46 protein-coding genes are annotated in these 49,806 nt (G+C 47.9%); 6 read left to right on the top strand and 40 right to left on the bottom strand.

Going from position 1 to position 49,806, the window contains the following annotated elements:
- Positions 1-263: 263 nt before the first annotated feature.
- The 18 genes from eutJ to EKM89_RS09715 all read right to left on the bottom strand — a co-directional run bounded on the left by eutJ (position 264) and on the right by EKM89_RS09715 (position 12,653).
- A complete protein-coding gene (eutJ, locus tag EKM89_RS09630; protein WP_125688040.1) occupies positions 264-1,115 on the bottom strand; it encodes an ethanolamine utilization protein EutJ in 852 nt (283 codons plus the stop codon).
- 60 nt (positions 1,116-1,175) lie between these two features.
- The gene (locus EKM89_RS09635; RefSeq protein WP_125688042.1) at positions 1,176-1,718 is read right to left on the bottom strand and encodes an NADPH-dependent FMN reductase; all 543 of its coding nucleotides are present in this window, start codon (positions 1,716-1,718) and stop codon (positions 1,176-1,178) included.
- Between the two features lie 143 nt (positions 1,719-1,861).
- Positions 1,862-2,644: a tyrosine-protein phosphatase gene (locus tag EKM89_RS09640; RefSeq protein ID WP_125688044.1), complete on the bottom strand. Its 783-nt coding sequence runs from the start codon at positions 2,642-2,644 to the stop codon at positions 1,862-1,864.
- Between the two features lie 306 nt (positions 2,645-2,950).
- The gene (locus EKM89_RS09645; protein ID WP_048735691.1) at positions 2,951-3,295 is read right to left on the bottom strand and encodes a BMC domain-containing protein; all 345 of its coding nucleotides are present in this window, start codon (positions 3,293-3,295) and stop codon (positions 2,951-2,953) included.
- A gap of 13 nt (positions 3,296-3,308) precedes the next feature.
- Positions 3,309-3,545 carry a hypothetical protein gene (locus EKM89_RS09650; RefSeq protein WP_125688046.1) on the bottom strand — a complete coding sequence of 79 codons (237 nt, stop codon included), beginning with the start codon at positions 3,543-3,545 and terminating at the stop codon, positions 3,309-3,311.
- Positions 3,546-3,549: 4 nt separating this feature from the next.
- Entirely contained in the window at positions 3,550-4,020 is a 471-nt protein-coding gene (locus tag EKM89_RS09655) for a GlcG/HbpS family heme-binding protein (RefSeq protein WP_125688048.1), read from the bottom strand.
- Positions 4,013-4,600 (bottom strand): cob(I)yrinic acid a,c-diamide adenosyltransferase, encoded by a 588-nt coding sequence (locus EKM89_RS09660; RefSeq protein ID WP_125688050.1) that lies wholly within the window; start codon positions 4,598-4,600, stop codon positions 4,013-4,015. Before EKM89_RS09660 ends, EKM89_RS09655 begins: the two co-directional genes overlap by 8 nt.
- 26 nt (positions 4,601-4,626) lie before the next feature.
- Positions 4,627-4,896, bottom strand: coding sequence for a EutN/CcmL family microcompartment protein (locus tag EKM89_RS09665; RefSeq protein ID WP_125688052.1), 270 nt, complete (start codon positions 4,894-4,896; stop codon positions 4,627-4,629).
- Positions 4,884-5,387, bottom strand: a complete 504-nt coding sequence (gene pduM, locus EKM89_RS09670; RefSeq protein ID WP_125688054.1) for a PduM family microcompartment protein — start codon at positions 5,385-5,387, stop codon at positions 4,884-4,886. Before pduM ends, EKM89_RS09665 begins: the two co-directional genes overlap by 13 nt.
- A gap of 36 nt (positions 5,388-5,423) precedes the next feature.
- Positions 5,424-5,714, bottom strand: a complete 291-nt coding sequence (locus tag EKM89_RS09675) for a BMC domain-containing protein (RefSeq protein WP_125688056.1) — start codon at positions 5,712-5,714, stop codon at positions 5,424-5,426.
- 12 nt (positions 5,715-5,726) lie between these two features.
- Positions 5,727-6,350, bottom strand: coding sequence for a BMC domain-containing protein (locus EKM89_RS09680; RefSeq protein ID WP_125688058.1), 624 nt, complete (start codon positions 6,348-6,350; stop codon positions 5,727-5,729).
- A 14-nt stretch (positions 6,351-6,364) separates the two neighbouring features.
- Positions 6,365-6,718, bottom strand: a complete 354-nt coding sequence (locus tag EKM89_RS09685) for a glycerol dehydratase reactivase beta/small subunit family protein (protein WP_125688060.1) — start codon at positions 6,716-6,718, stop codon at positions 6,365-6,367.
- Complete coding sequence (locus EKM89_RS09690) at positions 6,711-8,555, bottom strand: diol dehydratase reactivase subunit alpha (protein WP_125688062.1); 1,845 nt, start codon at positions 8,553-8,555, stop codon at positions 6,711-6,713. Before EKM89_RS09690 ends, EKM89_RS09685 begins: the two co-directional genes overlap by 8 nt.
- Positions 8,556-8,581: 26 nt before the next feature.
- Complete coding sequence (locus tag EKM89_RS09695) at positions 8,582-9,106, bottom strand: diol dehydratase small subunit (protein WP_125688064.1); 525 nt, start codon at positions 9,104-9,106, stop codon at positions 8,582-8,584.
- Between the two features lie 12 nt (positions 9,107-9,118).
- On the bottom strand, positions 9,119-9,817 hold the full coding sequence (locus EKM89_RS09700; RefSeq protein WP_125688066.1) for a propanediol/glycerol family dehydratase medium subunit: 699 nt from the start codon (positions 9,815-9,817) through the stop codon (positions 9,119-9,121).
- 16 nt (positions 9,818-9,833) lie between these two features.
- A complete protein-coding gene (locus tag EKM89_RS09705) occupies positions 9,834-11,510 on the bottom strand; it encodes a propanediol/glycerol family dehydratase large subunit (protein WP_125688068.1) in 1,677 nt (558 codons plus the stop codon).
- Between the two features lie 27 nt (positions 11,511-11,537).
- Positions 11,538-12,254, bottom strand: coding sequence for a propanediol utilization microcompartment protein PduB (gene pduB / locus EKM89_RS09710; protein ID WP_125688070.1), 717 nt, complete (start codon positions 12,252-12,254; stop codon positions 11,538-11,540).
- Positions 12,255-12,374: 120 nt separating this feature from the next.
- Entirely contained in the window at positions 12,375-12,653 is a 279-nt protein-coding gene (locus EKM89_RS09715) for a BMC domain-containing protein (RefSeq protein WP_048735679.1), read from the bottom strand.
- 224 nt (positions 12,654-12,877) lie between these two features.
- Here EKM89_RS09715 and EKM89_RS09720 point away from each other — a divergent pair, with 224 nt between their 5' ends.
- From EKM89_RS09720 to EKM89_RS09730, 3 genes are all read left to right on the top strand, one after another.
- Positions 12,878-13,942, top strand: a complete 1,065-nt coding sequence (locus tag EKM89_RS09720) for a helix-turn-helix domain-containing protein (RefSeq protein WP_125688072.1) — start codon at positions 12,878-12,880, stop codon at positions 13,940-13,942.
- Between the two features lie 482 nt (positions 13,943-14,424).
- A complete protein-coding gene (locus EKM89_RS09725; protein ID WP_125688074.1) occupies positions 14,425-15,183 on the top strand; it encodes a glucose 1-dehydrogenase in 759 nt (252 codons plus the stop codon).
- Between the two features lie 79 nt (positions 15,184-15,262).
- Positions 15,263-16,372, top strand: coding sequence for a D-2-hydroxyacid dehydrogenase (locus EKM89_RS09730; protein WP_125688076.1), 1,110 nt, complete (start codon positions 15,263-15,265; stop codon positions 16,370-16,372).
- A 514-nt stretch (positions 16,373-16,886) separates the two neighbouring features.
- On the opposite strand, the gene EKM89_RS09735 is transcribed toward EKM89_RS09730, so the two are convergent.
- From EKM89_RS09735 to EKM89_RS09815, 17 genes are all read right to left on the bottom strand, one after another.
- Complete coding sequence (locus EKM89_RS09735; protein WP_125688078.1) at positions 16,887-17,315, bottom strand: EutP/PduV family microcompartment system protein; 429 nt, start codon at positions 17,313-17,315, stop codon at positions 16,887-16,889.
- 1 nt (position 17,316) lies between these two features.
- A complete protein-coding gene (locus EKM89_RS09740) occupies positions 17,317-18,054 on the bottom strand; it encodes a DUF4430 domain-containing protein (RefSeq protein WP_125688080.1) in 738 nt (245 codons plus the stop codon).
- Positions 18,055-18,079: 25 nt separating this feature from the next.
- Positions 18,080-19,132: a prenyltransferase/squalene oxidase repeat-containing protein gene (locus EKM89_RS09745; protein WP_125688082.1), complete on the bottom strand. Its 1,053-nt coding sequence runs from the start codon at positions 19,130-19,132 to the stop codon at positions 18,080-18,082.
- A gap of 341 nt (positions 19,133-19,473) precedes the next feature.
- On the bottom strand, positions 19,474-20,148 hold the full coding sequence (locus EKM89_RS09750) for an ECF transporter S component (protein WP_125688124.1): 675 nt from the start codon (positions 20,146-20,148) through the stop codon (positions 19,474-19,476).
- Between the two features lie 17 nt (positions 20,149-20,165).
- Positions 20,166-21,854, bottom strand: a complete 1,689-nt coding sequence (locus EKM89_RS09755; protein WP_125688084.1) for an ABC transporter ATP-binding protein — start codon at positions 21,852-21,854, stop codon at positions 20,166-20,168.
- Entirely contained in the window at positions 21,842-22,738 is an 897-nt protein-coding gene (locus EKM89_RS09760; protein ID WP_125688086.1) for an energy-coupling factor transporter transmembrane component T, read from the bottom strand. Before EKM89_RS09760 ends, EKM89_RS09755 begins: the two co-directional genes overlap by 13 nt.
- 393 nt (positions 22,739-23,131) lie before the next feature.
- The gene (gene rlmD, locus EKM89_RS09765) at positions 23,132-24,499 is read right to left on the bottom strand and encodes a 23S rRNA (uracil(1939)-C(5))-methyltransferase RlmD (RefSeq protein WP_125688088.1); all 1,368 of its coding nucleotides are present in this window, start codon (positions 24,497-24,499) and stop codon (positions 23,132-23,134) included.
- A 349-nt stretch (positions 24,500-24,848) separates the two neighbouring features.
- A complete protein-coding gene (locus EKM89_RS09770) occupies positions 24,849-25,862 on the bottom strand; it encodes a diacylglycerol kinase (protein ID WP_125688090.1) in 1,014 nt (337 codons plus the stop codon).
- Positions 25,863-25,880: 18 nt separating this feature from the next.
- Positions 25,881-27,302 (bottom strand): Asp-tRNA(Asn)/Glu-tRNA(Gln) amidotransferase subunit GatB, encoded by a 1,422-nt coding sequence (gene gatB, locus EKM89_RS09775; RefSeq protein ID WP_125688092.1) that lies wholly within the window; start codon positions 27,300-27,302, stop codon positions 25,881-25,883.
- Positions 27,302-28,771 (bottom strand): Asp-tRNA(Asn)/Glu-tRNA(Gln) amidotransferase subunit GatA, encoded by a 1,470-nt coding sequence (gatA, locus tag EKM89_RS09780; RefSeq protein WP_125688094.1) that lies wholly within the window; start codon positions 28,769-28,771, stop codon positions 27,302-27,304. The genes gatB and gatA overlap by 1 nt, the downstream gene beginning before the upstream one ends.
- A 3-nt stretch (positions 28,772-28,774) precedes the next feature.
- Complete coding sequence (gene gatC, locus EKM89_RS09785) at positions 28,775-29,083, bottom strand: Asp-tRNA(Asn)/Glu-tRNA(Gln) amidotransferase subunit GatC (RefSeq protein ID WP_125688096.1); 309 nt, start codon at positions 29,081-29,083, stop codon at positions 28,775-28,777.
- 440 nt (positions 29,084-29,523) lie between these two features.
- Positions 29,524-30,669 carry a CamS family sex pheromone protein gene (locus EKM89_RS09790; RefSeq protein ID WP_125688098.1) on the bottom strand — a complete coding sequence of 382 codons (1,146 nt, stop codon included), beginning with the start codon at positions 30,667-30,669 and terminating at the stop codon, positions 29,524-29,526.
- A gap of 22 nt (positions 30,670-30,691) precedes the next feature.
- Positions 30,692-32,722 (bottom strand): NAD-dependent DNA ligase LigA, encoded by a 2,031-nt coding sequence (gene ligA / locus EKM89_RS09795; RefSeq protein ID WP_125688101.1) that lies wholly within the window; start codon positions 32,720-32,722, stop codon positions 30,692-30,694.
- Between the two features lie 24 nt (positions 32,723-32,746).
- The gene (gene pcrA, locus EKM89_RS09800) at positions 32,747-35,002 is read right to left on the bottom strand and encodes a DNA helicase PcrA (RefSeq protein WP_125688102.1); all 2,256 of its coding nucleotides are present in this window, start codon (positions 35,000-35,002) and stop codon (positions 32,747-32,749) included.
- Between the two features lie 384 nt (positions 35,003-35,386).
- Entirely contained in the window at positions 35,387-36,532 is a 1,146-nt protein-coding gene (locus tag EKM89_RS09805) for an ATP-grasp domain-containing protein (RefSeq protein ID WP_164510563.1), read from the bottom strand.
- Between the two features lie 110 nt (positions 36,533-36,642).
- Positions 36,643-37,221 (bottom strand): xanthine phosphoribosyltransferase, encoded by a 579-nt coding sequence (locus EKM89_RS09810; RefSeq protein ID WP_125688104.1) that lies wholly within the window; start codon positions 37,219-37,221, stop codon positions 36,643-36,645.
- A 195-nt stretch (positions 37,222-37,416) separates the two neighbouring features.
- Positions 37,417-38,325, bottom strand: a complete 909-nt coding sequence (locus tag EKM89_RS09815) for a 1,4-dihydroxy-2-naphthoate polyprenyltransferase (protein WP_125688106.1) — start codon at positions 38,323-38,325, stop codon at positions 37,417-37,419.
- Between the two features lie 112 nt (positions 38,326-38,437).
- Here EKM89_RS09815 and EKM89_RS09820 point away from each other — a divergent pair, with 112 nt between their 5' ends.
- Positions 38,438-39,415: a polyprenyl synthetase family protein gene (locus EKM89_RS09820; protein ID WP_125688108.1), complete on the top strand. Its 978-nt coding sequence runs from the start codon at positions 38,438-38,440 to the stop codon at positions 39,413-39,415.
- A gap of 208 nt (positions 39,416-39,623) precedes the next feature.
- Here EKM89_RS09820 and cydC read toward each other — a convergent pair whose 3' ends face one another.
- The 5 genes from cydC to EKM89_RS09845 all read right to left on the bottom strand — a co-directional run bounded on the left by cydC (position 39,624) and on the right by EKM89_RS09845 (position 46,230).
- A complete protein-coding gene (gene cydC / locus EKM89_RS09825) occupies positions 39,624-41,360 on the bottom strand; it encodes a thiol reductant ABC exporter subunit CydC (RefSeq protein WP_125688110.1) in 1,737 nt (578 codons plus the stop codon).
- Positions 41,357-43,090 (bottom strand): thiol reductant ABC exporter subunit CydD, encoded by a 1,734-nt coding sequence (gene cydD / locus EKM89_RS09830; protein WP_125688112.1) that lies wholly within the window; start codon positions 43,088-43,090, stop codon positions 41,357-41,359. Before cydD ends, cydC begins: the two co-directional genes overlap by 4 nt.
- Before the next feature lie 380 nt (positions 43,091-43,470).
- A complete protein-coding gene (locus tag EKM89_RS09835) occupies positions 43,471-43,671 on the bottom strand; it encodes a hypothetical protein (protein ID WP_125688114.1) in 201 nt (66 codons plus the stop codon).
- Between the two features lie 104 nt (positions 43,672-43,775).
- Complete coding sequence (gene cydB / locus EKM89_RS09840; RefSeq protein WP_125688116.1) at positions 43,776-44,786, bottom strand: cytochrome d ubiquinol oxidase subunit II; 1,011 nt, start codon at positions 44,784-44,786, stop codon at positions 43,776-43,778.
- Entirely contained in the window at positions 44,779-46,230 is a 1,452-nt protein-coding gene (locus EKM89_RS09845) for a cytochrome ubiquinol oxidase subunit I (RefSeq protein ID WP_125688118.1), read from the bottom strand. The genes cydB and EKM89_RS09845 overlap by 8 nt, the downstream gene beginning before the upstream one ends.
- A 632-nt stretch (positions 46,231-46,862) precedes the next feature.
- Between EKM89_RS09845 and EKM89_RS09850 the strand changes: the two genes are divergently transcribed.
- Together EKM89_RS09850 and EKM89_RS09855 are read left to right on the top strand one after the other, a co-directional pair.
- The gene (locus EKM89_RS09850; protein WP_125688120.1) at positions 46,863-47,810 is read left to right on the top strand and encodes an NAD(P)-dependent oxidoreductase; all 948 of its coding nucleotides are present in this window, start codon (positions 46,863-46,865) and stop codon (positions 47,808-47,810) included.
- A gap of 465 nt (positions 47,811-48,275) precedes the next feature.
- Positions 48,276-49,676, top strand: a complete 1,401-nt coding sequence (locus EKM89_RS09855) for a tyrosine-protein phosphatase (RefSeq protein ID WP_125688122.1) — start codon at positions 48,276-48,278, stop codon at positions 49,674-49,676.
- Positions 49,677-49,806: the final 130 nt, after the last annotated feature.

Genomic DNA, 49,806 nt, shown 5'->3' on the forward strand with positions numbered 1-49,806 from the left:
TGGGGCAGTGTGCCCCTTTTATTATACAGAAAATGGCGTCGACAGATTTCTCTATCAACACCAAATATCATAGAACCCAAAAAGGTAGTAACCCGTTGACCAGTGGGTCGGGTGGGTTACTACCTTTTTTTGTGCGACTTAGGTAGCCATTTTCTACTATTGCATTCAAATTTAAGGGCGAATCAACCCAGCTTGCGTAAACGTCCCCCAATTTAACTCGCAAAGCCGTTATCGCCCCTTCACGTATTTTTTTCTCAAAAAGATTAGCCCTCATGGTCATACATTGCAATGCCAATCGGCGTGACAAACTGAGGGAAATCTGGCTTGTGTGCTGGGGTCCCCAAAGCCTTACTGAAAGTCTCAATAAAATCCTTGAAATTGATCGCCCCACCAACTACGATTACCGGTTCCTGCGGGGCTCCTTTGGTAACGGTACTGGTAATCGTTGCCATTTTCTCAACCACCGGTCGGATTAATGCAAACACATCGTCTTCCTGATCTGGATCACGTTTTGCTTGTTCAGCCGTATCCATATCCCAACCGTGATGTCCCGCTACTACCAAGGACATATGAAATCCCCCAGTAGCCTCGTCACTCACCTGAATCAACTTTTTATTCTTAAAAACACTAACCCCAGTGGTTCCCCCACCAATGTCAACTACGGTCCCCGTTTTCACTTGTAAAAATCGTGCCGCTGCAGTTGGTTCATCGACCACTTCGCGACAGATAAATCCAGCCGACTCTATCACGTTGGCCACAATTTTAGCGCTACCAGCGCCCGTTCCGGGCGGAATCGCACCACAAGCCGAGGTCAGGGTCACACCTAAAATCGCCTCCGTCTGTTCTTTTAAGCGGCTTAAAATCCGGACAGAATCCATAAAGTTCACAACTAATCCATCCCGGACAGCGTGATCGTATTCAAAACTACCATAAACCACTTGATCATCTTGATCCAGGACAACCATCACAATACTCGAAGTTCCCAGATCGACCCCTACACGTAAAGGCTCATCCTTACTGACCGGACGAACTGCCTTGTCACCATTCACGACCTGAGCAAACTGCTGGAGTTGCTGATTCGCTTGCGTCAATAACTTACGATTGCGCTGAACCATCCGTGTCACCTCACTTTAAATTATCTATCTAAAAATAGGTGGTACTAGGACTTCAGTATCCTACTCGTTCTGCTGTTCGACAACGTCAACAAAGCTCTTCATTGCGTCATCTAATTCTTTTACGACTTGTTTATTAATAAGTCTATCCTGACTATCAAATAATTCTTGAACTTTACCAATAGTGATAAAATCATTTCTAACAGCCATGCCCATATAACGCAGTAACTGCTGAATGTGGGCATTCGCATTGGCACCACCACGTTCACCGGAAGAATCGGTAATGACCAGGGCTGGCTTATGCACAATATGAGCTGGTGGTAATGGCACCGATAACACATCAAGTGCATTTTTTAACCCACCCGGAATTGAAAAATTATATTCTGGCGTAACTAAAATCAGAGCATCCATGTGGTCAATCACGCTACGAAAGATTTGCCACTCTAATATTGGTGACTGTTCTAGATCTGGATTGTAGAGCGGTAAAATTTCATAATTCACCTGAACAAATTTTGCCGATAGTTGTTCTTTCATCAAATAATTAGCAATCTTTTGACTATACGATTTTTCACTAAGACTCCCAACCAAAATACCAATATTAGTCATCAGCGCCACTTCCTTCGTAGTTGTCTAGCAGGTTCTTGTGCTTTCTATGTAGCAATTTTACTACTGTATCTTTGTAATCGCTTCTTGACATAAATACGATAGCAAAATCACGGTTAATGCTGATTCACTTGATCGATCAGAAACTACTCTAAAACAAGTTCTTTTAACTTCGTTAGGTCATCCTCACTGAGCCCAAGTTGTTCATAGCAGTACGACTTGATTCCACCATACTGATCATTGATAATCGAAAGCACGCGTTCAAAATATGCTTCGCGAACAATTGACAAATCAAATATCGACTGCAGATAAGCCAAATTGCCACTCACTCGTTTAGCCTCGTTGAGACGATCATTGACCCTTATCGCAGAAACCCAATTGCTCTGCAGGTAATCGGCTTTAACCACGTCGTCAGGAACACCTAACATCATTAAAGTCAGAATCGTCAGTAAACCAGTGCGATCCTTACCAGAGGAACAATGAAAAAGGATCCCGCCAGAAGCACTACTGAGCAAAACTTGAAAAAAGTGCCGATAAGCCTGCTGCGCCTCAACATTAACGATCAACTGCTGATAACTCCGCATCATCAGCTGAAAGCCGGCTCGCTTATCCGTCAACTGGCCCGCCAAACTTCTCAGATTGGCCGTGCTCTCTGTCAGATCCTGTCTAGAGACTGGAATACGTAGATAACGTGACCGTCCACTTAACTGATCTGGATACTTCAAGATTTCCATTGGTGATCTCAAATCAATAACGGTACGTACACCATAATCATCTAGCACCTGCTGGTCGGCACTATCCAGGTCGGATAAGTACCCCGCACGAATTAATTTGTGTGCTTTAACCATCCGGCCACTTGTGGTTTGATACCCACCTAAATCACGACAATTAAATCCATTTTTCAATTTAATCTCTTGCGCGACTCGCATGGACACCCCTCCTTAGACACGACTTACCCCACACATTTACGCCTCTTGACTTTTAGCCGCAACGAAATGACCGTTTTACAAATAATACTGCTGAAGATTGTAATTGGAACTTTCGAGGCTTCAAGTTGTGTTCGCACCGTTCCAGTCCATATCTGCCGGCCGGTAAGGCGATGGTTGGACAACGTTGCCTAATTTTAGACCCAGTATCCTTGTGACAACGGTCATGATGTGTGTTTGGGAACTTTCAACCTTCAGGACCCAATAAGAAAAGAGCCGCGGCCTAACGCTGTGGCCCTTCCCCTTTATTTAGGTTCTGGTAATCTTTGGAATGTCGAAGCCTAGAAGCTCATGCAGTTTCGTGATGACTTCCTTCAAGGCAGATTCAACCTCTGAAACTTCACCAACAATGACTACCGAGCCGCTAAATCGATCGATAAATCCAAGCGTTACATTACTAGATTTAGTGGCAATGTCACCAGCAATGATTGCCGCTTCACTAGGTGTAATGGTTAAAATTCCCAGTGCATTTTTCGGTGTCTGGATACCCAATTTTTCATAAATATCAGGAGTGGGGTTAGCAACAATATGTGCTAACGTCACCTGCTTTCCGGGCACGTACTCCTGGATTGTTCGTTCAATATCACGACCCATAGAACATCCCTCGCTAACCGATACTATTCTCTACATCCTGTTTAATGCCTTCAAGCAAAGGAGAATTATCCACATCGGAAGATTCACCTTTAATCTTCTCCAGCACTGAATCACGTAAGTCTCTCAGCAATGGTGACGTATTACTATCATCTAAATTGGCGCTAGTCCCACCGGATTGCTGGTTCGTGCTACGGCCAGCCTCTTGTGCAATAATATCACGAATAAGCGCTTCCATTTTTCCCTGATCCATAGTTCTAATCACTCTCCTTCTTAAAGGTATCAACGGCTACCTCACAAATAGCCTGATCTTGCTTAACTGCACCACCACTAACACCAATGGCACCAATGATTTCGCCGTTAAGCTCTAGAGGAATGCCACCACCAAAGGAAGTCAATTGACCGCCCATCATGGTCTCAATCTGGTACAGCTCAGCTCCCGGCTGAACTTGTGCAGATATCTTAATTGTGGGTTGTTTCATCGCTAATGCAGACCAAGCTTTCTTGGGCGCCAAAGTGCTACTTACTAAATTTGCATTCGGCATATGATAACTCATCTGAAGAACTTGGTCGTTACGCATAATGGCAATGGTGACACCAATATTAAATTCATCCGCACGTTGTACAGCGGCTGCGATGACTTTCTCCATCTTACTCAGAGAGAAGTGATTCACCTGTTGCTGCGCAATGACCTGTTTAATCACACTGCTTAATTGCTCTTCATTCATCTTTACGACCGTCCTCAATTTTAGAATAGACTTTAATGACTTTCTCGGTAACATCGTCAATTAAATCTTCATAGTCTTCAGACCGGGCCATGATATAGAGAAAGTCTGAGAGCCGATTGACGTATCTTTCCAGCTCCGGACGAAATTCAACGCTTTTAGACAGTTTGACAAAGGATCTTTCAGCCCGCCGACAAATGGTTCGACAAACATGGAGTTGGGCCCCCGCCGTACTCGATCCAGGTAAAATAAAACTATGGATGGTTGGCAACGCTTGGGTATAGTCATCAATGACCTTTTCCAGTGCATGCGTATCATCATCGGTGATGAATTGGCTCTGCTTTAAGAACTTCTCCGTGTCTTTGGTGGCGATTTCGCCTTGCAGGTAAAACATGCGGTACTCAACGGTCTGCAAAATCTTTTTATTCTTTTCGCTCTTGCAGAACTTATCTGCCAGACTGATATTCGCATTCAGTTCGTCAAACGTTCCGTATGTTTCTACACGAATCGAATCTTTTTCAACCCGTAAGCCATCAAATAAACTCGTCTTACCCTTGTCACCGCCTTTAGTGTAAATAGCCACTAAGACTCACCCCTTAACATCAAATTCTACTTGTCAAAGCGATCGATGATCCCAACGATCGTACAGTCATTAACATCTGCAGCATCCCGTTGAGAATCACCATCAGCTCTCCGGGCACCCGCACCTCTGGTAACCAAGACATTATCGCCAATACCAGCGTTAACCGTATCAGAGGCAATTTGCTCAAACCGAATTTCCTTTTGGTCCGAATCGATTGGACGAACAATCATCAACTTTTTCCCAACTAAGGACGGGTCCTTTTGGGTAGATACAACGCTACCAATTACTCTAGCCATATACAATTTTCTTCAGTCCTAATCTTTATTTTAATATTCTTCTTATCACAAATTTCCGCCCCTTCGTCAGTCAACGCTTGTTTTGCTGTCTTGATCAAGACGGCATTGTCCGGCAAGGTAGCGATCTCTCTTCTCGAAATAATCTTGTGATAACTTCCTACAATAAGCGAATTACGACCAACGATAAATTTGATCGGCCAGTCTAAGACCATTGCTCGCGGAATAAAATTAATGATGTGCGCATTGACTTTTAGATAGAAGCAGACGCCGTAATTGATGCCGTTTAGAACCCACAATACCGCGGCGTTATCCGTCTTTAACGAATAGAGCTCCTTGATAAATTGAATAGAAACGTCCTCCAAAATGACGCTGCCATAGTCAACAAACACCTGCTTATCCTGTGGAGATGGCAACTCATTAAGGGAAAGAATCGTGTTTGCAGTTTGTCTTTCCTTTAATTTCGCAATAACTTTTTGAACTAAGTCATCCATCAGCACACCTCCAGCCCATTAAATATAATTAGATTGTTATTCCGCAGTGGTATCTGCAACAACCGGTAAGATATTTTCGACTTCGCTATGCGGACGAGGGATAACGTATGATGAAACCACTTCACCAACAGATTGGGCCGCTTGAAGTCCTGCATCAACAGCAGCTTTGACGGCACCAACATCCCCACGAATCATAACCGTAACTAAACCAGCACCAATTTTTTCTTGGCCTGTTAATTGAACATTAGCAGCCTTGACCATGGCATCCGCAGCTTCAATTGAAGGTACTAATCCTCTAGTTTCAATCATTCCTAAAGCATTATTCATTTATTCTTCCTCCTAGTTCTTGTTGGGTTTATCCTTTTTATTCAAATCAGCTTTCATTTTCAGCTCATTATAGTGCAAGCACTTGTTATGGGGTTCACCCAGTTTACGCGGACACTTGGGATCACCACATAGATTACAAGTCGCCCGATCGCTAGGCTGATCATCATCTGCCTCATCAGTCGCTTGTGTCTTAGGACCATCATCCGTACGCGTGCTTGCCGTCTTTGCCTGAGGCTCGACCGCCAGCTTTTGTACAGCATTTTGCGCCTTCCCAACCTTGTGCTCAGGGTGCGGGCCAAACATGGCTGATTCTTTCATTGTGCCATCTGGATTATATTTTTCAGGATTAAAGCCCTGAGGTGCAACATCGCTGGCCCCCGAACTTCCTAATTTATCCAATCCATCAACGGGACTACCAATCACCAGACCAGCAATATATGCCTTTGGTAAAGTCTGCTTGACAGTTTCAACAGCAACGTTCAACGCAGCTATGTCACCCGTAAACTCTAGCGTAATCCAACCATTTTCAGCATTACGAATTCTACTGAGTTTAACGTCGCTTGTTTTTAACATGCGATCAGCGGCAACAGTTGCGCTGGACAGTCCATTACATTCTACATATCCTAACGCTTCCATAATTTTATCCCCATTCATGATAGTTTCTTAAAGGGTATTCCCTTTACTAACCGAGCGGCGTTGGCTCCCAGCATTCGTAACGTCGCCGCATCATCAATCGTCACATCGAACAACGGCTCGTGTTCTGGCAAATTCTTATAGTGAATCACATAACGATGGTCCTCATACGCAATCCCCACTGACAGCCGAGAAGATAGTGCCGCTTGATAAGCGCGCGCGACAATATCACGAACCGCAATATCTTGCACTGAACTCGGAATTTGCTCCTCTTCAATGCCGTTCAAGAGCGGTTGTAGCTGCGTCTGGGGTGCAGAATCCTCACCATTGACCCCAATGACGATCGTTGGTCGTTCAAGACTGTCAGCCATTGCTCAGCCTTCTCTCTTCAGCGTAGCGCAGAACCAAGCCAGTGGCGACCGCATTCCGTGGTCCCATAATACCACGCACATTTCCACGGCCAGAGACCAAGTTGTAATGTGCCAACTCATCCGTAACCAGCTGTGGAATTTCAAAGTCGAGTGCAGACCCACCAACGATGACCACAAACGGGATATCCCGAATGTTTCCAGTGGGACTGACATACTTTAAGGCCCGGATGGCATTCGTCACAAACACCCGCTTCTTGGCACTCTGACGAACCAACTTAATCTTTTCAATGCTTGGATTACCCGTAACTGGTTCATAGCCATCTGGCTTGATAACCACAATTCGGGCAAATAATTCGGATGGTAAAGGATGTTCGAAGAACTGAACGGAGCCATCTTCGTGCCGCAACTGAAAGAGGTTTTCAACCTTAGCTAACGGATAACGCTTAATGTCCTCCGCTAAGTGAATGTCAGACAAACCGAGTTCAGAATTAATGATCATCGTAACCATGTCACCGGCACCGGCAAGATGAATCGCAATCATTTTATCTTCTTTGTCGATAATGGAAGCGTCCGTAGACCCCGCCCCAAAGTCAAGAATTGCAATTGGCTTGGAAGTCCCAGGGGTCGTCAACGCACCATGAATGGCTGATTCGACCTCTGCACCACCAATTTCGACCTTAACGTTGAGTTCCTTTTCAATTAGCTTAGCGATCACTTCCATCTGCAAGTGATCAGACTTAACCATTGCCGCAATCCCAACGGCGGACTCATTCAAGAATTCCCCCGCCAGACCACCAGTAACCTTCACTGGCACTTGCGTATCGATTGCCAACAGGTCTTGAATCGCCACGTCCTTATTCTGCTTACCGGTCAAGGTTGCCATTGTCTGACGAACCTTTTCCAGCATGCCGCCAATGTTGGTCCCGGACTCCCCAGTAATATCTTTGATGTGCCGGAAATTAGAAACCTTTTTCATAATCGCGTCGGCACCCCTTGAGACGCCAACCTCTTCTTTTCCAGTCTCACCATCAATGATAATTTTACCGGCGGGAATCACACGGGCCTTAACATCACCCTCTGGTGTCTTAATGACGACCGCAGAACGATTGCCAATCAGCGCACGTGAAACGGGAACAATATTCCGTGTCTCCTCAGAATCCAGGTTGAACAGCGTCGCAATCCCATATGGATTAGCTAATTGAGAAATAACTTGGCCTGGCCCCGCTACTTCAACGGCGGCTAGCATTCGAACTGGCACCTTATCAATCAGAGCAACCTCATCAACAATCGGAATCTGTTTGTTCAACCGATTATCAACAAGCACCGCATCATCGTTCTGTAGAATAGCGGCCGTCACATCATAACCAACGGCGACGTAAGCATTGATTAACTTGGCACAATTCTCAAAGTCGAGCTCCTTAGGAACAATCACAATGTAGCTGCGATTCTTATTACTCTCCCCGGCTAAATCTAAGATTGGAATTGTAACCCCAGATGCCGTTCCCATGCCACCTGGTGTGTCAGGATTATGGCCGATCATGGTTGATTCCGTTACAATTGTCTCCGTAATCGTTTCCATGGCCACGTCCCCAATAACTGGCGTGGCTTCGTTAATTCTAATTAAGTCAACATCATTAATTGATAAATTAGTTTTATCTAACACCTGGTTGATTGAATCACGAATACCAATTAGGTTTTCCTTGGTCCCCTTGATCCCGGTTGTTGCAGCTATCCCTGATCCAATGAAATCTGTCTCGCCGCGATCAGAAACATGAGCTAGTGCAACTTCAGTTGACGAATTTCCAATATCAACGCCAATCACATTTTTTGTTGCCATGCCTAAACACCCTTTTTCAACTTTTTCTACTTATCTCCTTTAAGCTTCTTACGGCTTTCGTAGTATTTTGCGGCTTCTTCAAACCATGCCGCACAAATATTAGCATCGTAGGTTGTCCGTAATTCATTGGCGATACTTAGAAGTTCATCCTTAGAAGAACGGTATGGTCGTAACGCATTGTACATTTCCAATAAACGATCATCGGGAATCTTGGTCAACTCTGCCGCCCGATCAAAGTTCATTTGTAACGTCTTCCGTCCAGCATCACCGGCAACATCGCCCTGCATCTTAAGTGCTTCAGCCGTGATCCGTAAGTCTTTACGATCAACCCGATTGTTCTGAATATCATCAAGTGTGACATCATTTAATGCCTTACCAGAAGGCGTTCTAATGATGTCCCGGTGTTTCTCATAGAGTGGATAATCCTTGACACCGTACTGCTTATCGTCACTAACGCTGGTACTTGATGACTGAGTTGCTCCAGTAGACGCGGTATCAGAATTATTAACCTGCTTTAAAATATTTGCAACTAAATCGTTAATATCGCTCATTGATACCTCTCCTTAAAATGTGACTTTGATCTCTTCTGCTGGCTTACCAGGAACAACCTGATGCGTCTCACGAATATGTAAGATGGCAGAGATTGCTTGGAAGTTGGGCCGAGCCATTTGGTCGTTTGGCTGTGAAACTGGCTCCGGAGAATCACCCTTTGCATAACGGGCCGCATTTTTACCGATTTGACGGAACATCTTGGCATCGATAACGGGCGCCTCTGGGAATAATTCCAGGTTGTTTAGCGCTTCTTGATCCTTCTGATGAATGATCACAGTTCCTTTTGATTGAATCCCAATAGAGATCCCGGAACCGGACAGATGGTCAGCCTCTACGGCCATGAATGAAACGTCAGAGGTATCGTAGGCTTTGATGACCCGTGCTTTTAGTCCTTCCTCTTCAATCCCAGCAATCATTTGGCGTAGTGCCTCTTGATGGGAAACGCCGGATTCAGTCTTAGTCAACACCGTTGCGAAGGCAGGTGCCACCGCAATCACGATTTCATCCTTAGAGTAGCCTGGCTTCGCTAAGCCAACCGATTGGAACCAAGAAACGTTCTTTTCTGGGACTGCATCTCCATTATATGAAGCGTTTTCAGAAGTAGCTACAGCGCCACCCTTCTTCTGAAAATCAATGGTTTGGTCAGTTTGCGTCTGTGCTAAGACTTCGCGGACAATTTTACGGACTAAGTTTTCATCAATTTCAGTCATAAAAATACCTCCTCCCTTACATATCGAAATGTTCTGGATCAATAACTTGTGGAATATCCGTTACCTTTTTCCACTCTTCAGGATCGTCGTAGAGCCGGTAACCAGTACCTGGTCCTTGATAGTCATTTCCTTCATTAACAGCAGACTCAACGTGCCACTTGTCATCGAAAATGGCTGACGTTTGAAGATAGTCCCCAACAACCTTTTGCTTTTGCAGGTTCAGAATAGCTTCCGCAACGTCCTTAACATCACCGTCAACCAGTGCCTTGATAACGTCAACAGCGGTAATCCCTCTGTCCATCATATCTTGGGCAGCCTTCATATCAGCAACCTTATCACGCTTAGGCATGTCTTCATGGACATCAGCATAAGTTGCCGCTTCAACCTCTTCATCAGTAATGGCAGGTAAGCCTAAACCTTTGAAGACAATCTGTAATGACTTAGCCGCTTTCCGCCGAACGTTAATGGCATCTTCTTCTTTAATTGAATGAATCCCGAACGATTGACCATAATCCCGTGACAGGAAGTGAATGTCATCGTAGTCATAAACATCTTCGTTAGAACCAGCGAACGTGTTGTCTGGGTTTGGTTCGGCACCAAATCCTGAGCAGATGAAGTCGGTCCCACCGATAAATTGACCCATGAAACGCCAAGTCCGACGCATTGAGGAGTGAGAGAATGATTGGTCACTCCCGGTTGCGGCTTCCAAGTCATACATCATGCACAAGAGATTTTCGCCTAAGACTTCACGCAACCCATTTGGCACAGCCGTTGGGATTGAAATACAACTGAGTGAACCATTTTGTAGGCCTTGAACCCCAGAAGCCTTCGAGAGTAAAATACAACGGGCCTCAAGATAAAGCATTGATTTGCCTTCAGGGTAACCCATCAAAACTTCTGACCCGGAACCAGACGTAAACCGCATCTTAATCCCACGAGAAGCATAGCATGATGCCAAGAACCCTTTAGACCAAGGCGTGTCATCACCATCGGTAAAGGAACGGTCGGTCCCGTAAACAGAAATGGTTTCGGCATAGGAGGTCAAGCCCCGCATCCCTAATTGCAATTCAGTTGCTTCGTCAACGGAGCATTGGTGAAGGACACCAGGTCGGCCAGTTTGCGACCCGACTAAGACTGAAAGTGCGTTGAAAGGAGCGTCCCGACTAACAGCCGTGGTCGTTTCTTCTTCAGCAAAGCCTCTCAAGGCCGCTTCGGCAGCATCAGCAGCTAATTCAACTGGATTATCGATGTAGTTGGTAACGTGACTTTGGTTCGCTGGTTTGCGACGTTCACGCATCTTCTTGGCACCCATGATCATTTCACCAAAGTCAAGTTGACAGATCACATCTTGGCCCTTGGCAGGCGTCATCGCCGTCGTATATTTCAAAACATCCTTGTGAGAAACGTTAGGATCAATTAACATCTTAGCGATTTTAGCAGAATCCGTTGCCATTACCTTTTCAGCATTATCAATGTTGATCCCGTAATTAGCAATGTACATATCAATCAAGTCGAAGTCTTCGCGCTTTTTCCCGTCCATTTCGGTAATAATCCCATTTTCAACCTTAACACTTGGTTCAGGGTCATTGGGACTCTTCATCGCGACGAATCCTTCTTCAGGCCATTCTTTAACAATGACATCTTTGTTGATTGGACGCTGTTCTAGCTTTTCAAATCTTTTTTGACGTTTCATTAAGTAATCCTCCTTAGAATAAAGTTTTTACTGAATGTAGGAGGGATAATCATTTGCTGGTTTATCTCCCATTTGTCCCAGTAACTCTAGTCCACGTTCACGAGCGGCAATAACGGCTTGACGCACCGCACCTGACTCACCGCTGATGGTCAACGTCCCTTCGTTGGAAGGACTGCCGTTGTGACTTGGTGTTGCCACCGAAATAATATTGACACCCGCAGTCTTCAATGCCGTATCTGCCATCACAATACCGATTGCAGCAGGGCAAGCATTGATGATGCCAAAGGCTTTACCCTCTTCGGCACCTAACGCTTCAGTCAGACAACCAGCAGCTCGAGCGGTATATTGCAATTCCACGTAGCCGGCAGCGTTCCCATACACATCGCCAAAGTAGTGATGGAGATTCTCAAAGGTTACTTTAATGGCTTCACGGACATCTGATGGATCATAACCACCAATGACGATCATGCAACCTTGTCCCCCGCCGCCTTTGGTATCGTTCGTCCATTCAACGTCGATCACCTCAGTATTGGTAGACTTGATTCCTTCATCCATTGAGAAGAGTTGTGGGCCACCACCGGTACGGTCACTGACGATTCCAATGACTGAATAATGCTTTTTAACGTGCATCTTTTCTAGGAGCTCTGGATCTACGTTGGGAATACATAACCCAATAGTATCCCCAGCTGCATCAGCACCAACGAACTCCGGTGCGACGCTGGTGGAATTCAAAAAGTCAATCATAAGACTGCCCCCTAATATTTTGTAACGGAGAATTTTCAATTTATAATGCTATTACTAATAAAAAGGTTCTTATTTGTCCTCCACTCAAACAAAATAAGAACCAATTTTAATGACTATTCTTTATTCTTTGTGTGGAAGAATTTTCTCAACATCCGTGTGTGGACGAGGAATGACATAACTGGAAACAACTTCACCGACGTTCCCTGCAGCCTGAACTCCTGCGTCTACAGCTGCTTTAACAGCGCCAACGTCGCCACGAACCATGGCAGTTACAAGACCGGCACCAATTTTTTGTTGACCGATCAAGGCAACGTTTGCAGCTTTAACCATTGCATCTGCTGCTTCAATTGAAGGTACTAAACCTCTCGTTTCAATCATTCCAAGCGCTTCTTGTTCCATAAAGAAAGCCTCCTAATGTCAGTACGCGTTTGAAAACGCTTACTTTTTTATTACACGGCTATTATATAACAAGTGATTTAAATTTTCTTAGTCATTTTCATTCTTAAATTATGGCAGTTCGCAAGATATTGTCCCCCTTTTATACAGATATTTGATTTTTATCATAAAATAGGCTATTGTGTACTCACTAACAAGGTTAGTGACCTTTAAAAGGAGACTTTTTTATGAATTTCAATTCACAAGAGACTCGCTACATTCGCATCAAGCAAATTCTAACTTTGTTTTATCAACTAACAAAGACCCATCTTACGTTTATTGACGCCTCATTACACCTAGTAACCAGTGACGGCCTGCTCATAGACCCAGACAAGGTTAATGCCTTCTTTCACAAAAAGAACCTTTCTTTCTTTTTTCCACTGATTACCAATGGCCAATTTAATGGTTTATTTATTACCAATAAAAATAGTATCCCAGTAAATACAACTTCCTTACATCAGGACGCCTTGGAAAATATCGCCACCAGTGTGCTCAACGCCTATTACCAAGAGATTACCATTCTGTCTCCCCTGACCAAAGAAGAGTTGACGAAAGGGAGTCAGCTCTTCAGTCTGCTTATCTCCGGTGCCGTCAATGAAGTGGAAAGCGTAACGCATACGTTCAAACCAGCCCCCACACCTAGCAATAATAAAGGACGCAATGACATTGATATTGCCCTATCCTACATAGATCAAAATATCGACCAAAAGCTCACCCTGGTGACCGTCGCCAAAAATTCCTATTTATCGCCGGCCTATCTGAGCCGGCTCTTCAAGGAACACTTTAAAATCAACTTTTCCAACTACATTCGCATTCGAAAAATTGCGCTGGCTCAGACGCAACTGATTTCCACGGACCAGCCAATCAACGATGTTTCAAAGACCATTGGCTTTGCCAGAGCAAACTATTTCAATAAGGTTTTTAAAGAAACCACCAGCCTCACGCCTCTACAATTCCGTAAACGCTATAGTGGCGCGCAAAAGATATATACGATCAACCGTGACCTAGCTTGGAACGATAATATTTCAGTCTACGCCGCTTCACAGCACTACTTTCAAAAGAAAGGCATTGTCCTCCGGGAGAAGAATATCAACGGTCGCCCTTGTATCGTCGCGATAGACGGGCTCTCTTCGCTAAACAACACCAAAGGCTGGATCTATCTGGTCGACGGTGTTCAACCGCAAATCTTTCCGAGTGAAACCTACGTGAAGGACAAGTCGGTCATTCAATGGATTTATGTGACCCTCTCGTAGGCATTGTATCCAAATTTTCCCAGTTTCGGATTCATCATCGTCGTCAGGCCAACCGCAACATTCGCTTGCACATCGTCCTGGACTTTTGTTTTGAGTCAAAAAAGCCGTTTTTGGTCACCGTTTATCACCTAAACAAACTATCTAAAAAAATAACCGGTAAAATTTTCGAAAAATACGAAAATTTTACCGGTTATTTTGTCATTTTGACCGTGAAAGTACTTATTATAATGACAAATTATCATTGAAAACCAGCCGCGTTTCCTGAATAACCTTTCAAAATAGCAGTCATTTTTTTCACAAGATATCATGTGAAACCGCTTACCATTAAAGTGTTAGCGCCCCTTCGATCCGTTTTTTGTGACTAAAAACTCCCATTCAAAATGCTCAGAAATGCCGATTTTACGAAAAAGAAAGCGCTTTACATACAATAATCGACTGCTATATAATACCTTTGTAACAAACTTTAGAACGGAGGCTTTATAATGGGACGCTTGCAAGGTAAGGTTGCATTAGTTACTGGTGGATCAAAGGGTATCGGTAAGTCCATCGTTGAACGTTTTGCCCAAGAGGGTGCTAAAGTCGTATTTACAGCGATTGAAAAAGAGGCTGGCGACTTACTGGAAAAGGAATTGATTCCAAACCGGTTGGTATTCATGCAACAGGATGTTTCTAAAAAGGATGACTGGGACCGGGTCATCAACGCCACAATGAAAAAATTTGGCAAAATTAATATTATCGTAAATAACGCCGGTATCGGTGTCTTTTCTGATATTGAAAAAATGGATGAAAGAAACTGGAACGCGACAATTGGCGTTAACCTGACGGGGACCATGTGGGGCGTTAAATACGGGATTAAAGTCATGAAGAATAATCATGAAAAGAACTCAATTATTAACCTTTGTTCCGTTGAAGGTTTAATTGGTGATCCTGACTTACTCGCTTACAATGCCTCCAAGGGTGGCGTTCGGCTGATGACTAAGTCTGCTGCCTTGCATTGTGCACGTGAAGGCTATGACATTCGGATTAATTCTGTCCATCCAGGTTACGTCAACACACCATTAGTTGAAAACCTTGAAAAGACCGATCCTAAGGTCGCAGACCACTTGGTTTCATTACATCCAATGGGTCGTTTAGCTGAACCAAGTGAAGTTGCAAACATGGCCTTATTCCTTGCGTCAGATGAGTCATCATTTAGTACCGGTTCAGAATTCTTAGTCGATGGTGGGTATACCGCACAATAACAAGTATCGACTAGTAACATCATACTTAGCTTTGTGTGGCTTTTAAGTATGTACTGAATAATAGAAATGAGGAACTTTAATGTCAGATGTAAATGAAGATCTAATCAGAGAAGTGATTAAGCAAGTCCTCGCTGAATCCAAATCCCAAGTCAGTTCGACGCCTGCAAAGAGTTCCAATTCAAACGGCAAAAAACGCATCTTCGCTTTTAGTATTCGTAAAGATGAGGAACCCTACGTTAAGGAATGGGCAAAGAGTCATCCTGAAATCGAGGTTGGCTATACCGATGAATTGTTATCTCCAAAGACGGCAAAGTACGCTGAAGGTGCTGACGGGGTCGTTGTCTATCAACAACTCTCCTACACAGCCGAAACACTTCAAGCGCTTGCAGACCAAGGGATCACAAAGATGTCTCTGCGAAATGTCGGTGTCGACAATGTCGATTTAGCTAAGGCTAAAGAACTTGGCTTTGAAATTACCAATGTTCCGGTTTACTCGCCAAACGCCATTGCAGAACATGCCGCCATTCAAACTGCACGGATTCTGCGTCAAACAAAGGTCTTAGATGAAAAAATCGAAAATGGCGACCTGCGTTGGGCACCGACTATTGGCCGTGAAGTCCGTGATCAAACTGTTGGTGTTATCGGTACGGGTCACATCGGCCGGGTCTACATGCAAATCATGGAAGGTTTTGGCGCCAAGGTCATCGCCTTTGATCCTTACGAAAATGCCGAATTAAAAGCTAAGGGCTACTACGTCAATACTTTAGATGAACTTTACGCACAGGCCGACGTGATTTCACTGCACGTCCCTGCTACCAAGGAAAACACCCACATGATCAACAGTAGTTCCATTGCCAAGATGAAGGATGATGTTGTCCTCGTCAACTGCTCACGGGGTGCATTGGTTGATACGGATGCCGTGATTAAAGCCTTAGATAAGGGTAAGGTCGCTGGCTTCGTTATGGATACCTATGAAGACGAAGTTGGTATCTTTAACGCTGATTGGCGGAACAAGACCTTCCCTGACAAACGCCTAGAAGACCTCATTCACCGTTCGAATGTTCTTGTCACACCACATACGGCGTTCTACACGACGCATGCTGTGCGCAACATGGTCCTTAAAGCCTTTGATAACAACTGTGAATTGATTCACGGTAAGCCTGCTGACACACCGGTTAAGATTGACTAGTAATCAGTAACCACAAATTCTTGTCGTACAACGCCAAGGTGAATAAGCCTCCACTAAAAACTAAAGGTTGACTGTACGCAGAAGCTAAATTAGATAAAAAAGACGAGCGTGGGACATCGGGCGGTTAGTTTGCGAGCATTAACGTGATAGCAGGGAGTATGCCTGACTCTGGCATAATTTCTGTTATTGGGTTAAGCGCAACAAACTGCCTGATGTCCCACGTTTCGGCACCATAGTGGCGTAAATAAAAGTTGCTCCTTTCAGAATCTAACGATTCTGAAAGGAGCAACTTTTTGAGTTATGTCCCACACTCTTGGGTAGCTAAAGCCAAAATATTTACGTTACGCTTGCAATGGTGAGGTCGGCAGGTTACGCGATGACTGACCTAGATTGCCTAATTTTAGTCTCCGTATTGCTGTTACAACAGTCATACTAGGTATTCCCTTTAGCTAGAATCCAAAGCAATTACAACTCAAATACGCCACAAATTCTACATGTTTTGAAAGTTGGTCGGTTAGTCATCTAAGAACTGCCGCAGAGCTTCTGTATGATCACCAGTCAGTGCGGACACCTTGAATATCTGCTGTGCACCAGCCCTTTTCAGCTGACCACTCGCCCAATCAATTGCAGTCTGATCGGCAATATCCGTCTTAGTGACCACACCCACTACCGGTCGCGCAAACATCGTGCTGAGCGCCTCCGGAAAGATCAAGCGTTGATCGGTCGCACTTTGTAGCATAACAACGACGTCGACATCCATCGCCGTGGTCGCCAAGCTCGTATACATTCGCCGATGCTCAATGTATTCTCCCGGTGTATCAACAATATTCTGGTAAAATTCTAGCGCCTGCGTCTTGTCATAGTGAATGGTCAGATCCTTCAGCCGCTGTAAGAGGGTCGTCTTACCACAGCCAATAGCACCAATAAACATCGCTCGTTTCATCTTAGTACCCCGCAGTTGTGAAGTACCAATGCACATCGTCTCCGTTAGTCACGTGCTTGACATTGGCAGCTTTGTCAATGAACTTCCCGTTGACCTTGTACTTCCAGCCACTACCGGCCTTCACATCATTTTCAGCAAGGCCGTTAATACTGCTGACATACACAGCCACACCACTTTGATAGACTAATTTTAGCTTAGATGCTTTCAGTACCGAGAACGCCGTCGCATTCTTGGAAATAGCCACCGAATCATTGAAGAACGTCTTCTTGTAGCCGGTCACGGTCAAATGCACTTTTCCAGTCGACTGCGATTTGGACGTCGACTTCTGCTCAGTCGATGTCGCCGTCTGACGCTTAGTCGCTGTCGCTTGCGTACGCTTGGCCGCCTGCTTGGTTGCCGACGACTTCTTCGTAGACCGTGCAGTCGACGACGCCTTTTGGGCCTTTACGCTAGACGTACTGGCGGCCTTAGTCGACTTTTTAGTCGTTTTAGCGCGCGTCTTAGAACTAGCCTTGCGTTTGGACGATGATGACTTCTTGTGAGCATCTTTTTTCGCCGCTACCTTTTTAGCTTGCGACGACGAAGACGCTGCCCGACTCGAAGCAGATGAACTCTGGCTCGATGACGAACTCGTCTGCGGCGCTGTGGACTGCTGCGCATGCTGTTGCATGGCTAATGCCGTTCCCATAGTGAAAATGGTGACGACGACCGCCACAATGATCCAGACTGACTTTTTCATGACTGACGCTCCTTACCCTTAAACTTTATTTGAACGTGTAAACCAATTTGCTCGTGTAAGTTCCATTGTGGGCGGCACTAGCAGCAACACTCACTTGACCGTAAGCTAACGTCATACTGAAGGCATCCTTAACGGTTCCATCAGACTTAACGTAGCTCAGCATTGCACGTAATGGTGTTGCGGTTTGGCCACTAGTCAGGGCAGTTTTGTTGATCGTCTTGAAGGCAGCCTTCGTCGTTGCTAAGCCCATGATGGCTTCGGCAGTTGAGTTGGCGTTCGCATTTTCCTTACCGTTGTAGGTGTAACCAAAGGCACCACTCTTGTAAACGGCTTTCTTTAAGTAACTCCGACCAGCAGTTGCAGCGGCAGTGACCGTCTTGTTCTTGCTCTTGCCCATGGCTAAGGCGTTCACAGCAACAGCCGTGGTGTCACTGTCGACACTGGCAACGGTGTTGTTGTAAGCCCAGCCCTTGTTGGATTGTTGATTCTTAGCAATCTTCAAGCTTAATGAAGACTTGGAGAAAGCGGCCTTGCTAGGCTTCTTGAAGGTCTTGTTGGAAGAAACGGCAATTAAAGTCGTGCTTTGAACGTTGACCGTTTGCTTGTTCATTGACTTCTTGTACAGTGTGCTGACCAGGTTCATGGACTTCTTAGCACCAGCTGGTGTGTACTTGGTTGGGTTTACACCAATGGCCTGGAGCCCGATAATAGCGTTAGCCAAAACAGCAGGATCACTCTTACTGGAAACCACCAAGTTCTTCTTGATTAGCTTCTTTTGACTGGTCGTAAACTTATAGCCTTGCTTTTTCAAGCCCAACAGGAAGTCGGAGTAACCGGCAGCGGCACCCGTAGTTGGATAAGCAGACTTGCTAAAGATTTGCGCTTTGCTAGTCAAGCCATCTTTATTGGCTTTCAGCATCTTCTTTGCGTATGTAGTTGCAGACTTGGTCTTGCTGGTCTGGTAACTCTTGCTAGCAGTCTTGACACTTGCAGCCCCTGCATCAACAACTGGTACCAAGGCACCTAAAGCCAATACTGCAGTTAGTGAAGCCGTCATTACTTTGTTCATCTTAAACATTATCCCATCATCCTTTAAATTAAATTTCACCGATTATCTGTCGTCTTCAGCTGGTAGCTATGTCCTCCTGTGAGGCATCCCGTACCTACCAGTCCACGACTACGATCAGTGTAGGTGTAACCTGCATGTTACCATTTCTGTTTAACACACTGGTTCTAATCATGACTGTTCTAATCATGACTGTATTTTGAATAACGCGACCATCACTGGCTCTATAAGTTATTCAACCAATCAGCTTGGCCTGTTAGTCATCAACCACAGGCCTTATGAAACACGGTGTTACGCCCTCTGGCGGTCACCTACCGACCCATCTATGCTAACGCTTCACCAACACGGATACCTTAGCTGTGCCGCTGATGACCACTTGTCATGCCCTTCGGCAAGATTTGGTACTTGGTGATCAGCCGATCCATGAGCTGTCGCCAGGGTCGATAGAGCAAGAGAATGCTAACTGCATTGGTTGCGGCGTGCAATGCGTCAAAGAGAAAACTGCTGGCAAACGCCAACAAGAAACTCGTGACGCGTAACGGCCTTACGTAAGCCAAGGCGTACCAGAGATCCATGATCCAACCGAACCAAAATCCCCATAATGCTCCCCAGACGACCAGTAACCAGACGTTATCCTTAAGCTGACTGCGTCTTAATAATCCCGTCGTCAAGCCCATCAGGCCCCACGCCAGCATTTGCCATGGCGTCCACGGTCCCTGACCTAAAAACAGGTTCGAGACCAACGCCATCATCGAGCCGCTCACAAATCCCATTTCTGGGCCCAAGCTCACAGCACTTACGATGACGACGAAGCTGGTCAGTTGCACGTTGGGAATCGCGGCCAAAGGAACCCGCCCCAGAACACCTAGCGCCACAATCACCGCTAGAAATACCAGCAACCGGGTACTCATTTCCCGCTTTTCAAAATGCCAGTAGGCTGGCAAGATGCTAACGGCCAGGCAGCCAAAGCTGAACCAGAGATAATGCTTGCCTTTTAGCAAGAGCATCCCCGCCAGCAGGGCCAACATCAATATGACCGGCACGATCAGGCCCCAGTTAACTTGTCGTCGTTGTTCGATTGTAACTCACCTCCCTTCGTGGTCCGTCGAACATCCTGCCAAAAGAGTGCGCTGGGTACCTGCTGTCGCAACAATCGATTGACGGCCGTCGTTGACAAAAAGTTTTTTGTGAAAAATGGTCGTGTTGCTTGCGGCGTACTGACCTGACCATCAAACATGAACGTACAGCTGGTCGCAAAGGCCGCGCAAAAGTCCATGTCGTGACTTGCCATGATAATCGTGAGCCCGGATCGGTGTGCCCGTTGTAAGATGTGCCCAATGTGTTGTTTGGTGTCCGGGTCAAGCCCTTTTGTGGGTTCATCCAGCAAGAGAAGTTCTGGCTGTGCAATCAGAGCTAGCCCCAAACCGAGCAATTGTTGTTGACCCCCACTCAGATCAAAAGCGTTCTGAGCAGCCACTTTAGTTAAGTGGCAGGTAGCTAACATGTCCTGCACAACCTGGTCAACATCGGTACGACCCAGCAGTTTTGCCTGCGCCGTGAGCTCTGCGACCACTGTGTCGCCACTGAATTGTTCCGTCGGATTTTGTGAAAGGTATCCAATCTGTTTAATGCGTTCATTGTTTTTCAGTTTCCAAACGATTTGTTGCCGCAATCGCGCTTTACCGTGTTGCGGTTTCTGAAGACCCGCCAGAATCGTCAACAACGTCGATTTGCCCGAGCCGTTTTTACCAATAATCGCCAACCAGTCACCGGTGTGCACGGTCAAATCAAGCTGACGAAGCACGGCCTCACCACCGTCATAATACCGCGTGATTGCCTTGGCCGTTAGTAAGGGGTCCGTGGCCACCTTGAGCTTATTTACGTCGCCCTGGGCACTAAACTGCCAATTACCAGTCTGCAGGGCTTGGCGACCAGCTGTCACCGTTAAAGGTAACGGCTGAACTGGTAAGTCATGTGCCAAGAAAAATTCAGGAATCGGCGGCACGAACGCCCGGAGTTCCGCTGTTTGATGCATTTGGCGTAACCCATCGGAAACCGGCCCGGCATAGGTCACCCGCCCTGCCGTCAATAGAACTAACTGGTTGGCCATTGACAGAACGCGACTTAGCCGGTGCTCGGTCAGAACAATCGTAATCCCCAGCTCGTCATGTACCTGCTGCAGAATGGTCAGAAAATTCTGTGCCGTCGTCGGATCCAACTGAGCGGTGGGCTCATCGAGTAAAATGACTTCTGGCTTAAGTGCTAGGACCGAGGCCAAGTTGACCAACTGCAGTTGCCCACCGGAAAGACTATCAATAGACTGATGCAGCAACTTATCCAACCCCAAGAAGTTCGACAGCTCTGCGATGCGCATGGTCATGGCCGCCGAATTGAAGCCGAGATTCTCCAAGGGAAAGGCCAACTCTTCGATAACTGTTGCCATGATTGGCTGTGTTTGGGGGTCTTGGGCCACGTAGCCCAGCTGTTGGGCACTGACATCACTAGACAGCGCCGTTAGCAACTGACCATGAAACATCACTTGCCCAGACGACTCGCCCGCTGGCCGCAATTCCGGCTTAAGCTGCTTGAGCAACGTCGTCTTACCACTCCCGGTAGCACCAACGATCGTCACAAAGGCCCCTGGTGCAATAGACAGTGAGATATCGTTCAAGGTCGGTTTGGCCTGCCCAGAGTAAGTAAACGTGAGATGGTCAATTTGCATTAATTCTCCCATAAACGATACATCCCCTCACCCAATACTGGCAGACCAACAAACGCAAGTAGCGGCAAGACCAACCACCAATCGGCACTGGTACCGACCGTCATTTGATAAACGTCAGTGGTCCAACCGAAGCCTCGCCACCGAAAACCAATAATCACGACAAACAGGAGTAACCCACCCAGACCAAAGACAATATCGTGTGGCTGCCAGGAATAGGTTTGGTAATGACTGCGCTTGTGGGCACCGAATCCCCGTGCTTCCATCAGGACCGCCGTTTCCATTGCGGATGAGACGGAATCGATCAATAGAATACGCATGAGTCGACCGGTCTTTTGAATTCGCTGTCCCCAGGGTCCTTCCGTGACCACGATGCCCCGTGTCTTCTGGAACATCACCAGTCGTCGAAATTTCTGAGTGAACAAACTGACGAGGCGTAAAGAAATCGTCAACAGCATCGCCAGTCGGGGGACAACTGGGAATAGGAGGTAGCTAATTTTGGGCGTTGTCAAAATACCATTAAATAGAATAAACGCCAGGATCATCGCACCCAGTAGAATTGCCATCGTACAGCCGTAAAGTAGACCGGTGCGTGTTAATCGAAATGTTACGGGGCCTAACGTCAAGTGCCAAAGTAATCCGCGGCCATTTTGATTCAAAAGCAGATTGAACAGCACGATAACTGCCATCAATGAACCAACACCCTTTAATACAGAAATGATTCGCTGCCGGCTGAAGTACCAACAGCTGATGGCTAATAATCCGCCAAATAACGCTATCGCTAAAACTAAATGATTAAAGACTAATAAGAGAGTAAATAATTCGATAAAATACACGGCAACGACCGCCGGGTGAACTTGACTAAAAAATGATGTGCTGGCTAACGTTCCCACATTCACGAGAGATCCCTCCTACTAGTGCAACCGCTTTCAGATATGTTGAACTTTGCGTCAGCAGCCGCCTGCGCACAACTAACCTGTAAGCTTAGTTTCTTCTTTCATCATGCTCATTTCATTATCAACCATTTTAGCAAATTTTACTAGGGCCCGTTCATATCAGTCTCACGTGATGACAATTTTTCAACAAATATTTTTGATTGAAAACGTAATATTGTAGATTACAATTTGCGTAAATAAACAATCACGTAGCTTCCACATTCTCTTTTTTTATTCCTTGTTCTATGCTAAAAAATATATAAAAAAAGCAGTCACCTAAGATTCAGATGACCGCTCCAAGTTTTACGTATAGTTCAAGGAACGTATCCTTAACACACGTTATCTCTAACTGTTGTCCTACTTCTTAACCAGAACCGTGACGCTTTCCACGTGAGGTGTTTGTGGGAATTGGTCAACGGGTTGGATCGGGCCATCAATGACGTAGCCTCGGTCTTGGAAAAGTTGGACGTCACGAACCAACGTAGCTGGGTTACAGCTCACGTAAACGATCTTCTTTGGACCCATCTTAGCGGTGGATTCAATCAGGGTTTCGGCCAGGCCCTTACGTGGTGGATCAACTACCACAACGTCGGGCTTGATGCCCGCTGCTTGCCACTGAATCATTTGATCTTCAGCCTTATCCACGAAGAAGTCCACGTTGGTCAAATGATTCTTCTGAGCGTTGACCTTGGCATCTTCAATGGCTTCGGGCACGATGTCGACCCCGTAGACTTGCTTGGCGTGCTTAGCCAGCGCTAAAGAAATCGTCCCGATACCACAGTAAGCATCGATAACGGTCTCTTCACCGGTCAAACCAGCCTTGTCGATAGCCATTTGGTATAGCTTTTCGGTCTGTTGCGGGTTAACTTGGTAGAAGGACCGTGCAGAAATGGCAAACGTTAAGCCCATCAACGTGTCTTCAATGGTTGGCTTCCCGTAAAGGACACGGGTAACGTTCCCCATGATGACATTGGTCTTTTTGGCGTTCACGTTTAGTACGATGCTCGTCACTTCTGGCAAGGCCTTGTGAATCTGGTCAACCAGCTGTGCCTGACTGGGAATCTTTTGCGTCCGACTGATCAGGACGATCATCATTTCGTGGCTGTAGTACCCGCGGCGAACCATGATGTTTCGAAGAACACCCTTGTCACTGATTTCGTTGTAGGCTGGAATTTCAAATTGACGAAGCAAGTCGCGCACCTTGATGATGGCGGCATCGATGGCTGGGTCTTGAATGTAGAAGTCGGTCAACGGAATCAGGTCATGACTGTGTTGCCGGTAGAAACCGGTCTCCAATTGGCCCTTGATCATTCGAACGGGCACTTGTGCCTTATTCCGGTATTGGGTTGGATTGGCCATCCCTAAGGTTGGGGCAACTTCAACGTCTTGGTGAGCCTTATTGAAAAGCTCCGCAATCTGATGTTGCTTGAACTTTAACTGCGCTGGGTAAGCCAAGTGTTGTAAGGGCGCAATCCCCGTTTGGCGGTACGTCTTATCAACGTCCTTGACCCGGTCAGGCGATTCGCTCTTCCAAGAAATGGCCCGCGCAAAACCGTAGTTCTTAGCGACCTTGGTGACCTGAATCGTTAGCTCTTCGCCAGGTAAGGCGTTTTCGATAAACAGGGGGAAATCATTGACCTTCGCGACACCCATCCCTTGATACGTCAGATCCATAATTGAAACGTCGAGCTGTTCATTTTTACTTACTGGTGCTTTAATTTTCATAGTAACCTCAATTTCTTTAATGCTTATTCTTTTTTGTTCTAAGACAATATTTTACGACTTGTTCTGAAATGACGGTCACACCTGGTACAATCGCCACTCACGTCAAATTTTACTGCACCTGCCATCATACATGGAAAGAGGCGCCACGTCTAGCACTGGCTACTAATAGCCCCGAAACTATGGTAGTGGTGACGGCTTTCGTCGTGAACATTAATAACGGACCGCGTCACACAATCACTTACTAATGATTCTCCTCCGTCACTACCGTAGTCGAAGGCCGGCAGACAGAACGAAACCGGCTACGCAAGAAAGGGACCTTGCCGCCTGTTGTGCAAAAGTCCCTTCCGTCTTAAGCTTTCTTTGTTTGATCCGTTTCTGGCAACTCCTCGACCTGCTTGACGAAATTTTGCTCCGCCTCAAGCAATTCAGGAGATTCGCTAGTGACCGCAGAATCTGGGATGGCGTCCAAGTTGGCGTACATTTCGATGTGTTGCCGCAGGTTGCGGAACTTCATCGGCGCGTCGCCACCATATTCACCATCCAAGTTGATCATCATCCGGTCTTCAACTGGCCGGGCGACAACCTTACTGGTCTTCTCGTAGATGATGTGCGAGTCGTTGATGTGTTTCCCACCGTTTAGAACTAGACCCATCAGCCGTAAAATCTCTGGCATGCTGGCTGTCTTGACGATGATCATCGTGAACTTCCCGTCATCGAGCGCCGCATCCGGTACAATCTGTTCGAAACCACCGATGGAATTGGTCAGTGCCAGCAAGAACATCGATGCCTTGCCGCGGAAATGACCGCCATCGTAAGTTAGATCCATATCAATTGGCTTGATCTGCGGTAGCAACTCGGCGCCCTTTAACAGGTAAGCCAAGTAGCCAAAAATCGATTTCAAATTCGATGGCACGTCGTAAGTCAACTCGGTTAAGAGTCCCCCACCAGCGATGTTGATAAAGTAGGTGTCACCCGCCTCACCAATATCCATCTTAATGGTCTGGTCCTTCAAGACCACTTTTGCTGCCGCCAACGGATCTTCGCGCGGAATGTGGAGCGCCCGGGCATAATCATTCGTGGTACCGGCAGGAATAATGGCCATCTTAGGACGGTGAGGGAGTCCAGCAATGCCGTTGACGACCTGGTTAATGGTCCCGTCTCCCCCGGCGGCTACGATGAGTTCGAAGCCAGCCTTAGCTGCTCGTGTTGCTTCATCGCGCGCCGAGTTTGGCGCCGGTGTCGTGGCGTAAGCGCTCGTTTCGTACCCCGCCCGTTCGAACACCGCTAAAATATCGATCAGGTCCTTCTTCAACGCCTCACGTCCTGAAGTTGGATTATAAATGACCCGTGCCCGTTTACGCATGATGTGCCTCCATTAATTCTATTGTTGCAACGCTGCCATCAACAACTTGTTGACAACTTGCGGGTTCGCTTGACCGTGCGTTTGCTTCATGATCTGACCAACTAAGAAACCAACTGCCCGCTTCTTCCCATTGTTAAAGTCCTCAATGGATTGTGGGTTAGCCGACAACACGTCGTCAATGATTGGTTGCAGCTTAGCAGGGTCGGAAAGTTGAACCAGGCCGTGAGCTTCCACGTAAGCCTTTGGTTCTTCGCCATCCGTGATCGCCTTGAAGACCTTCTTGGCCATCTTGCTAGAAATGGTCCCATCGGAAATCAAGTTGATCATGCCAGCCAAGTTAGCAGGCGTCAATTTTGTTGCTTGTAAATCAACTTGCTTTTCGTTCAGGTAGGCATTGACGTCTCCTTGCAGATAGTTCGCTGCCATCTTAGCATCGGCCTTTAAAGCGACCGTGGCATCAAAGAAGTCGGACATTTCCTTGGTCTGGGTGATAACCATGGCGTCGTAATCCGTCAATCCAAGGTCGTTGACATAGCGTTCGCGCCGCTTGGTTGGCATTTCTGGCATCGCATCGCCCAGTTCTTTGATCCAGTCATCGCTGATGTTCAAGGCTGGCAAGTCTGGTTCTGGGAAGTAACGATAATCGTCAGCTCCGGCCTTGACCCGCATCAGGATAGTTTCACCGGTCTTTTCATCAAAACGCCGGGTTTCCTGTTGAACGGCGCCGCCGGACATCAAGACTTGTTGTTGCCGTTGTTCTTCATACTCCAGCCCCCGTTGCACGTAGTTAAAGGAGTTCAAGTTCTTCAGCTCAGTCTTGGTGCCGAACTTTTCTTGACCCACGGGACGGACAGAAATGTTGACATCGACCCGCATGGAGCCTTCTTCCATTTTCACATCGGAGATCCCGGTAAATTGGATTCGTTGACGTAAGGCTTCCAGATAAGCGTAGGCCTCAGCGGGTGAAGCGATATCTGGCTTCGATACGATTTCAATCAACGGTGTCCCTTGCCGGTTCAAATCGACGTAGGAATAGTCCCGTTCATGGGTGTTCTTCCCGGCATCTTCTTCAACGTGCATTTCGGCGATCCCAATTTTCTTCTTTACACCGTCCACGTCAATTTCGACCCAGCCATCGTGACCGATTGGCTTATCGGATTGCGTGATTTGGTAAGCCTTAGGGTTATCTGGATAGAAATAGTTTTTCCGATCGAAGTGGGTGTGCTTCTCTACCGTGGCATGTAAGGCCAAAGCGGCGATGATTCCGTCAGCAACCACCGCTTTGTTGGTGGTTGGCAGAACCCCAGGATACCCCCAGTCGATCACATTGGTGTTGGCGTTAGGGTCGGCCCCATAGGCAACTGGTGATGGGCTAAAGATCTTTGAATGGGTCTTTAACTCAATGTGGACTTCTAGCCCAATAGTCGTTTCAAAGTTCATTAGTTTTGGCCTCCTAACGTAGGTACTTGTAAATGAAAGTCAGTGTTTTGTTCGAAGGCGTAACCCGCTTTATACAGCGTGCTTTCGTCAAATGGCCGACCGATAAGTTGCATGCCGACCGGTAAGTTGTTGCTGAATCCAGCAGGCAAGGATAAGCCTGGGAGACCAGCTAAGTTGACAGGAATCGTCAAAACATCGTTCATGTACATCGTGATTGGATCCTTGATCTCGTCACCGATTCCAAAAGCAGTGGTTGGTGCAACCGGACCCATGATAAAATCGTGGTCCTTTAAGACTGCTTTAAAGTCGTTGATGATGACCGTCCGCACCTTAGCAGCCTTTATGAAGTAGGCGTCATAGAACCCAGCGGACAAGGAGAAGGTCCCCAACATGATGCGCCGCTTAACTTCTTCGCCGAAACCTTCGGAACGTGACTTCACGTAAACGTCCTCCAAGTTCTTTACATCCTGGGCTCGGTAACCGTAACGAATCCCATCGAACCGTTGTAAGTTAGATGAGGCTTCGGATGAGCCAATGATGTAGTAGGCAGCGACCCCATACTTGTTGTGTGGTAAGGAAACTTCGTCGACCGTAGCGCCTAACTTGCGATACGTGTCAGCGGCGGCCAAGATAGCGGTCTTCACGCCGTCATCGACCCCTTCAGCCAAGAATTCCTTAGGCAACCCAATTCGCAGGCCCTTAACGCTCGTCGTGTCGTTCAGGTCGGCAGCAAAATCAGGAACGGCCTGCGTGGAACTGGTCAAATCGTGTTCGTCATGGCCAGCAATGGCGCTTAAAATCGTGGCATTGTCCTTCACGCTACGCGTCATTGGCCCAATTTGATCGAGGCTAGACCCAAACGCGATTAGTCCCCAACGAGAAACCCGACCGTAAGTTGGCTTGATCCCAACGATACCGTTGAAAGCGGCGGGTTGCCGAATAGAACCACCGGTATCGGAACCTAAAGCAACGGGCACCTGACCGGAAGCAACTGCCGCAGCGGACCCACCTGAAGACCCACCAGGAACCTTGGTTTGGTCCCAAGCATTCTTCGTCGTCTTGAAGGCAGAATTTTCCGTTGATCCCCCCATGGCAAATTCATCCAGGTTGGTCTTCCCAACCGTGACCATCTGAGCGTTAGCGAGCTTGCTAACGGCCGTAGCGTCATAGACAGGGGTAAAGTTTTCTAAGATTTTAGAAGCGGCCGTGGTCTTTAAGCCCTTAGTGACCAAGTTGTCCTTCAAGGCAACTGGAATCCCAGCTAAGGGTTGATCAGCAGCGATGCCCTGCGCATCAATAGCATCAGCCTGCTTTAAAGCAGCATCTTCGTTTAAGGTTAAGAAAGCATCGATTTTAGGATCAGTGGCCTTGATATTGTCAAGGGTGGCCTGCGTCAATTCCTTGGCGCTGATCTTCTTCGCCACCAAATCGGCGTGGAGACTGGCGAGATCTTGTTTGAAATAATTCATCTGTTAGTTATCCTCGCTTTCATCGATGATGGCAGGTACCTTGATAAAGCCCCGTGCTGCGTCTGGCGCGTTCTTTAATAACGCTGCACTTTGTCCCCAATTATCGGCGACATCCTCACGCATCACGTTGAGTTGATCAGAAACGTTGCTGGTAACCTCGACACCGTCAGTATCGACCTCACTCAGCGTTTCAAACATACCGATAATGTCATCTAGTTGGGGCGTAAACGCGTCCAACTCGGCATCCGTAAATTCAAGTTTTGCCAGACCGGCAACGTGTTGAACTTGTTCTCGATTAATTCGATTAGCCATCAATTATCCCTCTTTCTGATTTATCCGCATTCACCGTTTATCCTGGACTTCGCCAAGAATAAACATACATTGCCATTTTACCATATATCTTGCGTGCACCAAAGATTCTGTTGGCAAATTATGACGGTGATTCCGGCGAAACTCGTGGTAACTTATGGTCTCGCTTTGGCCCCGGCCCACTAATTAGGCGCTACGACCTCATTCCGCCGATCGATATTTTCAGGTCGACCAACAGTAGGACAACGGTTTGCATGCCACTAATCACAGGTATTAGAACCTGTATCATACCAAAGTATTCCGTCAAATAGCAACTCACAGCCCATGGTCTAAAAAAACTATGACTCTCCGCTCATAAACATGCGTAGAGAACCATAGTCTAATCGATATCATTATTTAAACGCCATTGTCCTAGACATCAGCATCAGAAAACTTGAGTTGATTTAGTAACTGTTAAAGACATGACTCGTAAACTTTTTAGCACCGGTACCCCGTGAAAGGAAGCTCTGAACACCGTCCGTAGAGGACACCGTAATGTCAATGGGAACCCCTGATGGCAAGTACTTTTGTGCTGCCGCTTGCAAGTACTGCGTGAAACTGATGATTTCCGTCTGACTGTAGAATTGCGTCTGAATATTAACGTGCATCCCGGTCAAACTCTTCCCGTTGTAATGGGCCTGAGCCGTGACACCACTCAGGTTCGGGAAGAAGTTCTGAACTTGCGTCTTGAAGTTCGTAAAGGACGTCTCATCGTTACTGTTCGGGCTGCTGGACCCACTTTCGATTGGGAAGACGTAGTTCTTTTCGTCCAGCGCTTTCCAATTCGAAACACTAGTTGCCCCCGATTTATTCTCGGAGTAAGCAATGAAGTCCCCACCCACTAAACTATCGTTAGACGCCTGGCGATAAATGGCGATTGTAATCGGGACGTTCTTCAATGCTGATTTTTTCCGTAAACGTTGCAGAACCGTGTTGGCCGCCTTTTTGGCGTAAGCCTCTCCGGTTGCTTTATCGATTTTAGTCTCATAGGTAGCCCCATACTGGGTCTTCTTATAGTAATCGACTGAGTTTACGGCAATCCCAATCGTGACACCACCTAAGGTCAACTTACTGTTCTTTTGGATCATATAGTCTTGTTCTTCTAAGGCTTGAATGTAGACGGGATTCCGCTTGTTTGCAGAAGTCGACCCATTGCTAACGGGGTTTAATCCGGTCGCATTTGATTTACTCTTCCGATCCAGCCAATTCTGAACCGTACTTGAACTCAGATACTGTCCTTCCTGAAAGACGTACTTCTTAGTCGAATACATCTTCTTCGAAACGTTCAGCATCCCGTTCTCAAAGCTCTTCAGGTTATAGGTGTTTCCCGAGTCTTGGCTGTTGGTGACCCCGCGCGATTTACTCGTTTGGTAATGGCCACTCTTAATGACCCCCTCATAATCACCATCACTGCTCTGACCAGTCAACTGAGTCGTTCCAGTCTTGCTGCTTCCAGAACTCCCAGACATACTGGAACTACTTAAATCGCCACATGCGGCCAAAAAGAATGGCACCGCAGCTAACGCAATAAAGGTTCGTAACCGTTTCACGACTTGTTTCCTCCTAAAGTCATCATTTCGTTTCGTCCATAGCGGCCTGCAGTTGCGCCTCGTTCCAAACGGGGACGTTCAGCGACTGCGCCTTGGTCAGCTTGCTACCGGCGGCTTCGCCTGCAATCAACAGATCTGTCTTCTTCGAGACACTCCCCGTGACCGTGGCACCGTGGCGTTCCAACCATTCTGTGGCTTCGGGGCGGGTCAGTTCTTGGAGCTTTCCCGTCAGAACCACGCGTTGGCCAGCAAACTGGCCTTCACTGTCAGTGGCAGGAATATCCCCAGTAAACGTCAAGTTGACCCCCACTTCTCGAAGATCAGCAATCAGTTGCTGCACTTGATCACTGGCAAAGTAGGTCACCACGCTGTCGGCAATGATGCCCCCCACCGTATCAATAGCGGAGATGCTTTCACTGTCGGCCGCCATTAAATGATCGATGTCACCAAACTCGGCGGCAATCGAACGCGCCGCCTTAGCGCCCACGTGACGAATCCCTAAACCAAATAACAAACGTTCTAATGAATTATTGCGACTATTATCAATGGCTGTCAAGAGGTTTTGGGCCGACTTCTCCCCAAATTTATCTAAAGTTAATAATTGGTCGGTCGTCAGCCGGTACAAACTAGCCACGTCATCGACTAACTTACGGTCAAATAGCTGACTTACGATCTGGGGACCTAACCCGGCAATATTCATGGCATTCCGGGAAGCAAAATGATTCATCCCTTCGGCCAGTTGTGCCGGACACCGCGGATTGATGCACCGCAATGCGACTTCTTCATCCAAATGGACCAGTTCAGCCCCGCAGGAGGGACAATGCGTTGGCACTGGATACGGTTGTGCATCAGCTGAGCGTTTAGCCACAACGTACTGTGAGATCTCGGGGATAATATCCCCGGCCTTATGCAATAACACGGTGTCGCCCAACCGAATATCCTTAGCTTCCAAATAATCTGGATTGTGCAAGGATGCCCGGGCGACCGTGCTTCCTGCCAAGGCCACGGGATCCATAACGGCCGTTGGTGTCACGATTCCAGTACGACCGACCGTCCATTCGATATCACGAACGACCGTTTCGACTTCTTCCGGCGGAAATTTGTAAGCAATCGCCCACCGCGGCACCTTGACCGTAGCACCGATCGACCGTTGTAACGGCAACGAATTAGCTTTGATGACGATACCATCGATACCATACGGCAGGTCGCCACGTTTCCCCTGATACTGGTCGATATAGGCCGCAACGTCAGCCATATTGTGAGCCACTTGATAGGTCGCGTTCGTCGTGAATCCCAGCTCGGCCAGCTCATCTAACAAGCCGCTTTGCGTGCGCGTAGTCAGTGGTTCGTAGTCGGCAATGTTATACATAAACGTTGCCAATTGGCGGTCAGCGGTGACCTGCGTGTCGAGTTGCCGTAAACTACCGGCTGCGGCATTTCGCGGATTGGCAAACGGTGCTTGCCCAGCAGCTTCTCGGCGCTCGTTCAACGCTAGGAAGGCCGCCTTCGGCATATAACATTCCCCCCGCACATCAATGGTCAATGGTCGACTCAATGTTTGTGGGATCGACTTGATGGTCTTCAGATTGGCAGTAATGTCTTCACCAATTTGTCCGTTACCTCGCGTGGACCCCTGCACAAACTTTCCGTTTTCATACCGTAGTGAAATTGCTAAACCGTCAATTTTTAACTCACAGTTATAGTCGAAGTCATCTTCGACGTTCGAGCGTAACCGTTCATCAAATTCCTTGAGTTCAGCAATAGAAAAGACATCGCCTAGCGACAACATGGGGATCTCATGGGTGACCTTTGGTAAATCACCACGGGTGCTGCCCCCCACGCGTTGTGTCGGCGAATCTGGTGTGATAATGGCGGGAAAGACCGTTTCTAGAGCGACTAGCCGTGCGTAAACGCGATCATACACGTCATCTTCAACGACGGGCGCATCGGCATCATAGTACTGTTGCCCCCACTTCAGAATTTGCGGACGTAAATCGGCTGCTTCACTCGCGGCCTGTTCTTCAGTTAAAGCATCAATGGGTTGATCAGTCATTTTCTTCCTCCCACGTTAACTTTTTTATTCAACACGTTTAATTGGTGCAAAGGCGGCCAATAACCGCTTAACACCTTGTTCTGGAAAGGCAATATCGAGTTCGGCGTCTTCGCCGGTACCATTGACCTTGACGACAGTCCCAACACCCCACTTCTTATGGCTTGCCTTGTCACCAACATTCCAGCTGACCTTTTCAGCACCAGTACCAGTGGGTTCATCGACTCGGCCCGTCTTGCCATGGTACAGATTCGCCACAGCACTAGCCGTCCGTCGGGCAAATGGCACATCGCGGCGACTCGGCGTCAATCCAGATTTGGTCTCACTGTAATCTAAGTGCAGCAATTCTGGATCAATTTCAGTGACAAAGCGAGATTGTGGGTTAGCTTGGCGCCGACCATACAGCATTCGTGAGTAGGCATTGGTCAAATACAGCTTGGTCTGGGCCCGTGTAATTCCCACATAAGCCAACCGTCGTTCCTCTTCAAGCTCGTCGTCTTCGAGCATGGCGCGTGACAATGGGAAGATGCCTTCTTCCAAGCCCATCAGGAAGATAACTGGGAACTCCAAGCCTTTGGCGGCGTGTAGCGTCATTAAAGTCACTTCAGACGGTTCTTCCTCCACGTCGTCTTGCGCTGAGACCAAGGCTAAGTCAGCCAAGAACTCCACTAACCGATTATCTTGGTCCTCATCATGGTCAGTGTTATCCCAATCACTATCAAATTTTTGCGTGACGGACAGGAATTCTTCAATGTTTTCGATTCGCGTTTCGGCTTCAAGATTCTTGGACGCCTTCAGGGCAGCCATATAGCCAGTCTGATCCAACAGTTCACTGGTAATGTCGGAAACACTCATCGTTTCAGCCTTGTCTTGGACAGCTTTTAATGTCAGACCAAACTTTTCCATGGCATTCCGAATCCGGGCACCCAGATTTGTGGCCAACGCGATGTTCTGGGTCGCTTCCAGCTCAGTCCAGCCGTTAAAGTCGGCAAAGTCACGTAGCTTTTCAATACTCGTAGCCCCGATCCCACGTTTTGGTTCGTTGATGACCCGTTCCAAGCTCATGGAGTCCGCCGGATTGGCAATCAACGTCAGGTAGGCTAAGACATCGCGAATTTCCTTCCGGTCGTAGAACTTATGGCCCCCAACCATGGTATACGGAATGTTGGCCTTGACCAGTGTTTCTTCAATCACCCGAGATTGGGCGTTGGTCCGGTAAAGGATAGCAAAATCGCCGTAGTCGTGATGATTTTGCTGATTCTCTTCTTGAATCTTAGCGACCACGTAATGGGCCTCATCATTTTCATTTTGCCCGCGGTAATAAGAAATCTTTTCACCATCAGGATTTTCCGTCCACAGATCTTTTTTCTTCCGGTTCACGTTCTTTTGAATCACGTCGTTGGCGGCCTTTAAGATGGTCTTGGTTGACCGATAATTTTGTTCCAACAACGTCACATGTGCATTGGGATAGTCGTGTTCGAAGTTCAGGATGTTTTCCATGTTAGCGCCTCGCCAACCGTAGATACTTTGGTCGCCATCCCCGACCACACAAAGATTGCCATGCTTTTTAGCTAGTAAGTTGACCAACGTGTATTGGGCATCATTGGTATCTTGGTATTCGTCGACGTGAATGTACCGGAACTTTTCTTGGTAGTATCCCAGCACGTCCTTCTCCTGATTGAATAGTTTGATGGTCAACATAATCAAATCATCAAAGTCCATGGCTTGATTGGCCAACAATTCCCGCTGATAGCTATCGTAAACATCTGCAACAGTCGTTTCAAAGGGATTTCCAGCGGCTTCCTTCATCATTGCTGGCGTCTGCAAGGCATTCTTCGCGTTAGAAATTGCCCCTAACACGGAACGTGGGTCGAACTTCTTTACGTCCAGATTTTGTTGTTGCAAGACCCGTTTGACCAGCGTCCGTTGCTCACCGGGGTCGGCAATGGTGAAGGCCCGATTGTACCCCAATTTATCCGCATCACGGCGTAAAATACGCACACACAGGGCATGGAACGTGGAGACCCAGACATCGTTACCGTCTGGCCCCAACAATTTAATGACCCGTTCACGCATTTCCTTAGCGGCCTTGTTCGTAAATGTAATCGCCAAAATCCGCCACGGCATCACGTTATTATGTTCGATCAAGTAGGCGACCCGGTGCGTTAACACCCGGGTCTTCCCACTACCGGCACCTGCCAGCACCAGCAACGGTCCCTCGGTCTGAAGGACGGCCTCCGTTTGTTTATCGTTCATGCCAGTTAACAATTCTTCTCCTGCCACCCTGAACACAATCCTCTCTGTAATTAGTCTTGAATAGTATACCAAAAAAACATACGTTCTGCTGAGACGTCAGCCGATATTTTAAAATTTTACGTGGCGTTCGCACCGTCCCTGATTCTATCTGTCAGCCGGTAACGGGACGACTAGGCTGCGGTTGCCTAATTCTAGCCGCAATATTGCGGTTGCAGCAGTCTCATACTAGGTGTTTAGGAACTTTCAATCTTTCATCATCATTGCGTTTTATTAAAATTAAGCTTAACAAACCCCGGCCCAAAATACGATAAACATTCCCATATTCCAACACCTTCAAGCCACATAAAGGGCGCTGTAGAGGGACTCTCACTTGAGAATTCTACAGCGCCCTGTGTTTCGTACATCGTTTAATTATTCCGCATTATCCGCGTTTTTGGACCAGATACCGGTGTCGTCCAGTTGATCCAAAATGGTTTTTACTGACGACCCCTGAACGGCGATGTGGCCCATCGTCTCGTCGTCTTGCTGGTGCCGCAGATGGTAGAAAGTGAAGTGCCAGTTGGCCTTCAATTGCCACTGTGTCCGCATTGCGCTCAGCTGACCCGCGGTAAATGAAGCCGTCACGGCTGGCGTCAAAATTTGTGGCTCAGCCAATGGCAAGCCGGCAATCGCCCGTAAATGTTCAGAGAATTCATCGATCGTTGCGGCGGATTCGAACACGTACCCAGTCTCACTGGGTGCAGGCACGATCTTTTTCACGTAAATAGCACCACTACTGGTCAGATAGAAGGATGCCTCAAAGACACCAACGTAATTAACGTTCTTAGCGACTTCACTGGCCACCCGATGGATTTCACCAGCTACGGCATCATCGACCTGTGCGGGCACCCAGGTGCGAATAGGTCGGTCATCAACGGACTGGACCTCCGTAATTGGAAATACCTGCTGTTTGCCATCTTGGTCGCGGGCCACCAGAATTGAATACTCACGGTCATATGCCACTTGGGATTCGAGAATATACGTCCCCCAATCCAACAAACCAGCTGCCTTTGCGATATCCGTTTGCGTCTTAATGACTAACTCACGGCCGTGTGACCACTCCTTTTGGATTGGCTTTAACACACACGGATACCCAATAGAATTGACGGACTGGTAGACGTCATCGAGATTGATAATAGTGGCATACGGCGCAATATTCACGTTGAGTTGTTCAAAGAAAGCCCGCTCCAATAGCCGGTCTTGCATCATTTCCAACATGTCACTGCCCTGCGGAATCCGGGTAAACTGCGCTAAAAATTTGATAACATCGGTACTCACGCGATCCGAGTCATACACGATGGCCGCACAGCTCTCAGCAAAGTGCTGCAGCTTGTCGCGGTCCTTCGCTGAACCAACGGCTTTGAAATCAGCTAGCTGTAACGCTTCACTTGTTTCATCCGCGCCGTACGCACCGACGCGCAACCCCATCTTCCGGGCCGTTGTCACTAACATTGCGGCGTTGGCACTGCTACCAACCACCCCAATCGTATCTCCAGGATATAAGACCGTGTTCGCCAATTTTACTCCCTACTTTCTCGCTTAAAGTTTAATAATCTTTCCGTTAAACACTGCAATGGTTTACTACTTTCATTTTAAAGTCTTGACAATAATTAAACAAGTCTAGCATTTTATTTATCAGTCGCAAAAATAACCTTGCCATCCTCAAATGAAGCAATGCTCGCCAACGCCTCAAGTTGAATTCCGGCGTCTGCAACCAGTTTGTGGCCCTTTTGGAATCGTTTTTCAATGACAACACCCACACCAGCTACTTTGATGTTAGCGGTCACGGCGATGTCGAGCAGGCCCTGAACGGCTTGTCCATTAGCCAAGAAATCATCGATAATCAAAACTTTTTCTTCCGGATCAAGGAAACGCCGGTCAATGGAAATATCGTTGTTGACCTGCTTGGTATAGGAATATACCTTGGCCGTGTATAAGTTATCGGTTAAAGTCAGGCTCTTATGCTTCCGCGCGAAAATTACGGGTACGCCCATGTGCAACCCTGTCATGACGGCCGGTGCAATGCCGGACGATTCCACTGTTAAAATCTTAGTGATGCCAGAGTCTTTGAACCGGCGCGCAAATTCAGCACCTAGTTCATCCATCAACTGCGGATCAATCTGGTGGTTCAAAAAGTTATCGACCTTAAGGACGTTGCCGGGAAGTACGCTCCCGTCACGACGAATCCGATCCTCTAATAGTTTCATTACAAACGAACCTCCATCTTTGATTTACCTGTTGGGTGGTACTTGGTCATTGCCTTACCGGGCGGTAAAAGATGGCGCTTTACCACGCCACCTATGGTCTGGGCAACGACAAGCATCACTTAGCAGGTGTTTCTTTTTATTGTACCTGACTGAACCTTAAAAACACAACGGGAAGCCATCGACATTTACGAATGCTTAACCCCACCATAAACCGAGGCCCTCAGCAATCACCGTGGTCAGAGCCAGAATACCCAAACTGCGAACAGCCAGGATGAACGTTTCCTTTTTGACCTGAACGCGAAATAACCCTTGCACATTGCGGTAAATCAGTGGGATACTCAGCAAAGCCAGTAACGACCAGCGGGGCAAGTCTCCAATGGCGACACTGACGATCAGTGACAGGTAACCAAGCACATAGAAACTGGCAAATAACCAGAGTGCCCCCCGCTTGCCCAAATAGTAAACGATGGTCTTGCGGTTCAAGTCGAGATCTTCCTTGGCATCACAGATGTTATTGGCCAGCAGTAAGGCCGCAATCGCCGCAATGGCAATGCCAGAAGCCAGTAATACCCGTAACATTAACAAACTGGTAAATTGATTCGTTTGATAGAGGTTCAGGTAAACCGTAATTAACATGATCATGTAGCCCATGGTGAAGCCGGCGAAGAATTCTCCGGTTGGCGTGCCAGACAGTGGCTTGGGGCCACCGGCGTAAAGATAGCCAACTAAGAAACAAAACATCCCCATTACCAGTAGCGGCCAACCAGTCACCCAGACTAAATACAAGCCGATAACGCCGGCCACAACCGCCATGCTCGCCATCAGCGCGAAGATCCGCCGAACGGACAAGTGATTGACCCCAATAATATTGGTATTTTTCATCCACTCCGCGGCCTGATTGCCGGCCTTCGTGTAATCCTGATAGTTGTCGTTGATGTCGACAGCCATGTTAAATAGCAGCATTGCCACGAAGAAGAGGCTGGTCACGCCCCAGTTAATGTGTTGAAAGTTAGCTTGGACGAAGATCAAACCGAGTAAAAACGGCCAGACAGACGCAATTTTTGCTTTAATTTCTACTAGTTCGAGAAAGATTTGAACAGTCATAAGGGTCCCCTTTAAAATAATTTCTAAACCGATGATAACCTTTATTTGACAACGTTTCCATATATCGGTAACATAAAATTTATCGTATACGGACATACTAGTGAGGTGCAAAATGGATCGACAACTTTGGCGGCAATTTCCCCAGGTAGAACCGCAACTGAATGCATTACAAAAATACTTAACTGCGGCGGTTCAGCTGGATAATCCGCCCATCCACAATAAAATATTAGCGCTCTTAAACTCCGGCGGCAAGCTTCTGCGCCCCGGATATTTTTACTTATTTAGTGAGTTCGGCGAACAAGCCACACCGGAACAGTTACAAGCAGGCGCAGCAGCACTGGAAATTCTGCATGTGGGCACCCTGATTCATGATGACGTCATCGATGAATCGTCTACCCGTCGTGGTGTCCGGACGATTCAGATGAAATATGGGCAGCGCAACGCCATTTACGCGGGTGACTTTATGTTCACCGTCTACTTTAATCAGGTGTTAAAGTCCACCCTCGACCGTACCCTCGTCCAAAATCACGTTAATTCCATGCACCAAATTCTCTGGGGAGAGCTTCAGCAGATGGACCTCAACTACAAAGAAGATACGACCCTTGACGCGTACCTCGCCGAAATCTCTGGCAAGACGGCCGAATTATTTGCACTCAGTTGTTACCAAGGCGCCATGGTGGCCGGTGCACCACAGACCGTCACCGACTTAACCCGGGAAATAGGTCTCACCATTGGCTACGCCTACCAGATGCTCGACGATATTCTAGACTACGCGGGCGACCCGAAGAAAACTAAGAAACCAATTCTAGAAGATCTGCGTTCTGGCGTTTACTCTCTGCCCCTCCTCTTAGCGATTCCCAAAGCGCCCCACGATTTCCACCGGCTGTTGAAGAAACAACGCGCGATGACTACTGAAGACATTCAAACCGTCCAAGCGTTAGTTACCCAGCATGATGGCGTTGCTGCCGCCCGGAGGCTCGCAACTAAATGGACAGACAAGGCCCTGGCGAGCATCGCCCAATTACCAGCCGGACCAACCCGTGACGACTTGGCCAAGTTGACCACGATGCTCCTGCGCCGTGATCACTAGTAAAACGATCTGATTAAAGCCAACTGGCCCCATAATCAGCCCCATAACCAATCATCCAAAACCAAAGGGAGAGCCAACGCCAATCACTCAGCGTTGACCCTCCCTTTTGAAACTGCAAACTGAAGATTGAAAATCCCAACACACACATTATGACTGTTGTCAAAACGATACTGAGCCTAAAATTAGGCAACGTTATTCAGTCATCGCCCTACCGACCACGGTCCAAGTCATACAGCGATTGGAAACGCGCATTGTCACGGTACAAGTCGGCCGGCGTTCCCTGCATGTCGAAGTGGCCGTCCTCAATGAAACGCACCTGATCGACGTGATTGATGCCCGCCAAATGGTGAGTGACCCAGATAATGGTCTTGTCATGCAACACGCTAAACACCGTGTCTAACAAGTGCTGTTCGGTAATCGGATCCAGACTGACCGTGGGTTCATCCAGAATAATGATTGGTGCATCCTGCAACAGGATTCGTGCCAGCGACAACCGTTGGCGTTCCCCACCAGAGAAACGACTACCGGCCTCTTGGACCTCCGTGTTGTACCCCTCTGGCAGACTAGCAATCAGGTCATCCAGTTCAACGGCCTTGATGGCGGCACGAACCTCGTCGTCCGTGGCGTTTAAATTACCCAACCGGACGTTGTTCATGACCGTCGTGTTGAACAGATACGGTTGCTGGTCGAGCACGCCAAAGAGTTGTGCCCGTTGATCCTGTAACCGCGCGATAGGCTCACCATTCAGCGTCACGCTCCCACTGGACGGTCGTTCATCGCCTAAGATCAATTTCAGCAGCGTACTTTTCCCGGTACCACTTGGACCCAGCAACGCCAGCTTCTCACCGGGGTGCAAGGTCAGTGACAGATCGTCAATGACCTGCCGTTTCGCGCCGGCATACGTAAATTGGACGTGGTCAAGCTTCAGTTCCGCCAATGCACCAATCTTCGTCTGGGTGACCTTGACCGGTGCGTTTTCGTCCAGCGCGTTCACCCGTTGGATAGAATCGCGGTAGACCGGCCACTCGCTGACCCCCTGACTCATTTCAGAAAATGGATCGACCGTTGGAAATAGCGCCAGGCCAAATGCAGCGACCCAGTTGGCTTCGGCCTGGTTGTGGGTAAACATAACACCGGCCCACCAGACCAGGAAAATCACCGCGGCACCAAAGACAAACTGAATGGCAAAGTTGCGCCACCACTGAAAATGGTGGTCGGCACGGCGCAACGCGGCAATCTCATCGATGGGGGCGTCTTGTTGCTGAAGAAAATCGTGGCGCCGGCCAGAGATCAGCCAGTCCCCTAACCCCAATACGGCATCCGTCAATTGCGTATAGAACTGCCGTTGTACCTGCCGTGCTTGAAACTCCCGGCGACCGTTAACCGCCACAGATAAGAGTGGCATCACGATAACGATGACACCCAGTAGCAGCAACATTAACAGCCCAAATGGCCAACTAAAGTAGCCGATACCAATGACCACGAACAGGTAGAGCAGCCAGCCGATGACCAGCGGAAAAACCGTTCGTAAGTATAAGTTTTCAATATGATCGATGTCCTCGGCCAAGATGCTCAGGACATCCCCAGTCTGGTGCGTTTGACGAATCGCGACGGCTTGCTTTTCAACGGCCTGGTAGAGCCGCTTACGAAAGTCGGAAACGATTCGTAGCACCCAGTTATGACTGGTCAGACGTTCCGCATACCGAAACGCTGGCCGCCCGATCCCGAAGGCCCGGGCCAAAACAATAGGTACATAAATCATTAAGATGTTGTAAGGATGCGTCGCCGCTCGACTAATCAGATAGCCGGAGTTAAACATCAGTGCCGCCCCACAGAAGTACGTCATGAACCCTAGGAATAGCACCAGCGCCAACAGCTTGCGGTAGCGTCTTAGGTAGGGCATGACCCAGTGATCGTTCTTAAATGTCGCAAAGAACCCTTTCATTTGACCGTCGCCCCTTCCATTTCTGACCGTAACCGGACATAGGCCCCGTCACGTTGCTGTAACTCGGCCGGTGTTCCCTGTTCGACGATCTTGCCGTGATCCATGACCAGAATGTAATCCATTTCGTTCATCCAGTGGAGCCGGTGAGTCGCGAAGAAGACCAGATGGTGGTCAAAGACCGGTAACATGGTCTGTTTCAATTCAACTTCGGTCTCAATGTCCAAATGAGCGGTCGGTTCGTCAAAGAGTAGAATTCGCCGGGAATCGTCCAGAAAGGCTCGGGCCAACGCGATTCGTTGCGCTTGACCGCCACTGACACCCCGCGCACCTTCACCAATTGGCGTATTCAGGCCATCCGGCAAGCTCGCAATCCAGTCGGTCAGACCGGCCTTCGCCGCCGCAGCATTGACCGCCGCGTCGTTGGCATCGGGTGAATAGAACGCTAAATTATCCCGTAAGCTCGCGTGGAACAGGTACGGTGCCTGCGGAATGTAAAAGAAGCTACGTTGCCAAGCCTTTTGGTCGAGATGGGGCACCTGTGTTCCGCGGACGTTGATGTCGCCGGCTTGGGGACTTAAGAACCCACCCAGCGTGTTGATCAACGTTGATTTCCCGGACCCAGACGCACCGATGATGCCGACCTTCTGAAAACCGTGGACGTCAAAACTGATATCTTGCAACGTGGTATCGTCGGCGCTATACCCCACATTCACGTGATCAAATTTAAGGGCATCATCGTCCTGCCAAACCGGATTGCGGTCGGATAACAACTCCCGGTCGCTAGGCGTCTGCCGTTGTAAAACATCCAGCACGGCCGTCAGCGCATTTTTTCCATTCAGCGTGGCATGGTAGTCATTAGCGAAGTTTCTGATGGGCGCGAAGTAGTCCGGTGCTAACGTTAAAATGACCAACGCAGGCAACAGTTGTATCGTGCTATTCATCAGGCCAAAGCCTAAGAAGACGGCAATGATGGCAATGGATAACGTGGTGAAGAAGTCGAGGGCAAAGGTGGACGTCATGGCAATCGTTAAGGTCGCCATGGTCTTCTTGCGGTAGTCCTCGCTAACGTGATAAACGTTGTCAGCATAGGTCTCATTGAGGCCTAATTGTTTCAGGGTCGGTAAGCCCCGTAACGTATCCACAAAGTGATTGGATAGTCGCTGATAGCCGGCGTACTGCTTGTCAGCCTTGGCTTGTGCGGCCAGACCTAAGATAATCATGAAGAAGATGATCAGCGGATAAATAGCGAGTAGGAACAACGCCTCTTTCCATTGAATAATGGCAATGTAGATTAGAATCAGCCACGGCGTGATCGAGAGGTCGAGGACTTTGCCGATGATCATCATCAGGTAGGTCTGAATCTTGTCGATACCTTCCAGGCCCATGGTGACCACGTTCCCGGTTCCCTTCTCCGCCACGACACTAGGACCGAGGTCGAAGAGTTTCGCCATGAATTGCTTCCGTAACGTCTTGGTCGTTTTCTCGACAAACGGATACAGGAGCCAATCCTTTAAGATGGTTAACAAATGGCGGCCCAAAAAGGCAACCGCAAAGACCGCCAACGGGGCCACGATGATCCCAATTGGCTGTTGTTTCCACAGGTGGACGATGGCCATGGACAGGTACTGAGCTTGTAGAATAATCATAATGGCTTGAATCACAGTCAGTACCGCCATCACGGCCGCCGCCGGTTTCACCCCAGGAAACTTAAACACACGTTGATCAATCAAATCCAAACGCCCCCTCTAAAAACTAAATACAAATTGATTAACTAAAGGTTGAAAACTCTAAAACACCCAATGTGACCGCTGTAACAGCAATACTGCGGCTAAAATTAGGCAACACAGTCCAATCATCGCCTTACCGGCCGACAGACCTGGGAGACGGCCGAACTTGGCGGCTTTCAGACGAGCCCCGTCCTTTGGCTGGAGGCGTTCCCCGCAGTAAACGGAATCCCTAGCAGCCGAAGTACGACCACGTCCATCTCAACTAGTTTAGCGGTTGTTATGGACTGCCTACAGGCCAAAGGGTCGCACATCCGCTATCCCCATCAGCACAACCGCTTTAACTGCGACCCCAAGCAACCAAGTCATAAATGAAACGAATAACTCTATGTAACCGCAATACATACAATAATGATACTGCTTTCATGCCCGTATTTCGAGTAATCGGCCCCGTGGTATTGCGGTAACAAAACAGGCGCCATGTCCACCATCCCCGGTCGATCCGGTACGGCTTCCATGGCGTCTGCCAATTTAATCAGGAGAGCATTGAAATCACAGTTCACGCGCCACCATCGACTGTAGGTCATAATGGCCACGTCTAACCTACGCAGATGCCGGCAGGATTAATGACGCCCACCGACGCTGCTCTAAATACTAAGACTAACTTGCCTAAAATGAAGATGGCCTATTTTTAAGCGTCTTGTTTCGGTGAAGCCAAGCGCTTGTAGAAGACCCAGTAGCTCCAGATGAAGTAGATCAGAACGATTGGCAGAATGCTAAACGTCAGAATCGTCATCAAGTGTAGCGTGTACGGAGAGTTCGAAGAGTTCTTGATCAACAATGAGTAAGCCGGATTGTTAGCAATCATGACCCGTGGGAACAACCCATTGAAGATCAGGACAACAACGCTGACCAGCCCTAACCCACTGCCGATAAATGAGAGCCATTCGTGGTTACCCAAAACGCCCCAATAAGCCAAGCAGGTCACAATGACCAGTGCGACCACAATGGCCGTGGTGCTCAGTGGCTTCTTGTCGAAGAAGTCCGTGGAGAAGTAGAGTAAGACCGCGAATAAGACTTCACCGGCAAAGAGCACCGGATACAGAATCTTGTTCCAAGCTAAGGCCCGGTCCCGTAAGCTACCTTCCGTCTTCAACCGGATGAAGTTTAAGCCGTGGACTAAGCACAGAACCGTAACGGCGACCCCACCGACTAAGGAGAACAGGTTAACGTAATCCGTAAAGTGAGCGGTCATGTCCCCATTCTTATCGATAGGCATCCCGGCAATCATCGAGGTGAACAACATCCCAAACAGGAAGGCTGCGCAGAAACTGCCGATGGTGGCGGCCCATTCCCAGAAATTCCGCCAAGTATCCGTTTGCATATTTGCCCGGAACTCGAAGGAAACTCCCCGGAAAATCAGGGCGGCTAGGATTAAGAACAAGATTAGGTAGTACCCAGAGAATAAGGTGGCGTACCACATTGGGAATGAGGCGAACATCGCCCCACCAGCCGTGATCAGCCAAACTTCGTTACCATCCCAATGCGGTCCAATCGTGCGGATAACCACGTCACGCTCAGCCGTGTCTTTTGCAAAACTCTTCACGAGCATCCCCACGCCGAAGTCAAATCCGTCGAGGAAGAAGAACCCGCTAAACAGCACACCGATTAAGATAAACCAGATAAATTGCAGACTAGTCATGGTTGAACGCCCCCTTTGAGTAAGGATCGAGGTCAGTATCGCTGGATGCGTAACCGTCAGTCAACTCGTCATCTGGACCGGCTTTCAAGACCCGGTGGCAAAGGACGATCATGACGACCCCCATGCCGGCAAACATTAAGAAGTAAACAATATTAGTCGTCAGCAACGACGCCACGGAAACATTTGGCGAAACCGCGTCGGCAATCGTTAACAGCCCATAAACGATCCATGGGTAACGACCGAATTCAGTGATGAACCACCCAGCGGTGTTGACGATGAATGGAAGCCACAGGCATAGGCCTAAGATGTACAGGAACCAGCGTTGCTTCATAATCGCTTGCGACTTCTTACGGTTGAAGATCAACCCCACAATAGCGAGTAAGGCAAACAGTGCCCCCGCGCCAGACATAATCCGGAAGCTCCAGAACAACGTCTTAGTCGGGACGTAGTAGTTCATGTCGCTACCAAACTTCTTATCGTATTTCGCATGCATTTCCTTGTTGATGGTGTTCATGCCTTTAACCGTCCCCGTTGTCTTATGGTAGCTCAACAAGTTCAGGACGTAAGGCACGTCGACGGACCAAGTCGTCTTGTGTTGCTTGTTATCAAAACCAGCGATAGCGGACCATTCCCCTTTGTTGGTCGAGTTCTTGTAGAGCCCTTCCATTGCGGCGAACTTCATTGGCTGATTGTTGATTAAGTAACGGCTCTGCATATCCCCACTAGCAATGGAGCCCACAGAGAAGATGAGACCAATGACCAGGGCCACGTTCAAAGACTTACGGTAGAACGCGACGTGATCCTTCTTGAGTAATCGCCAAGCACAGCAACCAGCAATCACAAAGGAAGCGGTAACAAAAGCACCGAAAATAACGTGTGGAAATTCATTCCACAGTTGGGGGTTCCCAATAACTTTGCCAAAGCTGACCATTTGAACGTGACCAGTCTTGCTGTTAATGATGTATCCCAAAGGATTCTGCATGAAACTGTTAGCCGCCAGAATCCACAGTGCTGAAAGTGAAGACCCGAACATAACTAACCAAATAAATAGCGTGTGGACCCACTTATTAAAGCGGTCCCAGGTAAACATCCACATTCCGATGAATGTAGACTCCAAGAAGAAGGCGGCCAAAGCTTCGATGGCCAGCGGTGCGCCGAAGATATCTCCCATGAACCGGGAGTATTCGGACCAGTTCATCCCGAATTGAAATTCTTGAATGATACCGGTAACCACACCAACGGCGAAGCTATACAGGAACATTTTGCCCCAGAACTGCGCCATCTTCTTGTAATCCTCATCACCCTTGGCGGCGTACAGGGTTTCCATGACGGCCACCACGAAGGCTAACCCGATTGAAAATGGAACGAAGAAGAAGTGAAAGACAGTGGTCATTCCAAATTGAAATCTGGCTAGGCCTAGGATATCTAGACCAAGATTTAACATTTTTCTAACCTCCCCAAACGTTATGTGTGTGAATAAATAATTGCTGTCTTGTGTCCATTATATCGAGTGATAAGTCAAGTTTCAATGGTTGGGCGCTAATATCGTCAAAGTTGATGGATTATATCAGAAATTTCTACTGGGATTGTTGGTTGACTATCGTAACAGATTCGAAAATGTGTGCTATTCATTGAAAACGATTTCAAGTTGTGGGTAATGAATTATGACCGTAATTGAACAAACTCGTGCTAAAATGAACCTAACACGACTGGTGGAGAAAATGTGGTGGCGGTATCCGGCCAAATTGGTGGGTGAAAGATGGCGGCGTGACTGTCTGTCAATGACGCCCTTTGCTGGCATTTTAATGGCGTCTACAGGTAGAAACTGATAATGGTTCAAGCCGTGGGTAGTCTGTGGCTTAGCTAATTGGTGGTGTCATTAGTCGACTACCCGGGTAATCGGCCACGTCGGCTAGTGACTGGTGGCTCATTTGAACGGATAGTTAACAAACCAGCCGGTGAATTTTCACCCCGCACCAGGTGGCCGACCGACTACACTGCAGGCGAGGTTAAGTGCTCCCTACCTTTTTTCCACGAATCGTCACTGAACTTTAATTGCTCGAGGAGGTTTTTACGATGACAGAACGAATTTTAACGTTTCAGGCAGTGAATCCGGACCAAACGAAACAGATTGAAGCTTTAGGCGCCGAAGTGGTCCCGTTTGAAAGCTTGGCCGATGCTAGTGGCATTACCGCCATCTTTGGCTGGAGTCGCAAGCACGGACTGAACGTGCTCCAGGACCCGCATAACGATGTGAAATGGATTCAGACAGTGAGTGCCGGCGTAGACTATCTACCGCTGGACTACATCAAGAATCATGACATCAAGCTAAGCAATGCAATCGGTGTGTACTCCCCGGCAATTGCGGAATCAACGATCGGTTACCTGCTGTACTTCCTGCGCGGTTTCAATGAAGCGGTAAAGAATCAGGCGGGTCACTTCTGGCAGCAACCAGAGCGCAATGACTTAGCAACGCTCGCGAGCCAAAAGGTCGTTATCTACGGGACCGGAAGCATTGGTCAGGCCATTGCGGAGCTGTTGAATGGCTTTGGGAACTACCCGTACGGCGTGAACCGCTCGGGCCGTTCGATGGCTGGCTTTGCAGGCACGGTAGCGCAAAAAGATGACGCAGGCTTGATCACGGATGCTGACGTTATCATCAACGCAATGCCAGCAACGCCGGAAACGGACCACTATTTCAATGAAGACTACTTTAGCCAACTGAACGGCGTGCGAATCTTCGTCAACGTTGGCCGCGGCACTTCGGTGGATGAGCAGGCGTTGATCAACGGTTTGCGCCACAAAAACGTGCTGAATGCCGCACTGGACGTATTCAACACGGAGCCGCTGCCAAAGGACTCGAAGCTGTGGGAACTCTCAAACGTGTTAGTCACGCCACACCAGACTGGCTTTGCGGTTGAGAATACGGCACCAATCTTTGGCTTTCTGGTAGACAACTTGACCAGTCTGCAAGAGACTGGCGAGTTGCGCCGAAATGTGGTGGACCCGGGACGCGGGTATTAAGCAAATTATCCCCATATAACGACTAAAGGTCGTGGTTACAGTCCCCTACGATGGGCCTTGCAACTACGCCTTTTTGTATCCCAGAATTCCAGCTGTGTCCGTGCCGACTCAAACTCATATCTGGCGACCGGTATCCTAAATTATTTAATTTTCACACGAATAACGTTGTGATGATAAGCGTAACGGATACCATGGACTATCAATCTTCGGATCACATTCTCACACCAATACCCCGTCAAAGGTCCCTTGTCAATCAAACAACCCGCATTCAATTCAACAACAACATTCTCACCTAGTCAGCATTCAGCATCATCACGACTCATTCTCAAGCTAAAAACAAATCGTTAGCCACCTACCATCATTTACCGGCTTTACAAAACCTGTACACAAAATCCACACACCCACTACATTCCCCTGTTACGCTAATCTAGGCATCAAAAATGTGTCCAAAACAGGAGGAGAATTATGCATCGATCAACTATTGTTAAATCACTAAGCCTTGCAGGAGTGGCTTTATCCCTTATGGGTGCCGGTGTTCCTAGTGCAGCTGCCGCAACAACTGCACAAACACCAGTTACCGCAGCTAGCACCACGGGAGCTTCAGCCACAACTACCGGTAAGTCTGACAAACAGTTAGCTCCCGTCACGATTCAGCCCCGCCTTTCTGTCGATGAAATGGCGCAACAGGTAGCTACATACGGGGATGTCAAAGACACCCTGATCAAGTTATCCGGAACCAAGAACACCCGTGATATCGGTGGCTACAAGACCGCTGACGGCAAATGGCAAATCAAGCACAACCGCCTCCTTCGCTCGGACAACTTAAACAAGCTGACCAATACGGATAAGACTATCTTGAGTAAGGATCACCATGTCACTTCCGTTGTCGACTTCCGAACTAACGGTCAAATCAACAAACAACCCGACCAATTAATTCCTGGCGCGGCAAATACAGACATTTCCATTCTTGGAGAATATGCCTTCACCGATGGCACTGCGTTGGATGCAAGTAAATTCGCTGGCGATGGCGGCTTCTACGTGCAACAATTAGAATTCGGTTTCTCGGCCGTGAATGGCTACAACAAATTTCTAAACATGTTGTTGGCCAACAATCAGGCGACCCTTTACCACTGTTCTTCGGGTAAAGACCGGACGGGTATCGCAACGGTTCTGGTCATGTCTATCTTCGGTATGGACCGTAAGACGATCATGAATGACTTCATGCAATCCTACCAAACTGGCCGGACGGTTAAACCAGACTGGCTCAACGAATACTTCCGCGAAATCCTGTCTCGTTACGGCACGATGGAGAAATACATCACTAAGGTTCTTAACTTCTCGCCAGCACAACAATCTGCGCTACGTACTAAGTACCTCGTTTCAGCAGATGGCAAGAATACGCCTTACACGGATCCTAACACGCCAAAGCCGACACCAGCACCAACGCCAGCTCCTTCAACACCCTCAGTCGTTGCACCGGCCCCTTCAACGAAACCAGAAAATGAAAAGCCAGTGAAACCGGCGCCAGCACCAACGACGACTGAACCAACGACTCCCGTTAAACCACACAAGGCCAAAAAGGTTAAGGGCAAAATTACTTCAACCAAAAAACTTAACACGAAGTACGTTTACCACCTAAAGAGTAACAAGAAGTGGTTCAAAGATTCCTACCTGCAAAAGTTACTCGGCCACACCAGCAAGAAGCACAAAAACACAACTTGGAAGCTGACCAAGGTCGAACGAATCAAGATCAAGGGTAAGACCCACACCTACTACCAAATCAAAGACCACGCGGGTCACAAGGCTTGGATTCTCAAGTCTTACGTGGTAAAGATCAAAGCTAACACGGCGAACCACCAAGCATAAACACACCTCTCCCCCCTTCAGAGGAAACGACAAAAAGAGAGCAACTCGGCCATGGCTATACTCCTACTTAGGTAGACAAGCAAATAATCAAAGCTTGTTTACTTAGGGAGGAGTTTTTAGTATGGGCCGC

Origin of the sequence: Levilactobacillus fujinensis (assembly GCF_003946335.1) — a bacterium.
Taxonomy (GTDB): Bacteria; Bacillota; Bacilli; order Lactobacillales; family Lactobacillaceae; genus Levilactobacillus; species Levilactobacillus fujinensis.

Excerpts from the sequence above, each read along its gene's own strand:
- EKM89_RS09680 (WP_125688058.1), bottom strand. The coding sequence starts at position 6,350 with ATGGAAGCGTTAGGATATGTAGAATGTAATGGACTGTCCAGCGCAACT.
- gatB (WP_125688092.1), bottom strand. The coding sequence starts at position 27,302 with ATGAACTTTGAAACGACTATTGGGCTAGAAGTCCACATTGAGTTAAAG.
- EKM89_RS09745 (WP_125688082.1), bottom strand. The coding sequence starts at position 19,132 with ATGTTTAAGATGAACAAAGTAATGACGGCTTCACTAACTGCAGTATTG.
- EKM89_RS09675 (WP_125688056.1), bottom strand. The coding sequence starts at position 5,714 with ATGAATAATGCTTTAGGAATGATTGAAACTAGAGGATTAGTACCTTCA.
- gatC (WP_125688096.1), bottom strand. The coding sequence starts at position 29,083 with ATGGCTAATCGAATTAATCGAGAACAAGTTCAACACGTTGCCGGTCTG.
- eutJ (WP_125688040.1), bottom strand. The coding sequence starts at position 1,115 with ATGGTTCAGCGCAATCGTAAGTTATTGACGCAAGCGAATCAGCAACTC.
- EKM89_RS09690 (WP_125688062.1), bottom strand. The coding sequence starts at position 8,555 with ATGGCAACAAAAAATGTGATTGGCGTTGATATTGGAAATTCGTCAACT.
- EKM89_RS09815 (WP_125688106.1), bottom strand. The coding sequence starts at position 38,325 with ATGACTGTTCAAATCTTTCTCGAACTAGTAGAAATTAAAGCAAAAATT.
- cydB (WP_125688116.1), bottom strand. The coding sequence starts at position 44,786 with ATGACTAGTCTGCAATTTATCTGGTTTATCTTAATCGGTGTGCTGTTT.
- EKM89_RS09770 (WP_125688090.1), bottom strand. The coding sequence starts at position 25,862 with ATGCGTAAACGGGCACGGGTCATTTATAATCCAACTTCAGGACGTGAG.
- pduB (WP_125688070.1), bottom strand. The coding sequence starts at position 12,254 with ATGATTGACTTTTTGAATTCCACCAGCGTCGCACCGGAGTTCGTTGGT.
- EKM89_RS09665 (WP_125688052.1), bottom strand. The coding sequence starts at position 4,896 with ATGGCTAGAGTAATTGGTAGCGTTGTATCTACCCAAAAGGACCCGTCC.
- EKM89_RS09820 (WP_125688108.1), top strand. The coding sequence starts at position 38,438 with ATGGATCGACAACTTTGGCGGCAATTTCCCCAGGTAGAACCGCAACTG.
- EKM89_RS09750 (WP_125688124.1), bottom strand. The coding sequence starts at position 20,148 with ATGTTGGCCCTGCTGGCGGGGATGCTCTTGCTAAAAGGCAAGCATTAT.
- EKM89_RS09845 (WP_125688118.1), bottom strand. The coding sequence starts at position 46,230 with ATGTTAAATCTTGGTCTAGATATCCTAGGCCTAGCCAGATTTCAATTT.
- EKM89_RS09640 (WP_125688044.1), bottom strand. The coding sequence starts at position 2,644 with ATGCGAGTCGCGCAAGAGATTAAATTGAAAAATGGATTTAATTGTCGT.
- EKM89_RS09645 (WP_048735691.1), bottom strand. The coding sequence starts at position 3,295 with ATGGGTCGTGATATTGAACGAACAATCCAGGAGTACGTGCCCGGAAAG.
- EKM89_RS09685 (WP_125688060.1), bottom strand. The coding sequence starts at position 6,718 with ATGGCTGACAGTCTTGAACGACCAACGATCGTCATTGGGGTCAATGGT.
- EKM89_RS09650 (WP_125688046.1), bottom strand. The coding sequence starts at position 3,545 with ATGGATCAGGGAAAAATGGAAGCGCTTATTCGTGATATTATTGCACAA.
- EKM89_RS09735 (WP_125688078.1), bottom strand. The coding sequence starts at position 17,315 with ATGAAACGAGCGATGTTTATTGGTGCTATTGGCTGTGGTAAGACGACC.
- cydC (WP_125688110.1), bottom strand. The coding sequence starts at position 41,360 with ATGAAAGGGTTCTTTGCGACATTTAAGAACGATCACTGGGTCATGCCC.
- EKM89_RS09835 (WP_125688114.1), bottom strand. The coding sequence starts at position 43,671 with ATGACCTACAGTCGATGGTGGCGCGTGAACTGTGATTTCAATGCTCTC.
- EKM89_RS09715 (WP_048735679.1), bottom strand. The coding sequence starts at position 12,653 with ATGGAACAAGAAGCGCTTGGAATGATTGAAACGAGAGGTTTAGTACCT.
- EKM89_RS09695 (WP_125688064.1), bottom strand. The coding sequence starts at position 9,106 with ATGAGCGATATTAACGATTTAGTTGCAAATATTTTAAAGCAGGTTAAT.
- EKM89_RS09850 (WP_125688120.1), top strand. The coding sequence starts at position 46,863 with ATGACAGAACGAATTTTAACGTTTCAGGCAGTGAATCCGGACCAAACG.
- EKM89_RS09755 (WP_125688084.1), bottom strand. The coding sequence starts at position 21,854 with ATGGGAGAATTAATGCAAATTGACCATCTCACGTTTACTTACTCTGGG.
- EKM89_RS09700 (WP_125688066.1), bottom strand. The coding sequence starts at position 9,817 with ATGACTGAAATTGATGAAAACTTAGTCCGTAAAATTGTCCGCGAAGTC.
- EKM89_RS09635 (WP_125688042.1), bottom strand. The coding sequence starts at position 1,718 with ATGACTAATATTGGTATTTTGGTTGGGAGTCTTAGTGAAAAATCGTAT.
- EKM89_RS09730 (WP_125688076.1), top strand. The coding sequence starts at position 15,263 with ATGTCAGATGTAAATGAAGATCTAATCAGAGAAGTGATTAAGCAAGTC.
- rlmD (WP_125688088.1), bottom strand. The coding sequence starts at position 24,499 with ATGAAAATTAAAGCACCAGTAAGTAAAAATGAACAGCTCGACGTTTCA.
- EKM89_RS09855 (WP_125688122.1), top strand. The coding sequence starts at position 48,276 with ATGCATCGATCAACTATTGTTAAATCACTAAGCCTTGCAGGAGTGGCT.
- EKM89_RS09655 (WP_125688048.1), bottom strand. The coding sequence starts at position 4,020 with ATGAATGAAGAGCAATTAAGCAGTGTGATTAAACAGGTCATTGCGCAG.
- ligA (WP_125688101.1), bottom strand. The coding sequence starts at position 32,722 with ATGACTGATCAACCCATTGATGCTTTAACTGAAGAACAGGCCGCGAGT.
- EKM89_RS09725 (WP_125688074.1), top strand. The coding sequence starts at position 14,425 with ATGGGACGCTTGCAAGGTAAGGTTGCATTAGTTACTGGTGGATCAAAG.
- EKM89_RS09810 (WP_125688104.1), bottom strand. The coding sequence starts at position 37,221 with ATGAAACTATTAGAGGATCGGATTCGTCGTGACGGGAGCGTACTTCCC.
- EKM89_RS09740 (WP_125688080.1), bottom strand. The coding sequence starts at position 18,054 with ATGAAAAAGTCAGTCTGGATCATTGTGGCGGTCGTCGTCACCATTTTC.
- pduM (WP_125688054.1), bottom strand. The coding sequence starts at position 5,387 with ATGGATGACTTAGTTCAAAAAGTTATTGCGAAATTAAAGGAAAGACAA.
- gatA (WP_125688094.1), bottom strand. The coding sequence starts at position 28,771 with ATGAATTATTTCAAACAAGATCTCGCCAGTCTCCACGCCGATTTGGTG.
- EKM89_RS09720 (WP_125688072.1), top strand. The coding sequence starts at position 12,878 with ATGAATTTCAATTCACAAGAGACTCGCTACATTCGCATCAAGCAAATT.
- EKM89_RS09705 (WP_125688068.1), bottom strand. The coding sequence starts at position 11,510 with ATGAAACGTCAAAAAAGATTTGAAAAGCTAGAACAGCGTCCAATCAAC.